Annotated in this window: 52 protein-coding genes, 1 pseudogene and 2 riboswitches (2 of these 55 cut by a window edge); of the genes and pseudogenes, 35 read left to right on the top strand and 18 right to left on the bottom strand. The window is 73.3% G+C overall.

Features of this window, described 5'->3' with window-relative positions; genetic code table 11:
* A protein-coding gene (locus AB0H83_RS19710; protein WP_360095509.1) for a hypothetical protein crosses the window boundary here: on the bottom strand, positions 1–756 show its 5' portion. The gene continues 441 nt to the left of window position 1, outside the view; 756 of the gene's 1,197 nt are visible here — the first part of the coding sequence; the start codon lies at positions 754–756; the stop codon falls past the left edge of the window.
* A 36-nt stretch (positions 757–792) separates the two neighbouring features.
* Between AB0H83_RS19710 and AB0H83_RS19705 the strand changes: the two genes are divergently transcribed.
* On the top strand, positions 793–1,938 hold the full coding sequence (locus tag AB0H83_RS19705; RefSeq protein WP_360095506.1) for an alanine racemase: 1,146 nt from the start codon (positions 793–795) through the stop codon (positions 1,936–1,938).
* On the opposite strand, the gene def is transcribed toward AB0H83_RS19705, so the two are convergent.
* Positions 1,931–2,422, bottom strand: a complete 492-nt coding sequence (gene def, locus AB0H83_RS19700) for a peptide deformylase (RefSeq protein WP_360095503.1) — start codon at positions 2,420–2,422, stop codon at positions 1,931–1,933. The genes AB0H83_RS19705 and def overlap by 8 nt on opposite strands.
* Positions 2,423–2,585: 163 nt before the next feature.
* Between def and AB0H83_RS19695 the strand changes: the two genes are divergently transcribed.
* Entirely contained in the window at positions 2,586–4,304 is a 1,719-nt protein-coding gene (locus AB0H83_RS19695; RefSeq protein WP_360095500.1) for a substrate-binding and VWA domain-containing protein, read from the top strand.
* Positions 4,305–4,349: 45 nt separating this feature from the next.
* Here AB0H83_RS19695 and AB0H83_RS19690 read toward each other — a convergent pair whose 3' ends face one another.
* Positions 4,350–5,612 carry a chorismate-binding protein gene (locus AB0H83_RS19690; RefSeq protein ID WP_360095497.1) on the bottom strand — a complete coding sequence of 421 codons (1,263 nt, stop codon included), beginning with the start codon at positions 5,610–5,612 and terminating at the stop codon, positions 4,350–4,352.
* Positions 5,613–5,744: 132 nt separating this feature from the next.
* Here AB0H83_RS19690 and AB0H83_RS19685 point away from each other — a divergent pair, with 132 nt between their 5' ends.
* Complete coding sequence (locus tag AB0H83_RS19685; RefSeq protein WP_360095494.1) at positions 5,745–5,954, top strand: DUF5999 family protein; 210 nt, start codon at positions 5,745–5,747, stop codon at positions 5,952–5,954.
* A gap of 21 nt (positions 5,955–5,975) precedes the next feature.
* On the opposite strand, the gene gcvP is transcribed toward AB0H83_RS19685, so the two are convergent.
* Both gcvP and AB0H83_RS19675 read right to left on the bottom strand, forming a co-directional pair.
* The gene (gcvP, locus tag AB0H83_RS19680) at positions 5,976–8,804 is read right to left on the bottom strand and encodes an aminomethyl-transferring glycine dehydrogenase (RefSeq protein WP_360095491.1); all 2,829 of its coding nucleotides are present in this window, start codon (positions 8,802–8,804) and stop codon (positions 5,976–5,978) included.
* Between the two features lie 71 nt (positions 8,805–8,875).
* A riboswitch (glycine riboswitch) is annotated at positions 8,876–8,970 on the bottom strand.
* An 89-nt stretch (positions 8,971–9,059) separates the two neighbouring features.
* Entirely contained in the window at positions 9,060–10,118 is a 1,059-nt protein-coding gene (locus AB0H83_RS19675; protein WP_360095488.1) for a hypothetical protein, read from the bottom strand.
* 114 nt (positions 10,119–10,232) lie between these two features.
* Between AB0H83_RS19675 and AB0H83_RS19670 the strand changes: the two genes are divergently transcribed.
* A complete protein-coding gene (locus AB0H83_RS19670; protein WP_360095485.1) occupies positions 10,233–11,231 on the top strand; it encodes a serine/threonine protein phosphatase in 999 nt (332 codons plus the stop codon).
* Between the two features lie 4 nt (positions 11,232–11,235).
* Here the strand turns inward: AB0H83_RS19670 and AB0H83_RS19665 are convergent, their stop codons facing one another.
* Positions 11,236–11,568: a hypothetical protein gene (locus tag AB0H83_RS19665; RefSeq protein WP_360095482.1), complete on the bottom strand. Its 333-nt coding sequence runs from the start codon at positions 11,566–11,568 to the stop codon at positions 11,236–11,238.
* A 37-nt stretch (positions 11,569–11,605) separates the two neighbouring features.
* The gene (locus AB0H83_RS19660) at positions 11,606–12,481 is read right to left on the bottom strand and encodes a LysR family transcriptional regulator (protein ID WP_360095479.1); all 876 of its coding nucleotides are present in this window, start codon (positions 12,479–12,481) and stop codon (positions 11,606–11,608) included.
* Positions 12,482–12,553: 72 nt separating this feature from the next.
* On the opposite strand from AB0H83_RS19660, the gene AB0H83_RS19655 reads away from it, so the two are divergent.
* From AB0H83_RS19655 to AB0H83_RS19645, 3 genes are all read left to right on the top strand, one after another.
* Positions 12,554–13,456 (top strand): dihydrodipicolinate synthase family protein, encoded by a 903-nt coding sequence (locus AB0H83_RS19655; RefSeq protein ID WP_360095476.1) that lies wholly within the window; start codon positions 12,554–12,556, stop codon positions 13,454–13,456.
* Positions 13,457–13,637: 181 nt separating this feature from the next.
* On the top strand, positions 13,638–14,045 hold the full coding sequence (locus AB0H83_RS19650) for a hypothetical protein (RefSeq protein WP_360095473.1): 408 nt from the start codon (positions 13,638–13,640) through the stop codon (positions 14,043–14,045).
* A gap of 153 nt (positions 14,046–14,198) precedes the next feature.
* Positions 14,199–15,050 (top strand): PhzF family phenazine biosynthesis isomerase, encoded by an 852-nt coding sequence (locus AB0H83_RS19645; RefSeq protein ID WP_360095470.1) that lies wholly within the window; start codon positions 14,199–14,201, stop codon positions 15,048–15,050.
* A gap of 157 nt (positions 15,051–15,207) precedes the next feature.
* On the opposite strand, the gene AB0H83_RS19640 is transcribed toward AB0H83_RS19645, so the two are convergent.
* Positions 15,208–15,750 (bottom strand): chaplin family protein, encoded by a 543-nt coding sequence (locus AB0H83_RS19640; RefSeq protein ID WP_360095467.1) that lies wholly within the window; start codon positions 15,748–15,750, stop codon positions 15,208–15,210.
* 181 nt (positions 15,751–15,931) lie between these two features.
* On the opposite strand from AB0H83_RS19640, the gene AB0H83_RS19635 reads away from it, so the two are divergent.
* Positions 15,932–16,489: a hypothetical protein gene (locus AB0H83_RS19635; RefSeq protein ID WP_360095464.1), complete on the top strand. Its 558-nt coding sequence runs from the start codon at positions 15,932–15,934 to the stop codon at positions 16,487–16,489.
* Positions 16,490–16,496: 7 nt separating this feature from the next.
* Here the strand turns inward: AB0H83_RS19635 and AB0H83_RS19630 are convergent, their stop codons facing one another.
* A complete protein-coding gene (locus AB0H83_RS19630) occupies positions 16,497–17,090 on the bottom strand; it encodes a DedA family protein (RefSeq protein ID WP_360095461.1) in 594 nt (197 codons plus the stop codon).
* Between the two features lie 14 nt (positions 17,091–17,104).
* Here AB0H83_RS19630 and AB0H83_RS19625 point away from each other — a divergent pair, with 14 nt between their 5' ends.
* From AB0H83_RS19625 to AB0H83_RS19590, 8 genes are all read left to right on the top strand, one after another.
* Positions 17,105–17,485 carry a DUF1992 domain-containing protein gene (locus tag AB0H83_RS19625; RefSeq protein WP_360095458.1) on the top strand — a complete coding sequence of 127 codons (381 nt, stop codon included), beginning with the start codon at positions 17,105–17,107 and terminating at the stop codon, positions 17,483–17,485.
* A gap of 365 nt (positions 17,486–17,850) precedes the next feature.
* The gene (locus AB0H83_RS19620) at positions 17,851–19,092 is read left to right on the top strand and encodes a 6-phospho-beta-glucosidase (RefSeq protein ID WP_360095455.1); all 1,242 of its coding nucleotides are present in this window, start codon (positions 17,851–17,853) and stop codon (positions 19,090–19,092) included.
* Positions 19,089–20,069, top strand: a complete 981-nt coding sequence (locus AB0H83_RS19615) for a BadF/BadG/BcrA/BcrD ATPase family protein (protein ID WP_360095452.1) — start codon at positions 19,089–19,091, stop codon at positions 20,067–20,069. Before AB0H83_RS19620 ends, AB0H83_RS19615 begins: the two co-directional genes overlap by 4 nt.
* Before the next feature lie 89 nt (positions 20,070–20,158).
* The gene (locus tag AB0H83_RS19610) at positions 20,159–20,524 is read left to right on the top strand and encodes a hypothetical protein (RefSeq protein ID WP_360095449.1); all 366 of its coding nucleotides are present in this window, start codon (positions 20,159–20,161) and stop codon (positions 20,522–20,524) included.
* 117 nt (positions 20,525–20,641) lie between these two features.
* Positions 20,642–21,184: a TetR/AcrR family transcriptional regulator gene (locus AB0H83_RS19605; RefSeq protein ID WP_360095446.1), complete on the top strand. Its 543-nt coding sequence runs from the start codon at positions 20,642–20,644 to the stop codon at positions 21,182–21,184.
* Between the two features lie 47 nt (positions 21,185–21,231).
* Positions 21,232–23,409: an MMPL family transporter gene (locus AB0H83_RS19600; RefSeq protein ID WP_360095443.1), complete on the top strand. Its 2,178-nt coding sequence runs from the start codon at positions 21,232–21,234 to the stop codon at positions 23,407–23,409.
* A gap of 181 nt (positions 23,410–23,590) precedes the next feature.
* Positions 23,591–25,210 (top strand): glycosyl hydrolase family 18 protein, encoded by a 1,620-nt coding sequence (locus tag AB0H83_RS19595; protein ID WP_360095440.1) that lies wholly within the window; start codon positions 23,591–23,593, stop codon positions 25,208–25,210.
* A 10-nt stretch (positions 25,211–25,220) separates the two neighbouring features.
* Positions 25,221–26,030, top strand: a complete 810-nt coding sequence (locus AB0H83_RS19590; RefSeq protein ID WP_360095437.1) for a serine hydrolase domain-containing protein — start codon at positions 25,221–25,223, stop codon at positions 26,028–26,030.
* Positions 26,031–26,139: 109 nt separating this feature from the next.
* On the opposite strand, the gene AB0H83_RS19585 is transcribed toward AB0H83_RS19590, so the two are convergent.
* On the bottom strand, positions 26,140–28,074 hold the full coding sequence (locus tag AB0H83_RS19585) for a S8 family serine peptidase (protein WP_360095434.1): 1,935 nt from the start codon (positions 28,072–28,074) through the stop codon (positions 26,140–26,142).
* A gap of 378 nt (positions 28,075–28,452) precedes the next feature.
* Here AB0H83_RS19585 and AB0H83_RS19580 point away from each other — a divergent pair, with 378 nt between their 5' ends.
* Both AB0H83_RS19580 and AB0H83_RS19575 read left to right on the top strand, forming a co-directional pair.
* Positions 28,453–30,735 carry an EAL domain-containing protein gene (locus tag AB0H83_RS19580; protein ID WP_360095431.1) on the top strand — a complete coding sequence of 761 codons (2,283 nt, stop codon included), beginning with the start codon at positions 28,453–28,455 and terminating at the stop codon, positions 30,733–30,735.
* Positions 30,736–30,739: 4 nt separating this feature from the next.
* Complete coding sequence (locus AB0H83_RS19575) at positions 30,740–32,773, top strand: prolyl oligopeptidase family serine peptidase (RefSeq protein ID WP_360095428.1); 2,034 nt, start codon at positions 30,740–30,742, stop codon at positions 32,771–32,773.
* A 13-nt stretch (positions 32,774–32,786) separates the two neighbouring features.
* Here the strand turns inward: AB0H83_RS19575 and AB0H83_RS19570 are convergent, their stop codons facing one another.
* Entirely contained in the window at positions 32,787–34,061 is a 1,275-nt protein-coding gene (locus AB0H83_RS19570) for an MFS transporter (protein ID WP_360095425.1), read from the bottom strand.
* A gap of 146 nt (positions 34,062–34,207) precedes the next feature.
* Between AB0H83_RS19570 and AB0H83_RS19565 the strand changes: the two genes are divergently transcribed.
* The gene (locus tag AB0H83_RS19565) at positions 34,208–34,864 is read left to right on the top strand and encodes a hypothetical protein (RefSeq protein WP_360095422.1); all 657 of its coding nucleotides are present in this window, start codon (positions 34,208–34,210) and stop codon (positions 34,862–34,864) included.
* Positions 34,865–34,907: 43 nt separating this feature from the next.
* On the opposite strand, the gene AB0H83_RS19560 is transcribed toward AB0H83_RS19565, so the two are convergent.
* Entirely contained in the window at positions 34,908–35,102 is a 195-nt protein-coding gene (locus AB0H83_RS19560) for a hypothetical protein (RefSeq protein ID WP_360095419.1), read from the bottom strand.
* 37 nt (positions 35,103–35,139) lie between these two features.
* On the opposite strand from AB0H83_RS19560, the gene AB0H83_RS19555 reads away from it, so the two are divergent.
* From AB0H83_RS19555 to ahcY, 3 genes are all read left to right on the top strand, one after another.
* Positions 35,140–39,246 carry an SNF2-related protein gene (locus AB0H83_RS19555; RefSeq protein WP_360095416.1) on the top strand — a complete coding sequence of 1,369 codons (4,107 nt, stop codon included), beginning with the start codon at positions 35,140–35,142 and terminating at the stop codon, positions 39,244–39,246.
* A gap of 46 nt (positions 39,247–39,292) precedes the next feature.
* Positions 39,293–40,018 carry a hypothetical protein gene (locus AB0H83_RS19550; RefSeq protein ID WP_360095413.1) on the top strand — a complete coding sequence of 242 codons (726 nt, stop codon included), beginning with the start codon at positions 39,293–39,295 and terminating at the stop codon, positions 40,016–40,018.
* A 14-nt stretch (positions 40,019–40,032) separates the two neighbouring features.
* Positions 40,033–40,117, top strand: a riboswitch (S-adenosyl-L-homocysteine riboswitch).
* 20 nt (positions 40,118–40,137) lie between these two features.
* Entirely contained in the window at positions 40,138–41,598 is a 1,461-nt protein-coding gene (gene ahcY / locus AB0H83_RS19545; protein ID WP_360095410.1) for an adenosylhomocysteinase, read from the top strand.
* Here the strand turns inward: ahcY and AB0H83_RS19540 are convergent.
* Positions 41,592–42,008: an SRPBCC family protein gene (locus tag AB0H83_RS19540; RefSeq protein WP_360095407.1), complete on the bottom strand. Its 417-nt coding sequence runs from the start codon at positions 42,006–42,008 to the stop codon at positions 41,592–41,594. The two genes, ahcY and AB0H83_RS19540, sit on opposite strands and share 7 nt — an antisense overlap.
* A gap of 188 nt (positions 42,009–42,196) precedes the next feature.
* Between AB0H83_RS19540 and AB0H83_RS19535 the strand changes: the two genes are divergently transcribed.
* Together AB0H83_RS19535 and AB0H83_RS19530 are read left to right on the top strand one after the other, a co-directional pair.
* Positions 42,197–42,895 carry an SHOCT domain-containing protein gene (locus AB0H83_RS19535; RefSeq protein WP_360095404.1) on the top strand — a complete coding sequence of 233 codons (699 nt, stop codon included), beginning with the start codon at positions 42,197–42,199 and terminating at the stop codon, positions 42,893–42,895.
* A 100-nt stretch (positions 42,896–42,995) separates the two neighbouring features.
* On the top strand, positions 42,996–43,874 hold the full coding sequence (locus AB0H83_RS19530) for an LLM class flavin-dependent oxidoreductase (RefSeq protein ID WP_360095401.1): 879 nt from the start codon (positions 42,996–42,998) through the stop codon (positions 43,872–43,874).
* 30 nt (positions 43,875–43,904) lie between these two features.
* Here the strand turns inward: AB0H83_RS19530 and AB0H83_RS19525 are convergent, their stop codons facing one another.
* On the bottom strand, positions 43,905–44,072 hold the full coding sequence (locus AB0H83_RS19525) for a hypothetical protein (RefSeq protein WP_360095398.1): 168 nt from the start codon (positions 44,070–44,072) through the stop codon (positions 43,905–43,907).
* Between the two features lie 217 nt (positions 44,073–44,289).
* Between AB0H83_RS19525 and AB0H83_RS19520 the strand changes: the two genes are divergently transcribed.
* A complete protein-coding gene (locus AB0H83_RS19520; protein ID WP_360095395.1) occupies positions 44,290–44,604 on the top strand; it encodes a hypothetical protein in 315 nt (104 codons plus the stop codon).
* Here the strand turns inward: AB0H83_RS19520 and AB0H83_RS19515 are convergent.
* From AB0H83_RS19515 to AB0H83_RS19505, 3 genes and pseudogenes are all read right to left on the bottom strand, one after another.
* Complete coding sequence (locus AB0H83_RS19515; RefSeq protein WP_360095392.1) at positions 44,583–45,380, bottom strand: hypothetical protein; 798 nt, start codon at positions 45,378–45,380, stop codon at positions 44,583–44,585. The two genes, AB0H83_RS19520 and AB0H83_RS19515, sit on opposite strands and share 22 nt — an antisense overlap.
* A 57-nt stretch (positions 45,381–45,437) precedes the next feature.
* Positions 45,438–45,622, bottom strand: a pseudogene (locus AB0H83_RS19510) (transposase family protein); the annotation flags it as partial.
* Between the two features lie 72 nt (positions 45,623–45,694).
* The gene (locus AB0H83_RS19505; RefSeq protein WP_360095389.1) at positions 45,695–46,588 is read right to left on the bottom strand and encodes a DUF4437 domain-containing protein; all 894 of its coding nucleotides are present in this window, start codon (positions 46,586–46,588) and stop codon (positions 45,695–45,697) included.
* A gap of 89 nt (positions 46,589–46,677) precedes the next feature.
* Here AB0H83_RS19505 and AB0H83_RS19500 point away from each other — a divergent pair, with 89 nt between their 5' ends.
* The 4 genes from AB0H83_RS19500 to AB0H83_RS19485 are packed head-to-tail and all read left to right on the top strand — an operon-like array spanning position 46,678 to position 48,958.
* The gene (locus AB0H83_RS19500; RefSeq protein ID WP_360095386.1) at positions 46,678–47,256 is read left to right on the top strand and encodes a TetR/AcrR family transcriptional regulator C-terminal ligand-binding domain-containing protein; all 579 of its coding nucleotides are present in this window, start codon (positions 46,678–46,680) and stop codon (positions 47,254–47,256) included.
* Complete coding sequence (locus AB0H83_RS19495; protein ID WP_360095383.1) at positions 47,253–47,996, top strand: arylmalonate decarboxylase; 744 nt, start codon at positions 47,253–47,255, stop codon at positions 47,994–47,996. Before AB0H83_RS19500 ends, AB0H83_RS19495 begins: the two co-directional genes overlap by 4 nt.
* Positions 47,997–48,044: 48 nt before the next feature.
* Complete coding sequence (locus AB0H83_RS19490) at positions 48,045–48,326, top strand: hypothetical protein (RefSeq protein WP_360095380.1); 282 nt, start codon at positions 48,045–48,047, stop codon at positions 48,324–48,326.
* A gap of 47 nt (positions 48,327–48,373) precedes the next feature.
* Positions 48,374–48,958 carry a hypothetical protein gene (locus tag AB0H83_RS19485; protein WP_360095377.1) on the top strand — a complete coding sequence of 195 codons (585 nt, stop codon included), beginning with the start codon at positions 48,374–48,376 and terminating at the stop codon, positions 48,956–48,958.
* A 24-nt stretch (positions 48,959–48,982) separates the two neighbouring features.
* Here the strand turns inward: AB0H83_RS19485 and AB0H83_RS19480 are convergent, their stop codons facing one another.
* Complete coding sequence (locus AB0H83_RS19480) at positions 48,983–50,026, bottom strand: hypothetical protein (protein WP_360095374.1); 1,044 nt, start codon at positions 50,024–50,026, stop codon at positions 48,983–48,985.
* 34 nt (positions 50,027–50,060) lie between these two features.
* Here AB0H83_RS19480 and AB0H83_RS19475 point away from each other — a divergent pair, with 34 nt between their 5' ends.
* From AB0H83_RS19475 to AB0H83_RS19450, 6 genes are all read left to right on the top strand, one after another.
* The gene (locus tag AB0H83_RS19475) at positions 50,061–52,130 is read left to right on the top strand and encodes a hypothetical protein (protein ID WP_360095371.1); all 2,070 of its coding nucleotides are present in this window, start codon (positions 50,061–50,063) and stop codon (positions 52,128–52,130) included.
* Entirely contained in the window at positions 52,127–52,651 is a 525-nt protein-coding gene (locus AB0H83_RS19470; protein ID WP_360095368.1) for a GrpB family protein, read from the top strand. The genes AB0H83_RS19475 and AB0H83_RS19470 overlap by 4 nt, the downstream gene beginning before the upstream one ends.
* A 45-nt stretch (positions 52,652–52,696) precedes the next feature.
* Positions 52,697–53,077: a zinc-binding dehydrogenase gene (locus tag AB0H83_RS19465; RefSeq protein WP_360095365.1), complete on the top strand. Its 381-nt coding sequence runs from the start codon at positions 52,697–52,699 to the stop codon at positions 53,075–53,077.
* A 130-nt stretch (positions 53,078–53,207) separates the two neighbouring features.
* Positions 53,208–54,149 carry a sigma-70 family RNA polymerase sigma factor gene (locus AB0H83_RS19460; RefSeq protein ID WP_360095362.1) on the top strand — a complete coding sequence of 314 codons (942 nt, stop codon included), beginning with the start codon at positions 53,208–53,210 and terminating at the stop codon, positions 54,147–54,149.
* Positions 54,150–54,153: 4 nt separating this feature from the next.
* Positions 54,154–54,918, top strand: a complete 765-nt coding sequence (locus AB0H83_RS19455; RefSeq protein WP_360095359.1) for a DUF899 domain-containing protein — start codon at positions 54,154–54,156, stop codon at positions 54,916–54,918.
* A 255-nt stretch (positions 54,919–55,173) separates the two neighbouring features.
* A protein-coding gene (locus AB0H83_RS19450) for a discoidin domain-containing protein (protein ID WP_360095356.1) crosses the window boundary here: on the top strand, positions 55,174–56,377 show its beginning. The gene runs 2,273 nt beyond the window's last position; 1,204 of the gene's 3,477 nt are visible here — the first part of the coding sequence; its start codon is at positions 55,174–55,176; its stop codon lies beyond the right edge, outside the window.

Genomic DNA, 56,377 nt, shown 5'->3' with positions numbered 1-56,377 from the left:
CCACAGCCGCACCATCGGCACCACGATCCGTTCGGCCACGAACGTCGCCGGGTCCTCGCCGAAGGCGGCGACGAGCTGCTCCAGCAGCGTCGGGTCCGACGGGTGGTGCAGGTCCCGGCCGTACAGGGCGAACAGCGGCACCGTCCACGCCGGCGCGGCGTCCAGGGGGCGCGCGGCCCGCAGCAGGAAGCCCCAGGAGTTCTCAGCGGAGGCGGCGGCAGCAGCGAACCAGCCGCCGCCGACCTCGGGCAGGACCGGCGCGCCGACGCGGACCAGGTCGTCGGAGACCCACAGTTGCAGCTCGATCACCGGACGGCGCAGCCGGCGGGTGAAGCGGGACAACCGCCGCGGGTAGTGCAGCTTCACGAAGTGCGGTTCCACCGGCGTACCGTCGATCGCGGTGACGAACACGGTGCGGGCGTTCGCCGTCGGCACCGCCGTCAGGACGGGGCCGGGCGGCGCGGCGAGCAGCTCGTCGCGGCCGACGAGGTCCGCGGCGTCCAGGGCGTTCGGGTGCACCGGCAGCAGCCCCCGGTACAGCTGCGGCAGCGGCGACGGCACCGCCGGGGACGTCACGTGCGCGCCGCCCGGCACCTGGAACGTCGGCAGGTCGAAGGTGGGCGTGCCGCGCTGCGGGTGATAGGCGTCGTCGATGTCGAGGTCGCCGGCGTAGGGGCTGTAGGTCCGGGTTCCGACGCCGAGATACCGTTCCGCGTACTGCCAGAAGGCGATCGGGTCCTGCGCATGGAACTGCATCGCTCGCCAGCGTACCGGTGCGGGAAGTGGAGTCCTGTGGTGGTTCCCCCGGCCGTGGTGGCCGCCATACGCGCCGCCGAGCGGCCCGTGTGTGTCTACGTGTACGACCGTGCGGCGCTGCACGCGAACGTGGCGGCGCTGCGCCGGGCGCTGCCGGCGGGGACCCGCATCGCGTACGCGATGAAGGCCAACGGCGACGACCGGGTCCTGGCCGCGCTGCTGCCGGTGGTCGACGGTCTCGAGGTCGCCTCCGGCGGGGAGCTCGCCGCGGCGGTGGCCGCCGGGTCGCCGTTCACGCTGTTCAGCGGGCCGGCGAAGACCGACGCGGACCTGCGCGCGGCGGTGGCGGCGGGGGCCGTGCTCAACGTGGAGAGCCTGCACGAACTGCGGCGGCTCACGGTGTACGGCCCGGCGCGGGTCTGCCTGCGGGTGAACCGGGCCCACCCGGCGCTGCCGGGCACCCACGCGATGGCGGGCGTGGCCACGGCGTTCGGCATCGACGAGCGACTGCTGCCGGACGCGGTCGAACTCGCCCGGGCCGGTGGGCTGGACATCGCCGGGTTCCACCTGCACGCGGTGTCCAACAACCTGGACGCGGCCGCGCACGCCGCGTACATCCGCGACGCGGTCGCGTGGGCCGGGCGGGCCGCACAAGAGTGGGGCGTGCCGGCGCCGATCATCAACGTCGGCGGCGGGTTCGGCGTCGACATCGCCGGCGACAGTCGGTTCGACCTCGACGCGTTCGCCGCCGGGCTGAGCGATCTCGCGCTCCCGGCGGGGGCGGGCCTGGTCGTGGAGCCGGGGCGGTACGTGGCGGCGACCGCCGGCTGGTACGCCACCGAGGTCATCGACGTGAAGCAGACCCACGGCCGGTGGTTCGTGGTCGTGCGCGGCGGCACCCACCACTTCCGGCTGCCGGCGTCGTGGGGGTACAGCCACCCGTTCACCGTGCTGCCGGTCGACGCGTGGCCGTACCCGTTCCAGCGGCCCCAGGTCAGCGGCGCGGCGGTCGACGTGGCCGGGGAGCAGTGCAACCCGCGCGACGTGCTGGCCCGCGACGCGCCGGTGGGCACGGTGCGGGCCGGCGACGTGCTCGTGTTCGCCGGCACCGGCGCCTACGGGTGGGAGGTGGCGCACCACGACTTCCTGCGCCACGCCCACCCGCAGTTCATGATCATCTAGCGAACTGGGCGCGGACGGCGCGCAGGGCCTGGCGGCGGGTGTCGCCCTTGAGCGTGTCGACGTACAGCACGCCGTCGAGGTGGTCCGTCTCGTGCTGCAGGGCCCGGGCGAGCAGGCCGCTGCCGGAGACCGTCACCGGCTCGCCGTGCTCGTCGAAGCCCTCCGCGGTCGCGTGCATCGCCCGCGGCGTCGGGAACCACAGGCCCGGGATCGACAGGCAGCCCTCGTCGCCGTCCTGCGTGCCGTCCAGCGCGGTGATCGTCGGGTTGACCAGGTAGCCGACCTGCTGGTTCGCCGCGTACGAGAACACCCGCAGCCCGACGCCGATCTGGGGTGCGGCGACGCCGGCGCGGCCCGGCTCGCCGGTCACGGTGTCCAGCAGGTCCCGCACCAGCGCGCGCAGCTCCGCATCGAACGATGTCACGGTCTCGCAGGGGGTGCGCAGCACGGGGTCGCCGAGCACCCGGATCGGTCGGATCGTCACACGTCACAGGCTACTTCGGGGCGCCGTGAACCCCCGTTGACGAGGGCCTAAACTATGCCGACTTCCCACCCCCGGAGGCACACCCATGGCCTACCAGGCCGACAGGGCTGATGTGCGGTCACACCGCAAGGGCCCAGCTCAGCGCCGATCACGACGGCTGTCGTTGATCATCGGCGCGGTCGTCGTCGTGCTCGTCGGCGGCGGCGCCGCCTATGGCGTCAACCAGCTCGTCGCAGCGTCGTGTGACGGCACCGTCACCGCGAAGGTCGTCGCGTCGCCGAGCACCGCGGGGCTGCTGCAGTCCCTGGCCAAGTCGTGGACCGACGGCGACCCCACGGTCGCGGGGCGGTGCGCCCGCGTCGAGGTCACCGGGCAGGAGACCGCGTCGATGGCGCAGGCCCTCGGCACCGACTGGGACCTCAAGGCCGGCTCCCCGCCCGACGTGTGGGTGCCGGACTCCACCGCCTGGGTGCGCCGGGCGTCGACCGCGGCGATCGCCGAGCGGATGATGCCGGACCTGCAGCCGATGCTGGCCCGCACCCCGTCGGTGCTGGCGATGCCCAAGCCGATGGCGGAGGCCCTCGGCTGGCCCGGCGGCGAGCTGTCCTGGCAGGACGTCATCAACAAGGTCGCCGCCGACCCGCAGGGCTGGGCGAAGTACGGCAAGGGCGACTGGGGACCGTTCAAGTTCGGCATGAGCGACCCGCTGCAGTCCACCGCCGGCCTGCTCGCCCTGATGGCGATCCTGGACGGCAACGACGACGGCGAGGTCACCCCCGAGGAGCAGGCCACCCTGGCCAAGCTCAAGCAGGAACGCGCCGTCTACACCAACACCACCGCCCAGCTGCTGGAGGACCTCGGCAAGGCCGACGACCAGGACGGCACCAAGGCCCTGCAGTACGTCTCGGCGTTCCCCGCCCTCGAGCAGGACGTCCTGGCGTACAACAAGACCAACCCGAAGGTGCCGCTCGTCGCGGTGTACCCGTCCAACGGCAGCGCCGACGCCGACAACCCGTACCTCATCCTCGACGCGCCCTGGGCGGACAAGGACAAACAGGACGTTGCCCGGCAGTTCCTGGCGTACCTGCGCGGCCCCGACGGGCGCAAGGTGTTCCTCGACGCCGGCTTCCGCGACCCGAACCGCGACGCGGGCGCGCCGATCATCGGCAACGCCGCCTTCAGCGCCAAGCTCAAGACCGTGCCGCGGGCGGTGCTGCTGCCCGAGTCGGTGAAGCAGTCGATGGACTCGTGGACGGCGCTGACCCGCCCCACCAACGTCCTGCTCGTGCTGGACATCTCCGGCTCCATGGCCGAACAGGTCCCCGGCACCGGCCGCAACCGCATGCAGCTGGCGAAGGAGGCCGCCCGGGGAGCCGTGCAGCTCTTCGACGGCGACGTCGACGCCGGCCTGTGGGTGTTCTCCACCCGGCAGAACGGCCAGCAGGACTACCGGCAGCTCATCCCGATCGGCCGGGTCGGTGACCAGGTCAACGGCAAGGCACGCCGCGAGCAGATGATCGCCGCGATCGACAAGCTCGCCCCGGTCGGCGACACCGGCCTGTACGACACCGCCGCCGCCGCGCAGCAGGCCGTCGTCGACGCGTACAAGCCGGGCGCCACCAACCTCGTGGTGCTCATGACCGACGGCAAGAACGACGACCCGACCGGCGGGCTCACCCTCGACCAACTGCGGCCGAAGCTCGAGGCGAACGCCGCCAGTGACAAGAAGGTCCCCATCGTCACCGTCGGGTACGGCAACGACGCCGACTTCGCGTCCTTGCAGGAGATCTCCCGGGTCAGCGGCGGCACCCTGTACACGTCGAAGACCGCGTTCGACATCAACGAGGTGCTGCTGACCGCCATCTTCGGCAAGGTCGGCTGAACAGGCGTCTCCCGCCCGGACCGGTACGCCGGCCGGGCGGGACGCTCAACCGGCCAGGGCCGCCTTGATCGGGGCGGTCTTCGCCGCCGCCTCGGCGACCTCGGCCGCCGGGTCGCTGTCCCACACGATGCCGCCGCCCGCCCACACGTGCACCAGACCGTCGGCGACCGCCACGGTGCGGATCGTCAGCCCCAGGTCGATGCGCAGCCGACCGTCGGGGCCGTGCCCGATCCAGCCGGCCGTGCCCATGCTCGGGCCCCGCCCGACCGGCTCCAGGGCACTCACCACGTCGATCGCGGCGAGCTTCGGCGCGCCGGTCACCGAACCGCCCGGCCACACCGCACCCAGCAGCCGCGCGAGGCCCACCCCGGCGGCCAGCTGCGCGCTCACCGTCGACTCCGCCTGCCACAGCCGCGACCAGCGGCGGATCGCGAACAGCTCCTCCACCCGCACGGTGCCGGTGCGGGCCACCCGGCCCAGGTCGTTGCGCTCCAGGTCGACGATCATGACGTGTTCGGCGCGTTCCTTCGCCGACGCGAGCAGCTCGGCGCGGCCCTCGGCGGTCGCCGGCCGGGTGCCCTTGATCGGCCGGGTCACCGCCCGGCCGCCGGCGACCTCGACCAGCGTCTCCGGCGACGCGCACGCCACCCACCACGCCGGCGCGTCCCCGGTACCGCCGCCGGACAGCACCCCGCCGTAGCGGGCGCCGGGCAGGGCCGCCACCCGGCGCAGCGCCTCGCGCGGGTCACCGCTGATCGGGGCGCTCGCGTGGCCGACGACGTTGGCCTGGTAGACGTCGCCGCGGGCGATCGCGTCGCGGACCGCACCGACCGCCGCGGCGTGCTCGGCCGGGCTCCAGCTCGGCGTCCACGCCCCCACCCGCGACGGCGACGGCGACGGCGGAGTCCACGGCCCCAGCGGCGACGGCAGCGCCGGCGGCAGGCCGGCCGGCGCCGGGCGGCCAGGCTGCTCCCCCGGCCGCTCCCCCGGCCGCGTGTGCCCGTAGACGACCGCGACGAGATCCGGCACCCCCGGCGCCGGCGACGCGACCGCCGACGGCGGCGCCAGCAGCACCGCCGCGCCGCACACCGTGTCCGTCACCCTGGGTGACGCGGACACGTCGGAGACCGGAAGTCCGGCGTCCGCGAGGAACGCCGCCAGGATCGACAGAGGGTCACCGCCGTCGCGGGAATGCCACTCCAGCCGGGAACGCTCCCATACGTGTGGTGCGCACGAGATGGCCGACCCGGGAGGGTGAAGATCCACCGACCCGGGCCGGTACCCGACGACCGGCCCTAATGTGCTCATACGAATGGCGGATTATCCCCAAGTTGTGCCGCGACGTGTGCGAATTCGTGTCGTTGGGCGTAGTAGCGTGCATCACTGGTCATGTGAAGAACCACACAGGCCTCAACTGAACCTCTCAATCGGAGACCCCCGATGCTCTGCCAGCACCGACCAGCCTGTCCCTCAGCCGCCGATTCCGACCACGAAGCCGCCAGGATCCTGGCCTCGCACCCCGAGCAGGGGTGGAGCCTCCTGTGCAACGGAGTGATCGTCTTCGAAGACACCGGAGAGCTGCTTCCTGACTGCAGCGTGATCGAGCCGCACCGCGGCCCGGCCCCGCACGTCCTCGTCAAAGCCGCCTGATTCATCACCCTGCGTGACGGTTCACTCCTCGTAGGCGGATGCCGGCGGGCACGAGCAGACCAGGTTCCGGTCGCCGTAGCTGTCGTCGATCCGCCGCACCGGGGGCCAGTACTTCGCCACCGTCACGCCGGCCGGGTAGGCGGCGAGCGACCGCGGGTAGGCGTGCGCCCACGTGTCCGCCGTGACCACCGCCGCCGTGTGCGGCGCATTGCCGAGCGGGTTGTCCCCGGCCGGCCACTCGCCGGCCGCGACCCGGTCGATCTCCTCACGGATCGCGATCATCGCGTCACAGAACCGGTCCAGCTCTGCCAGGTCCTCGCTCTCGGTCGGCTCCACCATCAGCGTCCCCGACACCGGGAACGACATCGTCGGGGCGTGGAAGCCGTAGTCGATGAGCCGCTTCGCGACGTCCGCGACGCTCACCCCGGTCGCCTTCGTGATCGTGCGCAGGTCAAGGATGCACTCGTGCGCGACCAGACCCTCGCTGCCGCTGTACAGCACCGGGTAGTGCTCCCGCAGCCGCGCCGCCACGTAGTTCGCCGCCAGCACCGCCGTCGCCGTCGCCTTCGCCAGCCCGTCGGGGCCCATCAGCCGCAGGTACGCCCACGGGATCGGCAGGATCCCCGCCGAACCCCACGGCGCCGCCGACACCGGACCGACCGGCGCCGCCCCGCCCTCGGCGAACACCGGGTGCGACGGCAGGAACGCCGCCAGGTGCGCCCGGACCGCGACCGGCCCCACCCCCGGACCGCCGCCGCCGTGCGGGATGCAGAACGTCTTGTGCAGGTTCAGGTGCGACACGTCCGCCCCGAACTTCCCCGGCTTCGCGAAGCCCAGCAGCGCGTTGAGGTTCGCGCCGTCGACGTACACCTGGCCGCCCGCCTCGTGCACCTTCGCGCACAGGTCGGCGATGCCCGTCTCGTACACCCCGTGCGTCGACGGGTACGTGACCATGATCGCGGCCAGCCGGTCCCGGTGCTGCTCGATCTTCACCTCGAGGTCACCCAGGTCGACGTTGCCCAGCTCGTCGCAGGCCACGACCGCGACCCGCATCCCGGCCATCACCGCGCTCGCGGCGTTGGTGCCGTGCGCGCTGGACGGGATCAGGCACATGTCGCGCCCCGTGTCACCCCGCGAGTGGTGGTACGCCCGGATCGCCAGCAACCCGGCCAGCTCACCCTGCGAACCGGCGTTGGGCTGTAGCGACACCGCGTCGTAGCCGGTCACCTCCGCCAGCCACCGCTCCAGGTCGCCGATCAGCCTGCGGTACCCCTGCGTCTGCGCCGCCGGCGCGAACGGGTGCACGTTGGCGAACTCGGGCCAGGTGATCGGCTCCATCTCCACCGTGGCGTTGAGCTTCATCGTGCACGACCCGAGCGGGATCATCCCCCGGTCCAGCGCGTAGTCCAGGTCGGACAGGCGCTTGAGGTACCGCAGCATCGCCGTCTCCGAGCGGTGCGTGCCGAACACCGGGTGGGTCAGGTAGTCACTCGTGCGCCGCAGGTGCGCCGGCACCACGTCGGCGGTGTCCAGCGCCGTGACGTCCACGTGCGACAGCCCGAACGCGGCGAGCACGTCGCGCAGGTGCCCGAACGTCGTGGTCTCGTCGCAGGCGACGCCCACCCGGTCGGCGTCCACCTGCCGCAGGTTGATGCCACGGTCCACGGCCGCCGCGACGACCTTCGCCGCCTGCCCGGGCACGACCGCCGTGACCGTGTCGAAGAACGCCTCGTGCGCGGTGGCGACCCCACCGGCGCGCAGCCCCGCGGCCAGCCGCACCGCCATGTCGTGCGTGCGCGACGCGATCCCCCGCAGCCCGTCCGGGCCGTGATACACCGCGTACATGCTGGCCGTCACCGCCAGCAGCACCTGCGCGGTGCAGATGTTGCTGGTCGCCTTCTCCCGCCGGATGTGCTGCTCGCGGGTCTGCAGCGCCAGCCGGTACGCCGGGGCGCCGTCCGCGTCCTTCGACACGCCGACGAGCCGGCCCGGCAGGGTCCGCTCCAGGCCCTTGCGGACCGACATGTAGCCGGCGTGCGGGCCGCCGAAGCCCATCGGCACCCCGAAGCGCTGTGCGCTGCCGACCGCGACGTCGGCGCCGAACGCGCCCGGCTCCCGCAGCAGGCACAGGGCGAGCAGGTCGGCGGCGAACGTGACGATCGCGCCCTGCTCGTGCGCCCGCGCGGTCAGTGCCTCGAAGTCCCGCACCGCACCGGACGCGCCCGGGTACTGCACGTGCAGGCCGAAGTACGCCTCGGGCAGCTCGCCGGCGTCCAGGTCGGCGACGGTGACGGTGATCCCCAGCGGCTCGGCCCGGGTGCGGATGACGGCCAGGGTCTGCGGCAGCACGTCGGCGTCCACCACGTACACGTCGGCCTTGACCTTCGAGGACCGGCGGGCGAGGGTCATCGCCTCCGCCGCGGCGGTCGCCTCGTCCAGCAGCGACGCCCCCGCGACCGGCAGGCCGGTCAGGTCCGCGATCACCGTCTGGAAGTTGAGCAGCGCCTCGAGCCGCCCCTGGCTGATCTCCGGCTGGTACGGCGTGTACGCCGTGTACCACGACGGGTCCTCCAGCACGTTGCGCAGGATGACCGGCGGCGTGTGGGTGCCGTAGTAGCCCAGGCCGATCATGCTGACCAGCGTGCGGTTGGCCGACGCCAGGGCCCGCAGCTCGCCGAGCACCTCGGCCTCCGACGCCGCGAGAGGCAGGTCCAGCGGCTGGTGCCAGCGGATGGAGCCGGGGATCGCGGCGGTCATCAACGCCTCGACCGAGTCGTAACCGACGGTCTTGAGCATCCGCGACTGCTCATCGGGCGACGGTCCGATGTGCCGGCTGGCGAAATTCGTCATTGGCCACACTCTCTAGATCCGGGGTCGGGGATGCACGCCCTCCCCCTCTGTCGTGTGGCCTCCAGAGGTGCCAACCCGTCGCGGTCCTTCTGCCTGAGAGGTTCCGGGGAGGATTTGCCCCTTCGGCGCCGTCCTTGTCGCAGACGATCTCTCCCGCGCGGGTATTGCCGGCGTCGCCCAATCTACCGGTTCCTCGACCATGGTCACGTATGGGTGGCCGACACCACAGCCGCTACGGCATCCTAGGACGCTAGGTTATGATTGGCGGCAGCGGGCGGAGTTGGCGTCGACCATCAGCAGCGAGGCGTCGACCGCCTCGAAGTCCTTGCCGGTGAGGCCCTTCAGCGCGTTGAGCTGACCGTTGTTCCAGCGGTCGTCCTGGGTGCCGGAGAAGAACCACGGCGAGCCGTTGTCAGCGAGGATCGCGCCGTACTGCTTGAGCGCCTGCGCGACCACGCGGGCCTGGGCGGGGAACTTCGAGATGTCGACGGACGCCTTCAGCCGGAAGCGGGCGCCCATCGGCGGCAGCGCCGCGTCGGTCGACGACGAGGCGGCGTGGCGGGCCGGCCACACGTAGGCCTTTTTCGTGCGCGGCGCCGTGAACCGGATGGCGTGATCGATCCGGCCCGCCGCCACCTCCTCCGCGCGCGGCAGCCCGGCGAGGATCGACAGGCCCGCGGCGTCCGCCGACGTCCAGCCGGCCCTGCGCAGGTCGTTGCGGCGCAGGTCGAACACGGCACCCGAGCCGGCCTTCCACGACCCGTCGCCGTTCGGGTGGGCGTCGTAGAGCTCGTACGCCTTGCACGCGGCGGTGTCGTGCACGATGACGTGCCGGTCGCCGTCGGCGTCCGGGCCGCCCTCGATCCGGGCGGTGCGCGGGATCGGGTAGGGGCCCTTGTCGCTCTCGTCGGCGGAGTCGAAGGTGACCTTCACGGTCGCCTGCCCGGCGCCGACCGTCGTCACCGGGATGCCGAACGGCGCGCCGTCGATGAGGCCCGCGCCGAAGTCGGGGTGGGCGTGCGCGGACGCGCCGATGCTGGCCACCCAGGCGGCCGAGTCGCGGTGCACCGGCAACCTCGACACGTCGGCGTGCCAGACGTTGTCCGCCGGGAAGATCGTGCACCCGGCCGCCACCGACGGCGACGGCGTGTGCGCCGACAGCTGCCCCTGCCCGTCCGCCGCCGTCGAAGACGACGACGGGGCCGACGAGCCGTTGGCGGCGGTCGGTGCGGGCTTGCCTGACGAGCCACAACCGCTCGCGCCCACGGTCACCGCGAACGCCACCATGACCGCCGGCCCGGCACTGCGCCTCATGATCCTCCTCGGGTCGGCCCCCGATCCTCACGGACCAGCGGGCACGATACCCGGACCGGGTGTCCGTCCGTCCTCCCCCACGCCCGGCACGCGGGGCTGGCATGATGAGCCGCGATGCTTCCCAGCCGGCGGGCCCGCCACGACCGTGTCTCGGCCGCCCTCGCCGCGTGCGGCGACGACGAACTGCTCGCGGCCCTGCGCACCGCGACCCCGGGTGCGGTCGGGGTCGGCGGCGGGCCCGCGGTGCTCGACGTCGACGGCTCGGCCGTGTTCGCCAAGCGGATCCCGGTCACCGGCCGGGAGCTCGCCCGCCCGCACAGCACCGCGAACCTGTACGACCTGCCGCTCACCTGCCAGTACGGCATGCACCGGCTCGGCGGGCCCGGGTTCGGGGCGTGGCGGGAGCTCGAGGCGAACCGCATCGCCACCGCCGGGGTGCTGGCCGGGGCGACCGGGGCGTTCGCGGTGCTGCACCACTGGCGGGTGCTGCCGGGGCGGCCACCCGTGCCGGACGAGCACCGGGACGTCGAGGCCCTCGTCGCCCAGTACGGCGGGGCGCCGCAGGTGCGGACCCGCCTCGAGGACCTCTCCCGGGCGGACGCCAGCCTCGTGCTGTTCCTCGAGCACATCCCGCACGCGCTGCCCGACACCCTCGACACCGCACAAGCCGAGCCGGTGGAGCGGCAGCTGCTGCAGATCGTGGCGTTCCTGCGTGGCGAGCGGCTGCTGCACATGGACGGGCACTTCGGCAACCTGCGGTCCGGCGACGGCCGGCTCCACCTCGTCGACTTCGGGCTGGCCACGTCGCCGCGGTTCGACCTGAGCGACGCCGAGCGCGGCTTCGTCGCCCGGCACGCCGGCCACGACCGCGACTACGCGGTGACGCGGCTGGTGAACTGGCTCGTCGTCGACCTGGGCCTGGCGGCGATGGACGGCGGGCCCGAGGCGCGTGACGCGGTCGTGCGCCGGTGCGCGGCCGGCGACATCCCGCCCGGGCTGCCGCCGGCCGTGGCGGGCATCCTCGCCCGGCACGCCGCGGCGGCCGCCCGGATGAACGACTTCCACCGGCGGCTGCGGGCCGGCGACCCGCACGCCCGCTATCAGGACGGTTGAGCGGTCAGGTGCGGGCCGCCACCAGGCCGTAGGACGACGGGGTGACGTTCGGGAACACGTCGGCGAGGGAACCGAGGCCGACGGCGTGGACCGCGCCGAACGTGCCGGCGTTCCACCGGGCCAGCAGCGGCGCGAACGCCGGGTGCAGGCCGAACGTGCCGTCGCCGGCGATGACCGACCCTTTCGGCACGGCGATGGTGGGCCGGGCCGTGTAGTAGTCGGGGTCGCCGATCGGCACGACGGCGGACAGCCCGTCGAACCCGCCGCGCAGCGACAGCACGACGACGGTGTCGCCGGTGTACTGAAGCGGGGTGCCCGGCGCGCTCCTGCCCGGCAACCACTCCGCACCACCGCCGGCGTCGGCGCGGCCGGGGTCAGAGGGCCGCGGCGGCGGTGCGGACCGCGGCCGCGAACGCGGCGATCGACGGGTGCGCCGCCGTCCCGGCACGGTACGCGAACCGGGTCCGCCGGCGGGTCGGCAGCGGCGTCAGCACCACCCCGTCCGGCACCGACGGCGGGCGCACGGCCAGCTCCGGCACGACCGCGACGCCCTGCCCGGCGGCGACGAGGGTCAGCACGGTGACGAAGTCGTCGGCGTGGTGGCGGGCGTGCGGCAGGAACCCCTCGGCCTCGCAGGCCCGCACCGTCATCGTGTGGCACAGGGTGCCCGGCCCGGCGAGGATCCACCGTTCGGCGCGGCACGCGGCGAGGTCCAGGGGGCGGGTCGCGGCGAGGTACATCGTCTCGTCCAGCAGCGGGGCGGTGTCCAGCGCCGGGTCGGGGACGATCGGGACCAGGTCGTAGTCGTGCACGAGCGCGACGTCGAGGGTGCCGTCGCGCAGCCGGGCCGGCACCAGCGCCGGGTCCAGCTCGTCGACGGTGAGGTCCAGGGCCGGGTGCTCGCGGGCCAGGGCGGCCAGGGCGGCGGGCAGCAGCGTGCGCACCGCGGTCGGGAACGCGCCGATGCGCAGCGGACCGGACAGGCCGGTGCGGGTCGCGGCGAGCGCGGCGGTGGCGCGTTCCAGGGCGGCGAGCACCTCCTCGGCGTGCGCGGCGAGGACCGCGCCGGCCGGGGTGAGCGTGACGCCGCGGCCGGTGCGGGCCAGCAGCGCCGTGCCGGCCTCCCGCTCCAGCGCGGCGAGCTGCTGCGACACGGCCGACGGGGTGTAGTTGTGGGCGGCGGCGACGGCGGCGATGGTGCCCCGGCCGGCGAGGTCGCGCAGGAGGCGCAGCTTGCGCACGTCGAGCATCAGCTCACCTTATGCTCGCCGTCACGATCGTGAACTGGACCTTCCGCTCGCCGAGCGGCGACGCTGGACGGCATGCAGCTTTCGGGGATTTTCGTGCCGCTCGTGACGCCGTTCGCCGCCGACGGGTCGGTGGCGCTGGACGCGCTGGCCGCGCTCGCCGGCCGGGTGCTGGAGGAGGGGGCGGCGGGGCTCGTCGCGCTCGGCACCACCGGGGAGCCGGCGACGCTGAGCGCCACGGAGCGGGCCGCGGTCGTGGACACCTGCCGGGTGGTCTGCGCGCGGTACGGGGTGCCGCTGCTGGTCGGCGCCGGCGGCAGCGCGACGGCCGGGACGGTCGAGGAGGTCAGGGCGGTGCGCGGCGACGCCGTGATGGTGGTCGTGCCGCCGTACACGCGGCCGGGCGCGGCCGGGGTCCTCGCCCACGTGCGGGCCGTCGCGGCCGCGTCGCCGGTGCCGGTCGTGGTGTACCACGTGCCGTACCGGACCGGGCAGGCCCTCGACGTGGCGACGCTGCTGGAGCTGGCGGCCATCCCGAACGTGGTGGGCATGAAGCTGTCCGACGGCGCGGTCAGCGGCGACACGGTGGCGCTGCTGGGCGCGCTGCCGCCGGGGTTCGCGGTGCTCGGCGGCGACGACACGGTCATCGGCCCGCTGCTGGCGCTCGGCGCCGCCGGCGGGTTCCTCGCCTCGGCGCACGTGGCGACGGGCCGGTTCGTGGCGCTGCACGAGGCGTGGCGCGACGGCGACGTGCGCCGGGCCCGGCGGCTGGGCGCCCGGCTGGCGGCGGTGTCGGCGGCGCTGTTCGCCGAGCCGAACCCAGCGGTCGTCAAGGCGGTCCTGCACGCGCAGGGCCGCATCCCGGCCCCGCACGTGCGGCTGCCGCTGCTGCCCGCGTCCGGGCCGGCGCTCGCCGCGGCGCGGCAGGCCCTCGACGCGTTGGCCGCCGGTGCCACGGCGGGCGCGGCGGCCGGGTGACGTCGCCGTATCGCCGGCGGGCAGTCACCCACCGGCATGGATGGCTCGCGTGCCCCACGAAACCACATACCGGGCGGTTCGACCAGCTTGGCACGGTGGCACGTTCGGGGGATTCCGGGCAGCGGTGCAGGCCGTACCGTCAATGTCGTCACCTAGTGTCACCAACTGAGGGGGAACCGTCATGAGCGACTTCGACACCGGCGCCGACTACGGCCACGTCGAGGCGGGTCAGGAGCACGAGTCGCTGGACCAGCTCCACCAGGTCGAGGCGAGCGAGAACGACTACAACTCGCAGTTCGGCGTCTACGAGCAGGACCACGCCTCCGCCGAGTCGACCAGCTTCGACCAGGGTCACCACGTGGAGTACTCGGACCCGTCGGGTGCGCACTACGAGGAGTCGGACTTCACCTCCTACGACCACAGCGAGGCCGAGGCCGACCACATCTTCGCCGCCGAGGGCAGCGAGTCCTCGCACGCGTCGGCGTTCGGCCAGCTCGACGCGCTGCAGCACCAGCTGGACACGTCGTTCGCCTCCGCCACCGAGCTGCACACCGGCGGCGCCGGCGAGCTCGGCATCGCCTCCAGCTGAGCTTCACCTTCGCAGGTCCCGAGCCGGTCAGCCCCCGCAGCTGGCCGGCTCGGGCGTGTTTGCGGACCGGCGGCGCCGACGTGGCGGCGCCCACAACCACCCGGCGCGGATTGGCCCGCGCCGCCGGGCCAGGGCGGGCCTAGCGTCGAGGGCATGGAAATCCTTCGGTACAGCGCGTTCACCACGGACCCCAAGGGCGGCAACCCGGCCGGGGTGGTGCTCGACGCCACCGGCCTGGACGACGCCGCGATGCAGGCCGTCGCCGCGGACGTCGGCTACTCCGAGACCGCGTTCCTGATCGGCGGCGTGGTCGGTGGCGGCGACGGCGAGCGCATCGGCGTGCGGTACTTCAGCCCGCTCGCCGAGGTGCCGTTCTGCGGGCACGCGACGATCGCGACCGCCGCCGCGTACGCCGAACGGCACGGCCTCGGCCCGCTGCGGCTGCAGTCGCGGGTCGGCCCGATCGACGTGGAGACCCGGGTCGGGGTGGACGGGCTGACCGCGACGCTGCGCAGTGTGCCGCCGCACACCGAGCCGATCGACGCGGCGGACCTCGAGGCGCTGCTGCGGGCGCTGCGGTGGGACGCCGCCGACCTGGACCCCGCGCTGCCGGTGCGGGTGGCGTACGCCGGCGCCCGGCACCCGGTCGTGGCCGCCGCGACCCGGGCCCGGCTCGCCGACCTCGACTACGACATGCCCGCACTCACCGAGCTGATGCGCCGGCACGACTGGACCACGGTGGACCTGGTGTGGCGGGAGTCGGCGACGGTGTTCCACGCCCGCAACCCCTTCCCGCCCGGCGGGGTCTACGAAGACCCGGCGACGGGCGCGGCCGCCGCCGCGTTCGGCGGTTACCTGCGCGAGCTCGGGCTGGTCGACGTACCGGCGACGCTGCGCATCCATCAGGGGCACGACCTGGGCCGGCCGAGCCTGGTCACGGTCGAGCTGGACGCCGCGCCCGGCAGCGGGGTCGCGGTCACCGGCACAGCGGTGCCGATCCCGTGAACCGGCCCTGTGGCCGGCCCTGCGACCGGCTCCATGACCGGCTCTGAACGGCGGAAGCGTTGGCCGGTGTACCGCGGGGAGGGCTGATCCGTCCGCGGACATCGGCCAACGCTCTACGACGTGAGGCAGGCGGTGCCTCCGGTGTGCACCCGCCGGGTCAGCAGCTCGACGCGAAGCCGATCACGGCGATCGAGTTGCACGACACGTTGATCGGCACCTGGACGGTGGTCGAGGTCTGGTTGCCGTTGAACAGGCCCACGTTGTAGCCGCTGGTCCAGCCGCCGTTGCTGTTGTACGCGTACGCGCCGCCGCCACCGTTGCTGCCGTTGCCGTTGCCGTTGCTGTTGCTGTGGTACGAGTTGCTGTTCGCGTTGCTCTTCTTGTGCTTCTTCTTGTGGCTGGTGGCGTTCGCGTTGCCGTTACCGTTGCCGTTGGAGCTGCCGGCGCCGCTGGAGCTGCCGCCGTTGCCGTTGTAGGCGTAGGCGCCGCCGGAGCAGTTGGCATTCGCGAAGCCGACGATCGCCACTGCGTTGCCGCAGATGTTCACCGGAACCTGGACCGTGGTCGAGGACTGGTTGCCGTTGAACAACCCGACATTGGGCCCGCTGACCCAGTCGGCGTGGGCGGCGGTGCCGGTGAGCGCGAGGCCACCCAAGGACAGCGCGGCGATCTGCACCGACCGGATGAGCCAGCGATTCATGATGACGACCTTTCGACGAGTGATCGACGGTGTACGTCCGTCGCGACCCCCACTAAACCCGAAATGCGAGTCGTGGACGGATATTTCGCGAAAAACAGTCACGCAATGCACCCGCAAGGTTACGTAATGTAGCCGCTCCGGCGTGGCGCCGAGACTTGCCGGTCCCGGCGATACTCGGGCCATGCACGCACCCGCCCGAGCCACCGCCGCGCTGCTGGCGGCGGCCCTCGCCGGCGGCGCGCTCGCCGGCTGCTCACCCCCGGAGGAGCCGCTGATGGCGGTCGGCCGCGACGCCGGCGGCCGCCCGGTCCTGCACCTGCGGCTGTGCGGCGACGACCGCACGGTGGCCAAGGCCTCGCTCATGCTGCGCGGCCCGGACCCCACGCCGGACATCACCGGCGGCGGGTCCGCGACCGCCGTCGCGGAGGTCCCGCTGTGGCGGATCTGGAACGCCGCCGGGATCGGCACCACGTGGGCGATCGAGATCGGAACCACCCCGGCGGGCTGGCGCGAGGAGCCCGACCCGGCCGTGCCGCCGGGGCCGATCGCCTACACGCCCGCGGCGCGGTACCGCGTCATCGCCCTCACCTCGCCGCCGCACATCCGGTCGGTCACCTTCACCCTGGCGGACCTGGACGGGCTCGAGGACGGCCAGGTCCGGGGCCACCGGGGGCACGGCGGCGGGGAGACCACCCTGACCCTGCAGCAGTTCCGGGAGCAGGCCGGCGACGCCTGCTGAGCGGGCGTCAGTCGGCCCTGACCCGACGGCGGCGGCGCCACAGGTACACCAGCGACACCGACACCAGCAGCAGCCCGGCGACGACCAGGGCAGCCGTCTCGTAGCGGTGCAGCAGGGCACGGACCCGGTCCAGGTTGCCGCCGGCGAAGGCGCCGACCGACACCCACAGCGCGGTCCAGGCGGCGCCGCCGATCGCGTCGCGGACCGCGTACTGCCGCCAGGGCAGGGCGATGGTGCCGGCGATGAGGCCGTTGGTCTGGCGCAGGCCGTCGATGAACCGGGCGACCACCACGATGTTGCGGCCGCGGCGGGCGAAGAAGTCCTCGGCGCGGGTCAGTCGCGGCTCGGTGATCCCGACCCGCCGGCCCCAGCGCAGGATGACCGGGCGGCCGGCCCGGCGGCCGAGCCAGAAGCCGAGGTTGTCGCCGGCCACGGCGGCGGCGAAGGTGATCGCGGCGACCAGCGGCAGGCTCATCTGCCCGTGCCCGGCGAGCACCGCGGCGGCCACCACCACGCTCACCGCCGGGGTCGGCACGCCGATCCCCTCCAGCAGCACGAGCAGGGCGAGGGCCGGATAGCCGTAGCGCTCCAGTTGCTCCACGGGACAATGAGATCATGTCGAGTTGGTACGAGACACACATCGACCGGCAGATCCGCGAGGCCCAGGAGCAGGGCCAGTTCGACAACCTGCCGGGTGCCGGCAAGCCGCTGCCCGACCGCGGCGAGCTCTACGACGAGGACTGGTGGATCCGCGACCTCGCCCGGCGGGAAGGGCTGCCCGGCGGGCTGCCGCCGACGCTGCGCCTGCGCCGCGAGGTCGAGGACCTGCCGGAGCGGCTGGCGTCGCTGCGCACCGAGGAGCGGGTGCGGGCGGTCGTCGAGGAGCTCAACACCCGCATCGAGCGGGCCCGGCGCGGGTTGCTGGAGGGGCCGGCGACGATCCTGCCGGCGCTGGACGCCGAGGAGGTCGTACGGCGGTGGCGGGCCGGGCGTTGACATTGCGCGTGACGCCGCTTACGTTCTGCACAACTGTTAGTTAATTTACCTATTAGTTGGCGGAGGCAGCAAATGCCGCTCGGGGGATGCTCGAAGCTACCCACGGCGCTCTCCCCGCCGCCGGCGGCGCTCGGCGGGCGGCGACAACCGGGCGCCTGAACGCGCCCTCCCCGACCGCGGACGTCGGCCGATCTGGCGGCATCGACCGACGTCCGCGCGCTGCCTCCACGATCCCCCATCTGAACGACGTTGGTCAATACGCGCTGTTGACCGGCCGCTTCCGCGTACCACGATCCTCACCGTGGCGCTGTTCCGCTTCGCCCAGCGCGCCTTCGTGCAAGGTGTCCGTCGACAGGAGTCAAAGGTTGAAAATCGCCGTCGTCGGGGGTGGCTCCACGTACACCCCGGAGCTCATCGACGGGTTCGCGCGGCTCGCCCCGTTCGCCTCGGAGATCGTCCTGCTGGACCCCGCCCACGAGCGGCTCGAGGTGGTGGGTGCCTTCGCCCGGCGGCTGATGGCCGCGCAAGGGCACCCGGGCACGCTGCGGTGGACCTCCGACGTCGACGACGCCCTGGCCGGCGCGGCGACCGTGGTCATCCAGCTGCGGGTCGGCGGGCAGGCGGCCCGCATCAGCGACGAGACGTTCCCGCTCGCCTGCGACTGCGTCGGGCAGGAGACGACCGGCGCCGGCGGCCTGGCCAAGGCGCTGCGCACGGTCCCGGTCGTGCTGGACATCGCCCGGCGCGCCGACCCCGGCGCGTGGATCGTCAACTTCACCAATCCGGTCGGGATCGTCACCCGGGCGCTGCTCGACCACGGGTTCAAGGCCGCCGGGCTGTGCAACGTGGCGATCGGCTTCCAGCGCCGCTTCGCCGCCACTCTCGGCGTCGACCCCTCCGCGGTGCTGCTCGACCACGTCGGGCTCAACCACCTGACCTGGGAGCGGGCCGTGTACGTCGACGGCGTCGACCAGCTGCCCCGGCTGCTGTCGGCGCACCTGGACGACGTCGCCGGCGAGGTGCAGATCCCGGCGCCGGTGCTGTCGGCGCTGGGCACCGTGCCGTCGTACTACCTGCGGTACTTCTACTGCCACGACCTCGTGGTGCGGGAGGAGCGCGGCCGGCCGACCCGCGGCGCGAAGGTCGCCGAGATCGAGGCCGAGCTGCTGCGCATGTACGCCGACCCGGCGCTGACGGCGAAGCCGGAGCTGCTCGGGCAGCGCGGCGGGGCGTTCTACTCCGAGGCGGCCGTCGGGCTGATCGCCTCCCTGCAGCACGACGACGGCGGCATCCACGCCGTCAACGTCCGCAACGCCGGCACGATGCCGTTCCTGCCCGACGACGCCGTCATCGAGGTCACCTGCCGCGTCGGCGCCGCCGGGGCCACCCCGCTGCCGGTGTCGCCGCTCGCGCCGCACCTGCGCGGTCTCGTCGGGGCGGTCAGCGCGTACGAGGAGCTGGCCGTCGACGCCGCGGTCCGTGGCGGCCGGGACCGGGTGTACCAGGCGCTGCTCGCCCACCCGCTGACCGGCCAGCACGAGCAGGCGACCCGGCTCACCGACGACCTGCTCGCCGCCAACCGCGACCACCTCGCGTGGCTGTCGTGACCGCACAGATGTACGTGGGGGTCGACGGCGGCAACTCCAAGACCGACGTCGTCCTCGGCGACTCCGACGGCCGGATCCTCGCCCGCGTCCAGGGCCCGACCATCTCCCCGCACGTCGTCGGGCTGCCCGGCTGCCTGGCCGCGCTCGGCGACCTGGTCGCCCAGGCCCGGGCCGCCGCGGCGCTGCCGGAGGCGCTGCCGCTGAGCCAGCTGTCGGCGTACCTGGCCGGCGCCGACCTGCCCGTCGAGGTCGAACGCCTGGCCGCCGGCGTCGCCGGTCTCGGCCTCGCCGACGCCGTCACCGTCGACAACGACCTGTTCGCCCTGCTGCGGGCCGGCACCGCAGCACCCGACGCGGTCGGCGTCGTCTGCGGCGCCGGGATCAACGCCGTCGGCCGCCACCGCGACGGGCACACCTCACGCTTCCCGTCGCTGGGCCAGCTGTCCGGCGACTGGGGCGGCGGGCACCACCTCGCCGCGCTCGCGCTCTACTACGCGGTGCGCGGCGAGGACGGCCGGGGGCGGCCCACCGCGCTCACCGGCGCCGTCACCGCGCAGTACGGGCTGCCGAGCGCCGAGGCGGTCAGCGTCGCCGTGCACCTCGGCGACCTGCCCGCGGGTCGCCTCGACGAGCTGTGCGAGGTCCTGTTCACCGTCGCCGCGGCCGGTGACGCGGTCGCCGGCAAGGTGGTGGCCCGGCTCGCCGGGGAGATCGAGGCGCTGGTCCGGGTGGCCGCCGGCCGGCTGTCGCTGCTGGACACCGCGTACACGGTCGTCCTCGGCGGCGGCGTGCTCACCGCCCGCCACCCGCAACTGCACACCGACGTCCTGGCCAGGCTCGCCGCGCTGTCGCCGCAGGCGTCGGTGGCGGTGCTGTCCTCACCGCCGGTCGCGGGCGCGGCGCTGCTCGCCCTCGACGCCCTGCACGGCGGGCCCGTCCCCGCCACGGTGGAGGCCGCGGTCCGCGCCGGCCTGTGACCGACCGCCCGCCGCCGGGGCAGACAGCGCGTATCGACACCCATTACCGTGCGTGTGGACGGCGTGGCACGGTGGACGGGGGTTCTGTGATGCGTACACGCGTCAAGGTTTTGCTGGTCGTGGGGGTGTGCGGCGCGCTCGCCGCGGGCGTGGCGCTCTGGGCGCTGCGCCCGGACCCCACCCGGGTGCCGATCGACTCCGTCGCCGTCGAGCCGAACACCGGGGGGCGCACGCTGCGGGTCGGGCTGACGTATTCAAGCTGCCTGGAGTTCGACCGGCTGACCAGTGACGAGACCGGCGGTGCCGTGCGGCTGACCGCGTACGCGCACGACCGGCAGACCTGCGGCACCGCGCCGACGACGACGCAGGTCGTGACCGTGCGGCTGGAGCGGCCGCTGTGGGACCGCCCGGTCGTCGACGCCCTCACCGGCCGCCCGCTCACCGTCGCGAGCTGAGCGCTCACACCGGGCGCACGCCCGCCGATGGGGGTTGTGAGGTCAGGCACAGAACTGGCCGATCGGTCAGTTTCTGACCGATCGGTCAGGCATGCTGGCCGACGGAGGTGACCACCCATGGCCCGCAGCAAGACCCGCGACGAGATCCTGGCCGCCGCCACCCGCCAGTTCGCCGAGTCCGGCTACAAGGGCACGTCGCTGCAGGACATCGCCGCCGAGGTGGGCTGCTCGAAGGCGACCCTGCTGTACCACTTCGACAGCAAGGACGCGATCCTCACCGAGCTGTGCGCGCCGGCCCTCGGCGAGCTGGCCGGCCTCGACGCGCGCGTCGCCGCCGAGCCCGACCCCGCCGCCGCCCGCACGATCGGGATCGAGGGCTTCGCCGACCTCGCCCTGCGGTACCGCCGGGAGATCCAGGTCATCTACGGCGACCTGCCCTACCTGCTGCACCAGCCGGTCCTGCGGCCGGTGAACGAGCTGACCGAGAAGCTGCTGGCGACCTTCGCCGGCGGCTCCGGCACCGCGGCGTCCCGGCTGGCCGCGAAGTTCGTGCTCGCCGGGCTGCCCGCGGTCGTCTTCGCCTGCACCGAGTTCGACGACGCGACCCTGCGCGCGGCGCTCATCGCGACCGCCGCACGGGCGCTGGAACCCATCCAGTAACGACCCATCACCACTGAGAACGACAACCGAGGACAAGGACGACCGACATGGCAACCGTGCTCTACCGGCTGGGACGGGCCTCGTTCCGGCACCGCTGGCTCGTGCTGATCATCTGGGTGGTGCTCCTCGGCGGGCTCGGCGGCGCGGCGGCCGCCTTCCGCGGCCCCACCTCCAGCGACTTCACCATGCCGGGCACCGAGTCGCAGCGCGCCATCGACGCGCTCAAGTCGCAGTTCCCGGAGGCCAGCGGCGCGACCGGCACCATCGTCGTGGCCGCCCCGCAGGGCCAGCAGCTCACCGCGGCGAAGAGCACCGTGGACGGGCTCGTCGCCGAGGCGGCGAAGCTGCCCGGGGTCCTGGGCGCGCTCGACCCGTTCCAGACCGGCGCCGTGTCGCAGGACGGGCGGTACGCGCTGATCACCGTCCAGTTCGCCGACCGCGCCGACAAGGTCACCGACGAGCAGCGCGCCGCCTATGAGGCCAGCGGCGCCACGGCCCGGCAGGCGGGGCTGGCCGTCGAGCACGGCGGCGAGGTGATGAACAGCGAACCGGAGGTCGGTGGCACCGAGGGCATCGGCGTGCTCATCGCCCTGGTCGTGCTCGTCGTGACGTTCGGCTCCCTGGTCGCGGCCGGCATGACCATGCTCAACGCGCTGATCGGCGTCGGCGCCGGCATGGCCGGGCTGTACGCGCTCAGCGGCGCCGTCCAGCTCACCAGCACCGCGCCGGTGCTCGCCCTCATGCTCGGCCTCGCCGTCGGCATCGACTACTCGCTGTTCATCACCTCCCGGCACCGGCAGAACCTCGTCGACGGGCTCGCCCCGGACGAGGCGGCCGGCCGCGCCGTCGGCACCGCCGGCTCCGCGGTCGTGTTCGCCGGCGCCACCGTCGTCATCGCCCTCGCCGGGCTCGCCGTGGTCAACATCCCGTTCCTGACGGTGATGGGTCTGGCCGCCGCCGGCACCGTCGCGGTCGCCGTGCTCGTCGCCATCACGCTGCAGCCGGCCCTGCTCGGCTTCGCCGGCCTGCGGATCCTGCCCCGCCGGCTGCGCAAGGCCGGCGCGATCGACGCCGCCGCGGCCAAGGAGGCCGCCGGGTTCGGGTTCCGCTGGGCGCGGGCGATCACCCGCCTGCGGGTGCCGGTGCTGCTCGTCGGCGTCATCGGCCTCGGCGCGCTCGCGATCCCCGCCGCGGACATGCGTATCGCGCTGCCCGGCGCCAGCGCCGGCCCCACCGACTCCCCGGCCCGCAAGGCCGCCGACCTCATCGAGCAGGGCTTCGGCCCCGGCTTCAACGGCCGCCTCGCGCTGGTCGTGTCCACCGGCTCCGCCGACACCACGAAGGCCAAGGCGCAGGAGGCCCTCGGCGTGTTGCAGGGCACCCCGAACCTGCTCGCCGCGACCCCGCCGAACTTCAGCCGGGACGGCAAGACCGCGCTGCTGGCGATCATCCCGACGACCGGCCCGACCGACGAGGCCACCGAGACCCTCGTGCACGACGTGCGGGCCAAGGTCCGTCAGGTCGAGGGCGCCGACATCGCGCTGACCGGCCAGACCGCCGTCGGCATCGACGTGTCGGAGAAGCTGTCCGACGCGATGCCCCGCTACCTGCTGCTGGTCGTCGGCCTGTCGGTGCTGCTGCTGATGCTGGTGTTCCGCTCGATCCTCGTGCCGCTCAAGGCCGCGGCCGGGTTCCTGCTCACCGTCGGCGCGACCTTCGGCATCACCGTCCTGGTGTTCCAGAAGGGGCACCTGGCCTCGCTCATCGGCCTCGACACGCCCGGGCCGCTGGTGAGCTTCCTGCCGATCCTGCTCATCGGCATCCTGTTCGGCCTGGCCATGGACTACGAGGTGTTCCTGGTCTCCCGGATGCGGGAGGACTACGTGCACGGCGCCGGCCCGCAGGAGGCGACGATCAGCGGCATGGGCCACGGCGCCCGGGTCGTCACCGCCGCGGCGCTCATCATGACGTCGGTGTTCGCCGGGTTCATCCTGCTCGACGACCCCGTCATCAAGTCGATGGGCTTCGCCCTGGCCATCGGCGTCGCCATCGACGCGTTCATCGTGCGCATGACGATCGTGCCGGCCGTCGTGTCGCTGCTGGGCCGCGCCGCGTGGTGGCTGCCCGGCTGGCTGTCGAAGATCCTGCCGAACGTCGACATCGAGGGCGAGAAGCTCCGCGAGCACCTCGCCGCCCAGCCGGACCCCGAGCCGGTCCGCGTCTGAGCACTGCCGGCTGCGGGGCCCACGGGCCCCGCAGCCGGCAGCCCGGGGGCCTGTTCCACCTCGGCGACGCCGCCACCGCTGATTCCGTGCGGACCCGGACTGGATTCGCACGGATCCGGACTGGACAAGAACAGTTAACAAACTTAATAATGGCGAGCACCGTCGATGGAGGTCCACCCCCATGAAGCGCACAGCGCTCATCCTCGGCGCCGCGATCCTGCTGGTGACCGGTCTGCTCGTGACCACGAACGCCTACGCCGCCAATCTGCTGACCAATCCCGGCTTCGAGAGCGGGTCCCTGTCCGGCTGGTCCTGCACCGGCACCGGGTCAGGGGTCGTGACCACCCCGGTGCACTCCGGCTCCTACGCCCTCAACGGCAACGCCACCGCGTCGGACAACGCCCAGTGCACGCAGACCGTGGCCGTGCAGCCGAGCACCGCGTACACGCTCACCGGCTGGGTGCGCGGCTCGTACGTGTACCTCGGCGTCACCGGCGGCGCGTCCACCTGGACCACCAGCACCGGGTACGCGAAGCTGACCGTGCCGTTCACCACCGCCGCCGGGCAGACCTCCGTCCAGGTCTACCTGCACGGCTGGTACGGCACCGGCGCCTACAACGCCGACGACGTCTCCCTCGACGGGCCGGGCGGGCAGCCGAGCCCCACGACCGCGTCGCCGACCCGCAGCCCGAGCAGCAGCCCGTCGCCGTCGAAGTCCCCGTCGGCGTCGCCGTCCAGGTCGCCGTCCACCTCACCCAGCACCTCGCAGCCGCCGGTGACCGGCCTGCCGAAGCACGCGCTCATCGGGTACCTGCACGCCAGCTTCGCCAACGGCTCCGGGTACGTGCGGATGGCCGACGTGCCCGCCGCCTGGGACATCATCAACCTGTCGTTCGGCGAGCCGACCTCGGTCACCTCCGGCGACATCCGGTTCAACCGCTGCCCCGCCGCCGAGTGCGCAGGCGTGGAGTCCGACGCCGACTTCCTCGCCGCGATCAAGGCCAAGCAGGCCCAGGGCAAGAAGGTCCTGATCTCCATCGGCGGGCAGAACGGCCAGGTGCAGCTCACCACCGCCGGCGCCCGCGACGCGTTCGTCAACTCGGTCAGCGCGATCATCGACCGGTGGGGCCTGGACGGGCTCGACATCGACTTCGAGGGCCACTCGCTGTACCTCAACGCCGGCGACAGCGACTTCCGCAACCCGACCACCCCCGTGGTGGTGAACCTCATCGCCGCGCTCAAGTCGCTGAAGGCCAAGTACGGCACCAAGTTCGTGCTGACCATGGCGCCGGAGACGTTCTTCGTGCAGCTGGGCTACCAGTTCTACGGCGGCACCAGCGCCGGGGACAACCGGGCCGGGTCCTACCTGCCGGTCATCCACGCGCTGCGCGACTCGCTGACCGTGCTGCACGTCCAGGACTACAACTCCGGCCCGATCACCGGCCTGGACAACCAGTACCACCAGATGGGCGGCGCCGACTTCCACATCGCGATGACCGACATGCTCAAGGCCGGCTTCCCGGTCGCGAACACCGGTCAGACGTTCCCCGGGCTGCGCGCCGACCAAATCGCGTTCGGCGTGCCGGCCGCGGTCAGCGCGGGCAACGGCTACGTCGCCCCGGCCGTCGTCCAGGCCGCGGTCAACTGCCTCGTCAAGGGCACCGGCTGCGGGTCGTACACGCTGCGCGGCGGCACCTCGCCCAACTTCCGCGGCCTCATGACCTGGTCGATCAACTGGGACCGCTACTACAACTGGGAGTTCATGAACACCCAGGAGCCGTTCCTCAACGCCCTGCCGTAGGTTCGAGTGTGTGAGCGCACTTGATCTCGTCAGCACCTGGCCAGTCACCACCGCGTCGGTCGCGGTCGTGGGTCCCGAAGGGGTCCGCGACCGCACCGGCCCGGACGATCCCCTGCCGTGGGCGTCCGTCACGAAGCTGCTGACGGCGCTGACCGTGCTCGTCGCGGTCGACAAGGGCGACGTCCTGCTCGACGAGCCGGCCGGCCCGGAGGGCTCCACGGTGCGGCACCTGCTGGCGCACACGTCCGGGGTCGCGTTCGACGACGACACGCAGGTCGCCGCGCCCGGCCGCAAGCGGATCTACTCCAACCGCGGGTTCGAGCTGCTCGCCGACTTCGTCCTGACCCGCACCGGCGGCACGTTCGCCGAGCTCATGACCGAGTCGGTGCTGCGGCCGCTCGGCATGGGCGGCACCACCCTGCAGGGCTCCCCCGCGGCCGGCGCCCGGGGCCCGGTGTCGGACCTGGCCCTGCTCGGCCAGGAGCTGCTCGACCCGAGCCTCGCCCCCGACCTCATGCCGGAGGCGGTCTCCGTGCAGTTCCCCGGCGTCTCCGGGGTACTGCCGGGCTTCGGCCGTCAGGACCCGAACGACTGGGGCCTCGGCTTCGAGCTGCGCGACGGCAAGTCGCCGCACTGGACGGGGTCGCGCAACTCACCCGCCACGTTCGGCCACTTCGGCCGCTCCGGCACCTTCCTGTGGGTCGACCCGGTCGCCGGCCTGGCCTGCGCCTGCCTCACCGACCGCGACTTCGGCGACTGGTCCTCCGAGGTCTGGCCCGTCCTGTCCGACGCCGTCCTGGCCGGCGCCGTCCCGGGCTGAGCCGCACGACCGGGCCGCGCCGCCAACGGGAAAGGCAGCGGGGAGCAGACGGCGGCGGGGCACCCTCGTGGGTGAGGGCGCCCCGCCTGTGCGGTGCCGGTGTCAGGTCTCAGGACCAGCTGGAGGTCGACCAGTCATCGGCGGACCAGTAGTGGCCGCTCCAGTAGTGGCCGGACCAGTAGTGGCCGGTCCAGTACCGCTCGGACCACTCCGGGTCGCTCCAGGAGCCGGTGCCGGTCCACGGGGAGCCCTGCCAGGAGGCCGCGGCCCAGGTGCGGGACGTCGACGGCGGGACCCAGCGCTCGTTGTCCTGGTTGCCGCAGTCCCAGACCTGCAGCTGGGTGCCGTTGGCGGAGTTCCAGTCGGTCACGTCGAGGCACTTGCTCGCCGCGACGTTGACCAGCTGGCGGGCGGTGTTGACCCGCCACTGCTGCGTCTGCAGGCCGGGCACGCAGTCCCACAGGTGGACCTTGGTGCCGTTGGCGGTGCCGCCGTTGACCAGGTCCATGCACTTGCCGAGGGCCTGCGCGGTGCCGTCCGCGGCGAGCACCCAGTACTGCGCCGGGGTGTTGTTGCAGTCGTACAGCTGGATCTGGGTGCCGTTGATGTTCTGCCGGTTCTGCACGTCGACGCACTTGCCGGCGTAGCCGGTGATCTGTCCCGTGCCGCCGGTGCCGCCGGCGCCGGTCCAGGTGTCGCCGGCCATGCGGTAACCCATCCACATGCCGCCGTTCCAGCTGGTCTTCTGCCCGGCCAGGGTGGCCCAGGCCGTGCCGTTGAACGGGCCGAAGATGGACTGCTCGCCCTTGAGCTCGATGCCGTTGAACGACAGGTGGTTGCCGCCGCGGGTGGTCTCCAGCGAGCCGCTGCCGGTGCCCTTGGTGAGGGTCTGCGTGGTCGACGGCGTGGCCAGGGCGACGCTCGCCGCGACGTTGAGCTCCTTCAGGCCCTTCTGCGCCGCGACGCCGGTGGTCAGCGTCGTCGCGCCGGACATCAGCAGCTTCTTCACCTGGTCCGGGGTCAGCGACGGGCGCTGCTGCAGCAGCAGGGCCACCGCCGAGGCGGTCACCGCCGCGGCCTGCGACGTACCGCTGCCCTTGAACCCGGTGTCGCCGACGCGGGCCGTCGGGTACTGCTGGTCGACGTTGGAGCCCGGGTCGCGCAGCGACACGATCGACGTGCCGGGCGCCAGGAGGTCGACCTTGCGGGCCGCGTTGGAGTTGTTGGTGTACGAGGCCAGGTCGTCGTCCGTCGTGGCGATCGTGTTGTTCGTGGTCGACGCGCCGACCGCGATGACGAACGGGTCCATCGCCGGGTTGGTCAGCGTGGTGGTCGTGTTGCCGTCGTTGCCGGCGGCGACGACGACCACGATGCCGGCCAGCCAGGCCTGCTCGACGGCGTACATCAGCGGGTCGACGGTGGAGGACGACATGCCGCTGGTGCCGTACGACAGGTTGATCACCCGGATCGGGCTGGCCGGGTCGTGGTTGCGGTTCTGCACCACCCAGTCGATCGCGGCGATCATCTGCGACACGTCGTTGGCCCCGGTGGCGGTGCCGACCTTGACGGAGGTCACCTTCGCCTTCGGCGCGAGCCCGATCGTGCCGGTCGCCGAGTCGTTGCCGACGATGATGCCGGCCATGTGCGTACCGTGGCCGAACGTGTCCAGATAGCGCAGCTGGCCGGACTGCGACTCGAACGACAGGTCCGGGCCGTTCACCAGCTGCCCGGCGGGCAGGCCCGGCACCGGGGCGACCCCCGTGTCGATCAGCGCGATGCCGACCCCCTGACCGGTCAGCGACGCCGCGCCGCCGCTGTCGGCCTTGATGATGGACCGCACGCTCTTGAGCGTGGTCCCGGCCCCGGCCGGCCACTCGTCGGCCGACCAGCCACCCCCCGTGCGGCCGTTGCCGCCGGAGGGCTCGGGGCTGGTCGCGGCGGCGGCAGGACCACCGAACGCGAGCAACCCCAACGACGTCGCGACGGCGACCAGACCCGACGCGCCAGCGCGCAGTCGGCGACGGCCCGTCATCGGCTTCCTCATCCGCATCTCCCCATCCATGGAGCACGAGCGCACTCACTCCGTGCGTTCGAGTCACCACGATGCGGTGCCATACACCGAAAGTCACGGGCCGGTGACCAGAATGCGCCGAACACCCGACAGGCTTTCTGAGCTGCTGTCATGCCACCCGGCGGCGGTGACCTCGGACCACCCGACGTCCGCGGTCCGAAACGGTTGCCGGCCCGGGGCGCGCCCTACGGTGGGGGCCATGGCGCAACGCGTAGGCTCGGCGCCGGCGGCAAGGACGCCCTGCGCGACCGCCCGCCCAGCGGCCCGCATGGTTGTCCTCAACCCGCGGTCACCGGTACCGATAGGACGCGCACCAGACGATGCCGGACGACGAGCGCTGGAGGTGGCCGGGTGAGCCTGCGCCGCGACCGGCTCTGGCTGGCGTTCCTCGCCCTCGGCACCCTGTGCAGCGCGCTGTTCGCCCTGGACGTGGCGGCCGACGCCGCGTCCGCGCTGATCGGTGTCGCGTGCGTGCTCGCGTGGGCGTACGGGCCGCGCCTGCACGCGGTGCACCCGCGCCGGCCGTGGCGGCTGATGACGGCGGCCGCGGCGTTCTTCCTCGCCGGGATCATCCTGCGCGCGCTGCTGCTCGACCAGCCGTCACCGGTCGCGCAGCTCGGCGACGCGTGCACCGTGTGCGGGTTCGGGTTCTTCATCGCCGCGCTGGTCACGTTCCTCAACCGGTGGGGCATGGACCGGCGGGCGCTGCTGGACGGGCTCATCGTCTGCATCGGCGCGGCGCTCGCCTCCACCATGCTGTTCGTGCTGCCGGCCGCGTCCATCCCGGGCCGGCCACCCGTCGTCACGCTGCTGGCCGGGCTGTACCCGCTGCTGGACACCGTCACGGTGCTGCTGGTGGCCAACCTCGCGTTCACCACCGCCGTGCGGCAGCCGGCGTTCATGCTGATGGGCGCCATGATGGTGCTGCTGTTCTGCGGCGACCTCGGCTACGCGATCATCGGCCGCCAGGGCGACGTCGTCGGGCCGCGGCTGATGGCGCTGCCGTTCCTGTTCGCCTTCACCCTCGGCGGGACCGCCGCGCTGCACCCGACCGCGAAGGCGCTCGGCCGGGCCACGCCGCTGCCGATCCAGGCGTGGTCGCTGCCGCGCATGCTGCTCATCGGCCCCGCGGTGGCCTCCCCGTTCCTGCTCACCGTGACCCTCGGCGCCGACACCCGCATCGAACGCTGGGCGCTCGGCGCCGGCGGTGCCGCGATCGTCGCGCTGCTGCTCGTGCGGGCCTCCGACGCCGTGCAGAGCCACGCCGCCGCGCAGCGGCGCTTCGAGCACCAGGCCACCCACGACCCGCTCACCGGCCTGCCCAACCGGCGGATGCTCAGCATCATGGTCGAGCGGCTGCTCGGCGAGGACCGCACCGCCCGGGCCGCCAACGTGTGGATGTTCTACCTCGACCTCGACGGCTTCAAGCTGGTCAACGACTCGTGGGGGCACCCGGCCGGGGACCAGCTCATCGTCGACGTCGGCGCCCGGCTGCGGCACGCGCTACCGGCCGCGGCGACGATCGCCCGGGTCGGCGGCGACGAGTTCGTCGTCGTGCAGTGCTGCACCGAGCCCGAGGCCATGGCCAACGCCCAGCGGATCATGGACTGCGTGGAGCGGCCGCTGCTCGTCGTCACCGCCGACGGCGGCACCGCCGAGATCGTGATCGGCGCGTCCATGGGCATCGTGCAGGCCCCGAAGCGCACCGGCGGCCGGGACGGGCAGGCCGACGCCCTCATGCGCGACGCCGACACCGCCATGTACCGGGCGAAGGCGGCCGGGCGCAACCGCTGGACCGTCTTCGACGCCTCCATGCGCGACGCCGTGCGCGAACGCGTCGAGATCGAGGTCGCGCTACGCGCCGCCGTGGCCCACGAGCAGCTCAGCATCGCCTACCAGCCGATCGTCGCGATGCACACCGGGCGGCCCGCCGGCGCCGAGGCGCTGTGCCGGTGGCAGCACCCGGTGCGCGGCTGGATCGGCCCGAACATGTTCATCGCCGTCGCCGAGGACTCCAACCTCATCTCCGCGCTCGGCGCCTGGGTACTGCGCGAGTCCGTGCAGCAGCTGGCCCGCTGGCGCGCCGGCGGCGTCGTCGACGACGACTTCTGGATGTCGGTCAACGTCTCGCCGCGGCAGCTCGGCGACCCCGCGTTCGCCGAACGGCTCGGCGGCACCCTGCGCCAGGCCGGGGTACCCGCCGCGAACCTCGTGCTGGAGATCACCGAATCGGTCATGGTCGAGGGCAGCGACCTCACCGAACGGGTCCTCGCCGAGCTGCGCGCGCTCGGCGTGCGCATCGCCGTCGACGACTTCGGCACCGGGTTCTCCGCCCTCGGCTACCTGCGCCGCCACCCCGTCACCGGGGTCAAGATCGACCGGTCGTTCGTCAACGGCCTCGGCAGCAGCGCGGAGGACGAGGAGATCGTGCGGGCCGTCGTCGCCATGAGCAGCGCCCTGCACCTCACCGTCGTCGCCGAGGGCGTCGAGACCCCGGCGCAGCGTGATGTGCTCATCGCGCTCGGTGTACCGCTCGCGCAGGGCTGGCTGTGGGGCAAGGCGGTCGACCCCGCGACGTTCGCCGCCACGTGGGCGGTCCGCGTGGCATTGTCCGGTGCCGCTCCGTCAGACTGAACCGATGACCGACACGATCACCGCTGAGGACGCCAACCTCTGGCTGGAGGAGGTCGACGGCGCCGACGCGATGGCCTGGGTCCGGGACCGCAACGCCGAGACCGTCGCCGCGCTCACCGGCGAGGCCCGCTTCGCGGAGCTGCGCGACGAGATCCGCACCGTGCTGGACGCCGACGACCGCATCCCGACGATCGCCTGGCACGGCGAGCGGGTCTACAACCTGTGGAAGGACGCGAGCCACCCCCGCGGCCTGCTGCGGCGCACCACCCTCGAGGACTACCGCGCCGCCGAACCCGCCTGGGAGACGGTCCTGGACCTCGACGCGCTCGCCGCCGCCGAGGACGAGAACTGGGTGTGGCAGGGCGCCACATACCTGCGCCGCGGCCCCCTCGCCGGCGACCACCGCGCGCTCATCTCCCTGTCCCGCGGCGGCGCCGACGCCGCCGTCGTGCGCGAGTTCGACCTGGACGAGCTGCGCTTCGTGCCCGACGGCTTCACCCTGCCGGAGGCGAAGAGCGACGTCAGCTGGATCACCATCGACGAGATCTTCGTCGGCACCGACACCGGCCCCGGCACTATGACCTCGTCCGGCTACCCCCGGCAGGTCCGGCGGTGGCGCCGCGGCACCCCCGTGCACGAGGCGCCGGTCGTGTTCGAGGGCACCGCCGACGACGTGTCCGTCCGCGCCTCCAGCGACCCGTCCGCGGCCGGCGAACGGGCCCTGATCCGCCGGTCCCTGGACTTCTTCCACGCCGAGCGGCACCTGCTCGCCGACGGCACCCTGACCAAGCTCGACGTGCCCGACGACGCCGGCGTCGACGTGCACCGCGACTGGCTGCTCATCCGGGTCCGCACCGACTGGACCGTCGGTGACGCCACCCACCCGGCCGGGTCGCTGCTCATCGTCGACCTCGCCGCGTTCCTCGCCGGCAGCCGCGAGCTGACCACCCTGTTCACGCCCGACCCGCACACGTCGCTGTCCTACAGCGACTGGACCCGCGACGGGCTGATCCTGGTCCTGCTCGCCGACGTGCAGAGCCGCCTGGAGCTGCTGCGCCACGTCGACGGCGGCTGGCAGCGCACCGTCCTGGGCGCCGAGCTCGGCCAGACCGACGTGTGGGACACCAACGCCGACACCGACGAGCAGTACCTGCTGCTGTCCAGCAGCTTCACGCTGCCGCCGACGCTGCGCCACGGCGTGCTCGGCGGCGACCCGCCCACCATGCTCAAGCAGGGCCCCTCGTACTTCCCCACCGACGGGCTCACCACCCGGCAGTTCTTCGCCACCTCCGCCGACGGCACGCAGGTGCCGTACTTCGTCGTCGGCGACCCGGCCGCCGGGCCCGGCCCCACCCTGCTCAGCGGGTACGGCGGCTTCGAGGTCTCGCGCGTGCCGTCGTACAACTCCATCATCGGCCGCGGCTGGCTCGCCCGCGGCGGCACGTACGTCGTGGCCAACATCCGCGGCGGCGGCGAGTACGGCCCCCAGTGGCACCGCTCCGCACTGCGGGAGAAGCGGCCCCGCGCCTACGAGGACTTCTCCGCCGTCGCCGCCGACCTCGTCGAGCGCGGCATCACCACCCGCGCCCAGCTGGGCATCGAGGGCGGCTCCAACGGCGGGCTGCTCATGGGCGTCATGCTCACCCGCTACCCGGACCTGTTCGGCGCCATCGTGTGCGCGGTGCCGCTGCTGGACATGCGCCGCTACCACCTGCTGCTCGCCGGCGCGTCCTGGATGGCGGAGTACGGCGACCCCGACGACGCCGACGACTGGGCGTACCTGCGGCTGTTCTCGCCCTACCAGAACGTGCGCACCGGGGTGCCGTACCCGCCGACGCTCATCACGACCTCGACCCGCGACGACCGGGTGCACCCCGGGCACGCCCGCAAGATGGTCGCCCGGCTGCGCGAGCACGGCCACGACGTCAGCTACTACGAGAACATCGAGGGCGGCCACGGCGGCGCGGCGGACAACGCGCAGCTGGCGTTCAAGTGGGCGCTGGCGTTCGAGTTCCTGTGGCGGACCCTGGCCCCGTAGCTTTCGTGCTGTTTCAGCCCAATGCCGGCAGTGCCTCGCCGCGGCGCATCGCGGCGAGGTGCTCCGGCGCCATGCTGCGGCGAGTGGTGCGCCGGTAGCGCCACACCTGCACCGCGCCGAGCCCCCACAGCAGGTACTGCACGGCGAACGCCCACTTGAACGCGCCCAGCGACGGGTGGGCGGCACCGGCCGGGGTCTGCACGTCCAGCAGCACGCCGATCGCGACGATCAGCACAATCGAGGCGACGAACCCGCCGACGTTGACGATGCCGGTCGCCCCGCCGATGCGGGCCGCCGGGTTGAACGACCGCGCGTAGTCGAACCCGATCATCGAGCCGGGCCCGTTCATCGCGAGCACCAGCACCAGCCCGGTCAGCACCGCGACGGGCGCGCGGCCCGGCCACAGCAGCACGACCGCCCAGGCGACGGCCGAGCACGCCACGATGCCCAGCACCAGCGTCGAGCGGTGGTACGGCAGCCGCCCGCAGAAGTGCCCGAACACCGGCCCCAGCACGATCCCGCCGACGGTCAGCAGCGACAGCAGCAGCGCCGCGGTCGCCGGGGAGAGGCCCTCCCCCTGCGTCAGGAACGGGAACCCCCACAGCAACGCGAACACGCCACCGGAGTACCCCGACACGAAGTGCGTCCACAGCCCCAGCCGGGTGCCGGGGTGCGCCCAGGACCGCTTCAACCCCATGTCGGCCGCCCTGGCCGCTTTCACCTGGCGCGGCTCGGGGGTGTCCTTCAGCGCGACGGCCACGAGCGCCACCGCGGCGATCCCCAGCACCCCCGCGCCGAGGAACGTCGCGGTCCAGCCCTCGTCGCGCAGCAGCACCACCAGCGGCACCGCCGACGAGAGCGCACCCAGCTGCCCGACCATGCCCGTGAGCTGCACCATCAGCGGGTTGCGGCGCGGCGGATACCACATCGCCACGACCCGCAGCACGCTGATGAACGTCATCGCGTCGCCGACCCCGATGAGCACCCGGGCCGCGATCGCCGGGCCGATGTCCCCGGCGTACGCAAACAGCAACTGCCCGGCCACCATGAGCGACCCACCGGCGACCAGCATCCGCCGCGACCCGAACCGGTCCAGCAGCACCCCGACCGGGATCTGCATGCCGGCGTACACGGCGAGCTGCGCCACCGACAGCATCGCCAGCAGCGACGTGCCGACCCCGAACCGGTCGGCCGCGGCAACCCCGGCGACCCCGAGCGAAGAACGGTGGAACACGGCAATGACATACGCGACGAGCCCGATGGCCCACATGAGATGACGACGGCCCATAGCACCTGCGACCGTAGCCGCCGGCGCACCGTCGTGGGGCGGGTTGTGACGGCATTCAAGTGTGGGCTTGCAGACACCCCATACGCTGTCCGGGTCCGGTACGTCCCGCGCCCGCCAGCTGTCGGCCCTTGTGAGGGATTCATGTCATGAGCGACCTGACCGCCACCCCGATCCGGTGGGAGCACTCGGGCGACGGTGAGTTTCCGTACCACGCCGAGGTCGACGGGCGCACGCTCACCGTGCGGGTGAACGACTTCCCGGCGGAGCCGCTGTACACCCTGATCGTCGACGGCGACGAGTTGGTCGACCTCGACGACTGGCCGACGGTGTGGCGCCGGCCGCCCGCGCCGGCGCACCTGCTGGACCTGATCGCCCGCCCGATCACCACCGACCTGCTGTGGACGTGGGCGCGGCGGGTCTGCGGGGTCACCACCGAGCACCCCGCCGAGGTGGCCGCGCTGCTGGGCCTGCCCGCCCCGACCCAGGACGAGTTCGGCCGGCTGTTCGTGCAGCCCAGCCCGCCCGGCACCGCCCGGCTGGAGCTGTCCGTGAACGACCACGCCGGCCTCCGCGCCGTCGTCATCCACTTCACCGAGCCGGCCCTGACCCGCGCCGAGCTCGACGCGTGCTTCGGCCCGAGCAACGACCTGCCGCGCATCCACTGGGACTCCGCGCACGTGACCGCCCACCGGATCACCGCCCCGGCCGCCCCGCTGTCGTGCACGCTGCTCGCCTCGTTCAGCGCCGACGCCTCCCCGTCGGCCCGCGCCTTCCAACTCACGCTGCGTCGCGACCACCACTGACCGTCACCGGCGGCCCGGTTGTCACGCATAGCCTCGGAGCCGGCTACTCGCCTGCGTTGCCGGAGCCGTACTGCGCGGCGTCGCCGCCGACCTCTCGCGCGCCGCGCTTGGCTTGTGCCAGTCGTGACTCGATGCTGAGCAGAGCGGACAGCAAAGCCTCCGCCTGCGCGCTGGCCTGCAGGAGCCGCCCGTCCAACTCGGTGCGGGCCGCGATCGACCTCGATCGGGTGCGACGCATGCCGGGAGGCGGGAGCCCTGCGGAGTACGGTCTTCGGGTGAACGTCGTGCACGGGGTCATCACCGCGGGGGGCGGGCTCGCCTGCTGGGCGGAGACCACGCCCGGTCCCGCGTCAGGGGTGCAGCGCCGGCCCCGGCGGGCGGTGCCGCACCCGTTCGCCGCGCTGCCCGCGCTCCCGGGCGAAGTGGGGACCGCGGACCTGGCGCTGCCGACGGTGGGCTCCCGGCCGGCGCCGTCCCCGGAGCTGGCCGCCTCGGACGCTGCCCTGATCGCCGCCTCGAATGCCGCGGCCCGCACGATGCTGTGGACCGTTCCCGTCGTGTACGTCCCAGCCGGCGCCGACCTTGAGGCGCTCGTGCTCACCGGCGCCGACCTGCTGGGTGAGGACACCGCCCTCCCGGCAGGCAGCGGCCAGGCGTACGCCGGAGCGGCACCCGCAGGGATGGCGGAGCCGCGGATGGCGGGCTCCGGAGTGCGGGCCGGGTCGTCGATCGGGGCGCTGACGGATCTGGTGACGTTCGCCGGCGACCTGGTTCGCCGCGGCCGCGTCCTGCCCGACCTCCTCGACCACCCGACCGAAGCCCGCTGGCGTCCGGTGCTGTGGGGCGACGACGCGATGACGTTCGAGGCGCTGTGGCGGGCGGTGCCGGGCGTCGCGTACGCCGCCGGCGACCTCACCGCCGAGGAAGCCGTCCGGGCGGCGCTGGACCATCAGGTCGACGCCCTGGTCCGGGCGCGGCTCGGCGACCGGCCGATCGTCGCCGACGGGCAGGTCCGCCAGGACAGCACGGTCCGCGCGTGGCTGGCGGCACTCACCGGCCCGGACGCGACCCTGCGCGAACGCCCCACCGCCGGCCCACGCGACGCGCTCACCACCAACGCCCCGCCCCAGGGCGGCACCCGCGCTGCCGCAGCACCTGCCGGCACGGCACGCCGCATCGACGCTGCCGACGGCGCCGGCGGGCACGTGGGACGAGACCTGCAGGTCCCAGCGGCCGGGACCACCGGCACAGCTGCAGCCGCGGAGGCGGCCGGGACCACCGGAGCAGGCGCGAGCGTCCGACCGGCCGGAGCCACCGCGGGCGCCGAAGCCGTGGGTGCGCACGGAACAGCCGAGAACACCGGAGCCGCCGGCATAGCTGGAGCCGCTGGAACACCCGAAAACACCGAGGCCGCGAGGACGGCCGCGAGGATCGGCGCCGCCGCGACAGCCGAAGGGGCCGAAGGGGCCGAGGCGGTCAGAACACCCGGAACAGCCGGAAGCACCGAAGCCGTCGGGGCGGCGTTGCGGGAGAGCACCGATGTCCGCAGGGTCCGGGACGCGATCAGGCGGTGGGCGGCCAGTGGGCGGCCGTCGGCGGTGCGGCTGTGCTTCCGGCTGACGTTCGTGGAGGAGTTCGACGACGAGGATGACGACGCCGTCGGCGCGCACGGACGCGGAGACCACGGCGCAGGCGACCGCGGCCCAGGAGACCGCATCGCCCGCGCGCACCGGCGTGGCGACCACGCCGTCATCGCGCGTGGCCGCAGGGACCACGACGCCAGCGCGCACGACCGCGGCGACCGTAACGTCAGCGCGGACGGCCCCGGCGACCGTGGCGACAGGGTGCACGGCCACGGGAACCGCGACCCCGAAGGGCACGGCGCCAACGCGCACAGCCACGGCGACCACGGCACCAGCGCGCACGGTCACGGCGACCCCGATGGGCACGGCACCAACGCGGACCGCCACGGCGGCCGTGGCGACAGCGCGCACGGCCACGGGAACCGCGACCCCGAAGGGCACAGCACCAACGCGCACAGCCACGGCGACCACGGCACCAGCGCGCACGGCCACGGCGACCCCGAAGGGCACGGCACGAGCGCGGACCGCCACGGCGACCACGGCACCAGCGCGCACGGCCACGGGAACCGTGGCGCCGGCTGGAACGGTGTCGGCGGGCACCCGGGTGGGGCGGCGGAGGCCGGGCACGGCGGGGTGCGGGTCGACGACGGGCGGGATGCGTCAGGGTGGCTGGTGGAGTTTCTCCTGCAGCCGGTGGCCGAGCCCGGGTTGCTGGTGCCGGCGCGGGACGTGTGGCGGGACGCGTCGTCGCCGCTCTTCCGGTGGGTCGACTACCCGCAGGACGTGCTGCTGGAGGACCTGGGGCGGGCCAGCCGGCTCTGGGCGGAGCTGGACGAAGCGCTGCTCCAGGCGCGGCCCGAGCAGCTGCGGCTGGACACGATCGGCGCTTACGGCTTCCTGCGGCACGCAGGGGTGCTGCACGACGCGGGCTTCGGGGTGCTGCTGCCGGCGCAGTGGCAGCGGCGGCAGGATCTGGGGCTGACGCTGACCACGCACCCCGCGCAGCCGGCGAGCCCGGTGCTGCGGGACACCACGGCGAACCGGGACGCGATCGTGCGTTACCGGTGGGGGCTCGCGATCGGTGACGAGTTCCTCAGCGAGGCGGACCTGCAGGAGCTGGCCCGGGCGAAGGTGCCCCTGGTGCGGCTGCGGGGCCGCTGGGTGCACCTGGACCGGGAGCGGCTGCGGGCCGGGCTCGCCTTCCTCGCCCGCGGCGGGCAGGGGCACATGACGGCCGGTGAGGCGATGCGGCTGGTCCGGCTGGTGCCCGAGGGTGACCTGCCGCTGCCGGTCACCGGGGTCGACGGGACCGGCTGGCTGGCGGACCTGCTGACCGGGCGGGCGGTGGAGCGGCTGGAGCTGCTGGACGCGCCGGCGTCGCTCGCCACGACGCTGCGGCCCTACCAGCGCAAGGGCCTGTCCTGGCTGGCCTTCCTCGACGGGCTCGGGGTCGGGGCGCTGCTCGCCGACGACATGGGGCTGGGCAAGACGGTGCAGGTGCTGGCGCTGGAGGCGCTGCTGCGGGAGCGCGGGCCGCGGCCGCCGACGCTGATCGTGTGCCCGCTGTCGGTGCTGGGCAACTGGCGCCGGGAGATCGGTCGCTTCACCCCGGGCCTGCGGGTCGCGGTGCACCACGGCACGGAGCGGCTGCTGCGCGACGACGTGGACCTGGTGCTCACCACCTATCAGGTCGCCACCCGCGACGTGGACCGGCTCGCGGCGAAGGAGTGGGACCGCATCGTGCTGGACGAGGCGCAGCACGTGAAGAACAGCACGAGCGCCGCGGCCCGGGCGGTGCGGCAGATCCCGGCGCGGCACCGGGTGGCGCTGACCGGGACGCCGGTGGAGAACCGGCTGACGGAGCTGTGGTCGATCGCGGACTTCCTCAACCCCGGTATCCTGGGGCCGGCGAGCATCTTCCGGGCCCGCTACTCGGTGCCGGTCGAGCGTTACGGCGACGCCGACGCGGCGGCGAGGCTGCGCCGGGTCACCCGGCCCTTCCTGCTTCGGCGGGTGAAGACGGACCGGGCGGTCATCGCCGACCTGCCCGACAAGCTGGAGCGCCGCCAGTGGTGCAACCTGACGCTGGAGCAGGCGACGCTCTACAAGGCGGTCGTCGACGAGCTCTTCGTGAAGCTGCGCGAGGGGCGGGCCGGTGAGCAGCGCAAGGGGCTGGTGCTGTCGGCGATGACGAAGCTGAAGCAGGTGTGCAACCATCCGGCGCACCTGATGGGCGACGGCACGCCGCTGGCGGGCCGGTCGGGGAAGCTGGCGCGGCTGGAGGAGATCCTCGCCGCGGCGCTGGACGCCGGGGACCGGGCGCTGGTCTTCACGCAGTTCGCCAAGTTCGGCCACCTGCTGACGCCCTACCTCGCGGCGCGGCTCGGGACCGGCGTGGAATTCCTGCACGGCGGCACGGCGAAGGGTGCCCGCGACGCGATGGTGCAACGCTTCCAGTCCGGGCAGGGCCCGGGTGTGCTGCTGCTGTCGCTGAAGGCGGGCGGGACCGGGCTGAACCTGACCGCGGCGAACCATGTCGTGCACGTGGACCGGTGGTGGAACCCGGCGACCGAGCAGCAGGCGACCGACCGGGCCTTCCGCATCGGGCAGCGCCGCGACGTGCAGGTGCACACCTTCGTCTGCGTCGGCACCATCGAGGAGCGCGTCGACACCGTCATGGCGGAAAAACGCACGCTCGCCGGGGTCGCCGTCGGCAGCGGCGAGGGGTGGCTCACCGGCCTGTCGACCGACGACCTGCTGGATCTGATGACGCTGCGGCCGGAGGCGACCGATGCGTGACACGAGGTGGTCCCACCAGTTCATCGCCATGCTGGAATCCTTGCGGATGGGTACGACATTTTCCGTCGGCCGCCGCTACGCCCGCGCCGGGCACGTGCGCTCGCTGACCATCTCCAGCAGCGTGGTGACGGCGCTGGTGCTGGACGAGGACGGTGCCACGTACCGGTCGCGGATCGCGACCCGGGCGTTCTCCGCCGCGGACTGGGCGCGCATCGAGCGGGCGCTCGCGCAGGAGGCGATCCACGCGGCGAAGCTGCTGGCCGGGCAGTTGCCCGACGACCTGGACCGGATCCTCGGCGGGTTCGGGCTGTCGCTGTTTCCGCAGAGCCTCGCGGACCTGGTGATGGACTGCGACTGCCCGGGCTGGCAGAAGCCGTGCCGGCACCTGACCGCCGCCTGCTACGTGCTGGCCGAGTCGTTCGACAACGACCCGTTCGGCATCCTCGCCTGGCGTGGCAAGGGCCGCGACGAGCTGCTCGAACAGCTGCGCGCGCACCGGGTCTCAGCGCTGACCCACCTCGCCGCCAAAGGGGAACCGGAGCACACGGCGGGCCCGACCGCCGGGTTCTGGACCGCCGGCCCGCGGCTGCCGGAGCCCGTGGCGCCGCTGCCCGGCACCGTCGTGCGCAGCGACGCGATGCTCGACCAGCTCGACGCGCTGGAGCTCACCGTCGGCCGGTTCGAGGTCGGCGACCTGCTCCGTGATGCCTACCGCACACTGGGTTGCGAAGCGAAAGACCCAGCCGGTACCGTCGAAGGCAATCGCGGCTGAAACAGGCCGCGGTCACGGCCGAGAGGCGCTGCGACGAGCCCGGCAGGGCTCGCCACGCTCGGTCGGTGACTACCCTTGACCCAAGGGCGCCTCCTGTCACCGGGAGGTGACCTCAGGCTATGCACAAGTATCTGCAGACGCGCAACGGGATCGAATTCGCCGTTGCCGACCTGTCCCTCGCGGCCGCCGGCCGCACCCAGATCCGCCTCGCCGAGCACGAGATGCCGGGCCTGATGGCGACGCGGCGGGAGTTCGCCGACGCGCAGCCGCTGCGCGGGGCGCGGATCGCCGGATCGCTGCACATGACGGTGCAGACCGCGGTGCTCATCGAGACCCTCGTCGCGCTCGGCGCGCAGGTCCGCTGGGTCTCCTGCAACATCTTCTCCACCCAGGACGAGGCCGCCGCCGCCGTCGTCGTCGGCGCGGACGGCACCGTCGACGAGCCCAAGGGCACCTCGGTGTTCGCGTGGAAGGGCGAGACCCTCGCCGAGTACTGGTGGTGCACCGACCAGCTGTTCGACTTCGGCGACGGCCTGGGCCCGAACATGATCGTCGACGACGGCGGTGACGCCACGCTGCTGGTGCACAAGGGTGTCGAGTTCGAGGCCGCGGGGCGGGTCCCGCAGCCCACGTCCGCCGACTCGGAGGAGTTCGCGCTGGTCCTCGGTACCCTCGCCGACAGCCTCGCCAAGGACAACCGGCGCTTCACGAAGCTCGCCGCCGGCATCCGCGGGGTCACCGAGGAGACCACCAACGGCGTCAAGCGGCTCTACAAGCTCGCCGAGGCCGGTGAGCTGCTGTTCCCCGCGATCAACGTCAACGACTCGGTCACCAAGTCGAAGTTCGACAACACGTACGGCATCCGCCACTCGCTGCTGGACGGCATCAACCGTGCCACGGACGTGATGCTCGCCGGGAAGCTCGCCGTCGTCTGCGGCTACGGCGACGTGGGCAAGGGCGCGGCGGAGGCGCTGCGTGGCATGGGCGCCCGGGTCGTCGTCACCGAGATCGACCCGATCTGCGCGCTGCAGGCCGCGATGCACGGCCTGCCCGTGGTGCGGCTCGGCGACGTCGTGGAGACCGCCGACCTGTTCATCACGACCACCGGCAACAAGGACATCATCATGGCCGGCGACCTGGCCCGGATGAAGCACAACGCGATCGTCGGCAACGTCGGCCACTTCGACAACGAGATCGACATGGCGGGGCTGGCACGGGTCCCCGGCATCGTGAAGAACGAGATCAAGCCGCAGGTCCACGAGTGGACGTTCCCCGACGGCCACGCGATCATCGTGCTGTCCGAGGGCCGGCTGCTCAACCTCGGCAACGCGACCGGGCACCCGAGCTTCGTGATGTCCAACAGCTTCACCAACCAGACGATCGCGCAGATCGAGCTGTTCACGAAGCCGGACTCCTACGAGCGTCAGGTGTACCGCCTGCCGAAGCACCTCGACGAGAAGGTGGCCAAGCTGCACCTCGAGGCGCTCGGCGTGCGGCTCACCGAGCTGAGCAAGGAGCAGGCGGAGTACATCGGCGTGGACGTGGCCGGCCCGTACAAGCCGGAGCACTACCGCTACTGAGGTTCAGCGCTTTCCTCGCAGAACCGCTTGAACCCCTTGAGGTCCATGTGCAGCCGGGCGTGCAACGCCACGTCCGGCCGCCGCTCCAGCAGCTGCACCATGCTGTCGTCCAGTTGCACGACCGCGACCACGTTGGTGTCGTGCTCGCCGAGTGGTTCGAGCCAGAACGACTCGACGAGCGCGTCGCTGTCCCAGCGCACGAACCGGCCCGGCTCGACGTCGTTGAGCACGGCGTCGACCTCGACCCGCCGCCCGCCGATGTCGAACGCGAGGTGCGCCGCGGTGTCGTGCACCGGCGTGACGCCGAGGACCCCGGACATGAACCGGGCGTACTCGCTGAACCGCACCAGGTGCTCGTAGGCGGCCATCGGCGGCACCGCCACCCGCATCGAGTCCTGCGTGACAATCATGGGGACCACCCCCTTCGCAGTTCCAACCGTACGCGCAACACGGGCGACGCAGCCGAGCCGGCCGGCACCGGGCCATCCGCCGGGCCCCGATGTGCCGGGCGCCGACCCGCCGGGGTGCGTCGGTTTCCGGACAGGCCCGCGCCGACGTCGATGCCACGCTGTGCGGAAACGGACGCGGGAGAGCTCGGATGCGACTGACCATGCGCGCGGCGGCGAGCCTGCTGCTGGGGTTCACCGGCATTGTCGTGCTCGGCGCCGGGCTGAACCGGCTGCTGGACGTCGGCACGTGCGCGTCGGGCGGCCCGTCCGTCATCGCCCGGCCGTGCCCGGAGGGCACCACGCTGTGGTCGCTGCTGCTGCCGGTCGGCCTGGTCATCTGGATGGCGGGCCTGCTGCTGAGCGAGGGCGGCCTGGTGCGGCCCGGCACCGGTCAGGTCGTGTGGACCGCGGGGTTCGCCGGTGGCGGGATCGCGCTGCTGGTCAAGGTGCTGAACACGCCGATGGACCCGAACGCGAAGGCCGGCCTGTACGCGGTGATCGCCCTGTTCATCCCGCTGGGCCTCGCGTTCGGCGTCGCCGGGACCGTGCAGCTGATCCGCGCCCGCCGCGGCGACCCCCGCGACCCGCGCAACCGTCCCGGCGGGCCGCCCCGCGCACGCACGCCGAAGGCAGCCGCCGGTGACCCGCACCTGAAGCGCCTGCACCGGCTGCGCAGCATGGGCGCGCTCACCCGCGAGGAGTTCGACCGGCTCAAGCACGACCCGGCCACCGCCGCCGACCGGCTCGCCGTCGTCCAGCGGCTCGCCGAGCTCAAGGCGTCCGGGGTACTGACGGCCGAGGAGTTCGAGGCGAAGAAGCACGCCACCCTGCACGGCGAGCACCGCTGACGGCCGCGACACCCGGCGGGACGGCCGCAGGCCCGGCGGGACGGCGGTGGCGCAGTGAGCCGGCGGACACGCCGGCCGCCTCGGCGCCTAGGATTCCGGGATGCGTATCGGCGTGCTGCTGCTCCCGACCGACCCGTGGCCGCAGACCGTGGCCCGGGCGCAGCACCTCGAGGCGCTCGGCTACGCGCACCTGTGGACCTACGACCACCTGTCGTGGCGGCGGTACCGCGAGCAGCCGTGGCACGCGGCGATCCCCTGGCTGACCGGCCTCGCCGGGGTCACCAGCCGGGTGCGGCTCGGCACGATGGTGACGTCGCCGACGTTCCGGCACCCGGCGTCGCTGGCCAAGGAGGCGATGACGCTCGACCACGTCAGCGGCGGCCGGGTCACCCTCGGTGTCGGCGCCGGCGGCACCGGCTTCGACGCGACCGTGCTCGGCGAGCAGGTGCGCACGCCGCGGCAGCGAGCCGCGCGGCTCGGCGAGTTCATCGAGGTGCTCGACGGGCTGCTGCGGGAGCCGGCGTACTCGCACCGCGGCGAGCACTACGTGGTCGACGACGCGCGGATGCTCCCCGGCTGCGTGCAGCGGCCCCGCCTGCCACTGGCGGTCGCGGCGGCCGGGCCGAAGACGCTCGCGCTCACCGCGCGGTTCGCCGACGCGTGGATCACGTTCGGCGAGCCGGACGCCGCCGACCAGTCGCCGGCCGCGATCGAGGCGGCGGTACGCAGGCAGGCGGCGGTCCTCGACGAGCGCTGCGCCGAGCTCGGCCGGGACCCGGCGACGATCGAGCGGATCTACCTGGTCGGCAACACCGCGGAGCGGCCCCTGGCCAGCGTCGCGGCGTTCGAGGACTTCGTCGGGCGGTACGAGGCGCTCGGCTTCACCGACGTCGTGTTCCACGACCCGCGCCCGGGCGACCCGGTGTGGACCGAGGACCCGGCAATCGCCGACGCCATCGCCGGGCGCCTGCTGCGCTGACCCCCGCTCACCTGCGGCGGCACCATCACCTCACCGTGCGTCCTGCCGCAGCCGCAGGTCCGCGGCCGCCGCGCCGCGGGTGTCGAGCAGGGCCAGCAGCGGCCCGGTAGCCACGGTGGTCAGCACCGCGGTGACGACGAGGATCGTGTACAGGTGCGGGTGCAGCAGCCCGAGCGACAGCCCGACGCTGAGCACCACGAGCGTGGTGCTCAGCCCGCCGGTTTTTCGCCGGTACGGTCACCAGGCGAAGCGCTCCCGGTGCAGCCGCGCGGGCGGCACGCCGAGCGCCCGGGCGGCGCGCAGCACGGCGTCGGTCCAGGCGTCGGGGTGCGACGGACCCGGCCACAGATGAGGGCGAGGCTCCAGGTAAGACAGCAGTCGACCAAGATCCGATGCCCCGACCGGGAGCCTCGCTGTGCTCCTCGGCGTCGGGCCCGCCGCCACCGTTCTGGTTCTCGTCGCGGTGTTGGTCACCCGCGGCGACTTCACCGTGTCGCTGTCTGACGTCGTGGCGGTGTTCGTCGTCTGCGGCGACGAGCGGGGTCGGACAACCAAAGACGTCGAAAGCTGGCCGAGCTGGTCATCGAACGATACCGGGCACCGATGTACCGGAATCCGCTCGCCCGGAACGACGACGTGGGTCTGTCAATGGATGGCGAAGGTAGCCGCCGCGTATCGCGATCCGACGGCTACTATCGCTGCGGCGTGTCAGCCGTTGAGTCCGGCGTAGATCTGCTCGTTGGCCTCGACGACCGGGGTCGGCTTGACGATTTTTACAGCGGTGCCGACCGCCGAGTAGGTCGTCGTCATGGTGTCGGCCTTTTCTTCACCGTGCTCCGGCACCGTGAAGGACACTGCGGTCAGCTTGCCCTCGGCGTCGAGGGTGGCGGTGAACGGTATGGCTTTGGCCTTTTCGGCGAGCGCGGCGACCGAGTCGGCGCCGATGCCACCGACGCCGTCGCCGACCTTCGTCGCATCGAATGTGCCGGTGATCTTCGTGCCGTCCTTCTTGGCGGTCACGATGGCCTTCGCGATGAGCGTCAGGCCGGTCGGGTCCTGCGCGGTGTTGATGAGCAGCTTGTTGAGTGACTGCAGCTTTCCCGGTTCGAAGTGGATCCACTTGTTTGCCGCGCCCGGGATCTGGACGCCGTCGAGCTTGACGTAGTAGTCCTTGCCGACGACCGTGACGCTGGCCTTGAGCCTGGCGGCCGGGATGTCTGCGACCTGAGCCATGTTGCCGGCCGTGGGGTCGACCGACCCCTTGACCTGCGGGCCGCTCTTGGCCTTGGTCAGAAACGCATACGGCTTCGTGGCGAACTCGGCGATCGCCGCCTCGAACTCGGCGGACCCAGCCGCCGGCTTAGCCGAGGCCGACGCGGCTGGTGCCGCTGCTGCCGTGGTCGCCGGTGTCCCGGTCGCGTTGGCCGACGGAGACGAATCCCCACAGCCGGCCAGCAGGGCCGCCGCAGCGACGAACGGAACCGCGATGCGATGCAATACGCGCAAGATGATGCTCCCCTAGGTGGTGGTCGCCGGTCAGGGTACGGCAGCCTTGAGCCACTTTCATCCTGTGTAGCGGCTGGTCTCGACACGGTGTAGGGCGAGGATGGCTTGCACGATCGTGGTGGCTCGGCGTGGGCAGCGGCGCAGCTTCGCCAGGATCTTCCAAGTTTGAGGGTGGCGATCGCGCGTTCGCCGCATGCCCGGATCTTCGCGTGCGCCTTGTTCACTGCCTTCTGCCGGCGCGCTGGAGCCTCGCCCTCATCTGTGGCCGGGCCTGTCGCACCCACCCTGAGCTGCAAGGTCAGCTTGGAAATGACTCACTGGTGGGTGGGGTCGGCCCAGCGGCCGGCGCTGCGGGAGCGGACCGGCTCGATGAAGCGCGGCGCGGCGCTGTGCGGATGGCCGGGGCCCCAGTTCGTGGCGTCGCCGAGCATCTGCACGCGGGCGTTGTCGGTGTACCAGTCGACCAGGTCCGAGTCCGAACGCACGATCCAGGTGCAGCCGGTCTGCGCGTCGGCGGTGAAGTCGCCGTGGCGGATCAGCGGCGGGCGCCAGAAGTAGGTGCCGGGCCACATCTGCCCGAAGTTGTAGTCGAACCCGCCGTCGAGGCAGTACGCCTCCTCCGAGCACGGGTGGTGCGCGAGGGGGACCTCCCGCCAGCCCGGCTTGGCCTTGATCAGGCGGGTGTAGAACCCGGTCTTCTCGTCGCGGTGCAGCAGCTTGATGTACAGCCCCGGCACCGGCGTGCCGCCCAGGTCGAAGCGCATCGGGCTGCCGTCCTTGACGTCGATCCACGGCATGGCCGCGCTGTCGAGGACCACGAGCCGCTGGTCGGGGCGCACCGTCTCGCGGTCGGCGTCGGTGAGGTCGAAGTGCCAGTCGCCATACTCGCGGAACAGCAGGATCTCCGTGCCGGCGGTGACGGTGAGCGGCGGCGTCCACACGCCCTTGGGCGCGGTCCAGTAGCCCTGCGGGCCGAGCGTGGTGCCGCCGATGACGACCTGCCCGGACAGCACGAACCACTCGGTGTCGGCGTGGTGCACCCCGCCGGGGCGGGACCAGTCGCCGGTGAAGCGGACCTTCAGCGAGGCGGAGCCGTCCTCCTCGTCGTAGCTGAGGTTGCGCTGCTCGGCGTCGCCGGTGGCGTGCTGGAACTCGGCGACGTGCCAGATGAGGTCACGCTCATCGACGATCTCCACGTGCGGGCGCATGCGTTGCCTCCGGGCTCGAGCTTCGGATGATTTCCGGTGCGGAATGTATCGCTTACTAGTTTCGAGTACAAGGTGTACCGTCAACGCTCGTGACGCGACCAGGCCGCCCCGCCGGCCCCACCACCGACACCGAGACCGTCGTGCTCACCGCGGCCCTCGACCTGCTGCTGTCCGAGGGCGCCGCGGCACTCACCGCGCAACGCCTGCACCAGGTCACCGGCGTGTCCCGCTCGACGGTCTACCGGCACTGGCCGACGCCCGCGACGGTGCTCGCCGCCCTCATCGACGTCGCACCCACCCCACCCGCCCCACCCTCCGGCGACCTCGCCCGCGACCTGCACCAGGCCGTCGACCAGTTGTGCGACCGGCTCCGCGACCGGCCCGTCGGCGCGTTCCTGCAGGCGCTCATCGTCGCCGCCGCCGCAGACCCGTCCGCGGCGCAACTGCGGCACCGCTACGTCGGCGACCTGCTCGACCCGTTCCACACCGTGCTGCGCACCGCGGGCGTCACCGCCACCGACCGCGAGGACGCCGTCGCCGCGATCGTCTCGCCGCTGCTGCTCGACGCGCTGCTGCTGGACCGCCCCGCCGCCCGCACCAGGGCGCACCGCATCGCCGACACCGTCGCCCGCCGCCTGCACCCGGACCTGGAGGCTGATCCCGCATGACCAACGCCGTCGGGCCCCGCGCCGTCTTCGGTGTCGTCGTGCCCAGCACCAACACCGTCGTCGAGCACGACTACTGGTCCGCCCGCGTGCCCGGCGTCGCCTACCGGGCCGGCTCCATGTACATCCCCGACCCCGTCATGAGCGACGACGCCGGGTTCGAGGCGCTGCTGCGGCAGATCCGCGCCGCCATCGACACCGCCGTGCGCGACGTGCTCACCGCCGAACCCGACCGCCTCGTCATGGGCATGTCCGCGGAGACCTTCTGGGGCGGCGTCGACGGCAACGCCGCCTTTGAACGGCGCCTGCACGACCGCACCGGCCTGCCCGTGACCACCGGCGCCGCCTCCTGCCGGGCCGCGCTGCGCGAGCTCGGGTGCCGGCGGATCGCGGTCTTCTCGCCGTACCAGCCGATCGCCGACCGCGAAGTCGGCCGCTTCTTCACCGAGGCCGGCTTCGACGTCGCCGCGATCACGGGCCTGCGCTGCCCCACCGCCATGGACATCGCCCGCGTCCCCGACGACCGGCTGCGCGCCGTCGTCGCCGGCCTCGACGCCCCGGACGTCGACGCGGTCGTGCAGGTCGGCACCAACCTGTCGTTCGTCGCGCTCGCCGAGCGCCTCGAGGACGAGCTGGGCAAGCCGGTCGTCGCCATCAACACCGCCACCCTGTGGCACGCCCTGCGCTCGCACGGCATCACCGACCGGCTGCCGGGCGCCGGCCGGCTGCTGCGCGACCACTGACCATCGCGCCTTCCCAGAAAGCGTCCCGCCCGCGGCTACGCTGGCGCCGTGGCCCGGATGCTGATCGAGGACAGCTTCACCGCGCCCGGTGGCGGTGTCGCCGTCACCGGCCGCCCGGACGGCGACCTGCGCCGCGGCGACCGGCTCCGGCTGACCACCAACGGCGCCGCCGGGCAGGACGTCACGCACGAGGTCACCGTCGCGCGGGTGCTGCGCCTCTGCGGCCGCCGCCCGGACGGCGTCGCCCCGCACGGGATGAACGCCGCCGTCGAGCTCGACGGCGTCCCGCCCGGGCTGCACCTGCCCGGACTGACGCTGCGCACCGAGTAGGACGGCACCGGCCCGGAAGTGCCGCGGGCTCTGCGACACTGTCCGGCATGGACGACGGCGACGCCCACGGCCCCGACGAGGACCAGCTCAGTGCCGACGACTTCGTCCCGGCCGACGGCGGGACGTGGCACGGGCTGCTGTTCGCCAACCCGGTCGTCGGGCTGCCGCCGCAGCTCACGTGGAGCTTCACGTTCCCGTTCCGGGACGTGGTCCGCGACGACGACGAGGCCGCGCTGGCGCTCACCGTCGAGTGGCTCCCCGTCCCCGCCACCGGCTGGCGGCACCTCGCCGGGCACCACGTGACCTGCGACAGCTTCGCCGAGCCGGCGGAGGCCAGCGTGTACCACTACGTCCACCACCGCTTCGACCGGATCGACCTGCGCCTGGCGGAGCAGGACGGTCACCGGCTGCGGGCCGTCGCCACGGTCGCCGGCGACATCGACCGGCTCGGCGTCGACCCGGTGCGCGCCGACGCGTGGCTCACGTTCGCCGGGATCCTGGTGCAGCTGCCGCAGGTGAGGGACCCCGGCGTCGCCCTCGACCGGCTCGCCGGGCACACCGACACGACCGGGCTCACGTTCTCCCCCGGCCACCCAGGCGCGGCCCTGCGGTTCGTCGCCGCGGCCGACTGACCACAGTGGACCGCGCGCCGCACGTCAGGACGTGACGAGGTCCGCGAGGGCGGTCCGGGCGTCGAAGTCCGACCAGTGCCGCGGCGCGTCCGGGCCGAAGCAGCGCCGCCCGATCACGTCCAGCAGTGCCCGCCGGTCGCGTTGCCCGGCGGACAACCACCGGGCGTGAAGCCGCGTACCCCAGTCAGCCACGTACACCTCCGGCGGCGCGGTGCCGAGGAAGACGTCGAGCGTCGGTGCCAGGTCGTCGATCGGGATCCGGTCCACGGCGGCCGGCAGGACGTGGAACAGCATGATCGGGCCGTAGTGCGGGAACAGCTGCAAGCACCGCTGGCGGACCTCCGGCGCGACCAACGCCGCCCGCAATGCCTCGGCTGCCCCGGGGTGGCCCGACGAGATCGCGGCGGCGGCCCGTACCAGCGAATCCGGATCCGAGCCGGCGAACTGCGACGTGTCGTGGCCCCACTCCTGCAGGGCGAGGACCGCGACGGCCCTGGCCTGCCGGTCCAGGGTGGCGAACGCGCCGCGCAGCCACCCGGCCGCGGCGGGCCGATGGCCGGCGAGTTCCGGGGCGTCGAGCAGGCAGGCGAGCACCGCGCGCAGCGCCCCGGCGGCGACCGCCGGGTCGGGATCCGCGCGGAACCGGGCCGCGGCGTCGTACACCAGGGGCCGCAGCGCCCGGCAGGCGGCGACGTCGGCGGGGTACCCGGGCCGGCGGTCCTCAGGCTCGGCGGCGGCCCCCATCACCGACGCCAACCAGTCCAGCAGCGCCGCCCGCACCGGCACCATGCCGGCGGCGTACCGTCGCCGCGGCACGACCGGCGCCAGGCTGCGCGGGTCGTCCAGCGCGGCGACCGCGAACCGCACCGCCTGCGCCGTCGCGGCATGCACGCCACCCTGGTGGTGCACCAGGAGATACAGGTCGGACAGCGCCTCGCCGCGCCGGTCGGCGTCGCCGTCGAGCAGCGCGGCGAGCACCTCCGGCGTCGACGGCACGCCGGGTTCGTCCTCGTACGCGTGCGGCCCCGCGCTCCAGTCGGTCCCCGCCAGGACGTCCTCCGGTCGCACCGGCCGAGCATAAGCCGTGATCTACGCTTCGCCCGTGTACGAAGGACTCGACGCCGTCGACTGGGCCGGCATGCAGCACGCGTACGGGCCCGCCCGCGAGGTACCGGACCTGCTGCGGGGACTCGTCGACCCGGACCCCGCGGTGCGCGAGGTCGCCCTCGACGCCATGTACGGCGGCGTCCACCACCAGGGCGACGTCTACGACTGCACCCTCGCCGCCGTGCCGTTCCTGCTGCAGGCGCTGACCGCGCCCGGCACTCCCGGCCGCGACGGGATCGCGGAGCTGCTGGCGAGCATCGGCGCCGCCGACGACTGGCCCCTCGACGCCGACGACGACGAGGACTTCGCCGCCATGGTCGAGCGGATCGGGCACGCCCGGCAGCTGATCACCGCGGCCGGCCCCGACCTGCTCGGCCTCGCCGCCGACCCCGACCCCGCGCTACGGGCCGCGCTGCAACCGCTGCTCACGATCTGCGCCGGCGACCCGCGCGTCGCCGCGACGCTCGCCGCACGGTTCGCCGTGGAGGCCGACGCCGGCGTGCGGCGGGCGCTGTTGGACGGGCTCAGCCGCATCGCCGCCCGCACCGGCGACCGGAGCATCGTCGGGCAGCTGCTCACCGTGGCGGCCACGGCACCGGAGGCGTCCACCGCCGCCGCCGCGCTCATCGCGGTCGGCGGCGTCGACCCGGCCCTGGTCCCGCTCGACGGCGCCGCCGACACCCTCGAACGCGCCTACGCCGAGGACGCCCCGCCCGCCGGGTACACCACCGACACGCTCATCGGCGCCGTCCGCGTGCTGTCCGAGCGGGCGAACGAGGGCCGCCGCGCCCCCCACGCCGCCCGCCTCATCGACCGGCTCACCGACGTGCTCGGCCCCCGCGTCGCCGAACGCGCCGACCTCCTGGCGCGGCTGCTGCGCTCGCCGCACCTCGACGTCGTCGACGACGCGCTGTTCGGTGCGGCGAAGCTCGTCGAACGCTGGCGGGGCGAGCACACGCCGCTGGTCCGGCTGTTCGGCGCGCACCTCACGCACCCCGAGCCGAAGGTCGCCAGGCACGCCGCGGACACGCTGCGGCACTGGGCGCCGCTGACCGCGGCCGTCGCCGGCCCCGCCGCCGCCGTGCTCGCCGACCTCGACACCCGGCCGTGGCGCGACGGCCTCCCGGCGTGGGCGGTGCCGTCCCGCGCCGACGCGCCCGGCCTGCACCCGACCCTGGAACTCCTCGCCCGGCTCGGCGACGAGCGGGCCCTGCCGTACCTGCTCACCGCGCTGGCCCTGCCGGCACGGTCCCGCGACACCGGCCACCTGCTGGCCCGCTACCCGCAGCACGCCGAACGGATCGTCGCGGCGCTGCTGCCGGTCCTGCCCGTGCACCGCGCCGGCACCCGACCGCCGGAGTGGTACGGGCTGCACGCCGCGCTGCAGGCGTCCGGTGCGGCGGCGGCCGCGGCGGTACCGTGGCTGCTCACCCGGCTCGACGACGCGTCCGCGACGACGCTCGGGCGCATCGGCGCCGCCGCGGCCGCCGCGGTCCCGGCGCTGCGCGTGGCCGCGACCGGCGACGACCCGAGGCTCGCCGTGGCCGCCGCCGAGGCGCTGTGGCGCATCGAGCGCGCCGACGTCCTGCCGTGGCTGACCCCCAGGATCGACGGCCCGGCCGGCACGGCGGCGCTGCGGGCGATCGCCGCGATGGGCGCCGCCGCGGCGCCCGCCGCACCGTACGTAGCGACGTTCCTGGACGCGCGGGACGCCGGCTGGTGGCGGCCGACGGCCGCGGCCCTCGCCCTGTGGCACGTCAGCGGCGACGCCGAGCGGGCCGCGCCGGTGCTGACCGCGGCGTGGCACGCCAACCCGCGCACCCGGCTCGACATCGCGGCCGCCGCCACGCCCGGCACCGTCGCGCCGTGCGCCGGTGGCGGGCCGTCCGCCGGGGCGCACCCGCTCGCCGCCGCGCTGGCGCCGGTGCTGCGCGCGGAGCTGGCCGAGCCCCGGCGCCACGGCACGGACGGCACCGGCTGGTCCAGCATGCAGGTCACCGCCGACGAGCGCCTCCTCGCCGACTGCCGCCGCGCCCTCGCCACCCCTGAAGGAGTCCAGCCGTGACGATCGAGATCCGTGGCCACGACCCCCGCTGGCCCGGCCAGGCACAGGCCGCCGTCGAGGAGCTCACCACCGCGCTGCCCGGGCTGTTCCCGAGCGTCGAGCACGTCGGCAGCACCGCGATCCCCGGACTCGCCGCCAAACCCGTCATCGACCTGATGGCGGCCACCGCCGCGCTCGACGCCGTCGTCGCCGCCGAGGAGGTGCTGCGGCGGCTCGGGTACCGGCGCCTCGAGACCGGCATGCGGGAGCGGCTGTTCTACCGCCGCGACGGCGACCCGGCCTACCACCTGCACGTCGTCACCGCCGACACGTGGGACATCCGCAACGAGCGCCTCCTGCGCGACCATCTGCTGCGGCACCCCGAGGACCGCGACGCGTACGGCGCGCTGAAACGCGACCTCGCCGCCGCGAGGCACGACGGTGAGGCGTACACCCGCGCCAAGACCGGCCTCATCCAGCGGATGGTCGACGCGGCCCGCACCCGGCAGGGGCTGCCGCTCGTCGACGTCTGGGAGGACTGAACGGGCTCAGCGTCGTGACAGCTTCCCTGCCGCATGATGACCGGCATGCAAGCGGTGATGTTCCACGCCTACGGCCCGCCCGAGGTCCTCGTGCAGGCCGAGCTGCCGGTGCCGGTACCGCGTCGCGACCAGGTCCTGGTGCGCGTGCACGCCACGACGGTCACGTCCGCCGAGTGCGGGATGCGCCGCGGCGAACCCCGCTGGGGGCGGCTGATCCTCGGCCCGCGGCGGCCCCGCAAGGGCGTCCGGGTGCTCGGGCTCGAGTTCGCCGGCGAGGTCGCCGCCCTCCGCGACCTGCTCGCCGGGCAGCGCCTGCGGGTCGTGATCGACCGCACGTACCCGCTGTCGGAGATCGTCGAGGCCCACCGGTACGTCGACAGCGGCCACAAGGTCGGCAACGTCGTCATCACCGTGCCGGGCGACTGAACACGCATCCCCGGCCACCCGCCGACGCACCCCGTCCGGGCTTCGCTGCGCCGGTGACCGACGGCACCACTCCTCATGCTTCCTAGGATACTAGCTGACCGCGGCCACACAAAGTGGATAGCATCGGGGCATGGGTGTGGGCGTCGATGATCTGGAGGCGATGCGCGCCGAGCTGGTCGGGTACTGCTACCGGATGCTGGGCTCGGCGTTCGAGGCCGACGACGCCGTGCAGGAGACCATGGTGCGGGCGTGGAAGCGGGCCGGGTCGTTCGAGGGCCGGTCCAGCGCGCGGGCGTGGGTGTACCGGATCGCCACCAACGTGTGTGTCGACCTGCTGCGGGAGCGGCGGCGGCGGGCGGTGCCGATGGATCTGGGGCCGGCGTCGCCGGCGGCCGCGGTGGTTGGGGCGAGCGGATCCGCGGACCAGCCGTGGCTGACGCCGCTGCCGACGGACCCCGGTGACGTGGTGGCGGCGCGCGACACGGTGCGGCTGGCGTTCGTGGCGGCGTTGCAGCACCTGCCGGTGCGGCAGCGGGCGGTGCTGATCCTGTGCGACGTCCTGTCGTGGTCGGCCGCCGACACGGCCGCGCTGCTCGGGGTCACCGCCGGCGCGGTCAACGCGATGCTTCTGCGCGCCCGGGCCACCCTCGCCGCGCGGCCGGCCTCGACCCGCGCGCAGAAGCTCACCGAGGACGATCGGCAGCTGCTGTCACGGTACGTGGACGCCTTCGAACGCTACGACGTCGACGCGCTGGTCGGGTTGCTGCACGAGGACGCGGTGCAGTCGATGCCGCCGTTCACCCAGTGGCTGCGGGGCGCGGCGGAGATCGGGCGGTTCCTCCGCGGCCCGGGTGCCGGGTGCGCGGGGTCGGTGCTGCTGCCGACGCACGCCAACGGGGTGGCGGCGTTCGGGCAGTACCGCAACCACGGCGACCGGCATCTGCCCTGGTCGCTGCAGGTGCTCGAGGTCGAGGGCGGACGGATCGCGGGGCTGCACTGTTTCCTGGACCCCGAACTGTTCCCGGTTTTCCGGCTGCCGACCGTATATTTCGCGGGCGCCCGTTCGTCGTAACGGCATGGGTGAGAGCAACCGACCAGATGTGGTGTCCCGCGAGGAGTGGCTGGCGGCGCGCCGGGCGCTGCTGATCAGTGAGAAGGAAGCGGTCCGGGCGAAGGACGCGCTGAACCGGCGGCGCCGCGAGCTGCCGATGGTGCGGGTGGACAAGGAGTACCGCTTCGAGGGGCCGGACGGTCCGGTGACGCTGCTGGACCTGTTCGACGGTGAGCGCCAGCTCGTCGTGCAGCACTTCATGTTCCACCCGGACTGGCAGGACGGGTGCGGCAGCTGCACGGCCGCGGTCGACGAGCTGTCCGAAGGGCTGCTGCGGCACCTGCGGGCCCGCGGCACGGTGTACGCCGTGATCGCCCGGGCGCCGCTGGCGAAGCTGGAGCGGTACCGGGCGGAGCGGGGCTGGACGATCCCGCTGTACAGCTCGTTCGGGTCCGACTTCAACTACGACTTCCACGTGACGCTCGACGCGTCGGTGGCGCCGGTGCAGTTCAACTACCGGGGCCCGGACGAGCTGCGGGCGGCCGGCCTGGAGTGGATCCTCGACCCGAAGGACCAGCCGATGGAGCAGCCGGGGATGAGCTGCTTCCTGCGCGACGACCGCGACGGCGACGAGGTGTTCCACACGTACTCGACGTTCGCCCGCGGCACGGAGCAGGTCGGCGGGGCGTACGGGATCCTCGACATGACCGCGCTCGGGCGGCAGGAGGACTGGGAGGAGCCGAAGGGCCGCTCCGGCGCGTCCCGCGGCGCGGTCCCCGACTTCGCCTGAGGCACCCCGGTGGCCGTCCGGCCGACGGGGGCGGGCGGCCACTTTAAATCTTTGGTCGGCGACAGCGGAAAGTTCGCGGATCGCGAACAAAACATCTAGACATGGAAATGAAAGCCTCGTAGATTGGCCGCGCCAGGCATCGGCGTGCCGGGCAACCGCAGGACATCGCCAGCGATGCCCCGCCTGGTGCGCGCACGCCGTGCTGCGCGGCTGCCGTGCCTCCGGGCGGAGCGTCCCGCTCTCCCAGGAGGAACCGTGTCCGTCCCGCCCCGGCGCACGCGCATCCCGATCATGGGTGCGCTCGCCTCCACCCTCGTGGCCACCGCCCTGGTGCTGCCCGCGACGAGCGCGGCCGCCGCGCCGCCGCCGCAGGAGCCCGGCGTCACCCTGCGCACCTTCGACCTGCAGGTGCCGCTGAGCAGCCTCTGCACCCTCAAGCCGGCACAGACGCCGAACGTCGACAAGCTCATGCCCACGATCGACTGGACGACCTCGGCGCAGTTCGGCCTCGAGGACAACTTCCTGTCCCAGGTCATCGGCAACATCAACATCGCCACGGCCGGCAACTACACGTTCCGGCTCATCAGTGACGACGGGTCGCGGCTGCTTGTCGATGACAACGTTGTCATCAACCACGACGGTCTGCACGGCGCGACCTCCAAGGACGGCGCCGTCCAGCTGAGCACCGGGTACCATGCGCTGCGCATCGACTTCTTCGAGGCCGGCGGCGGCCAGCAGCTCACCCTGCAGTGGCAGACCCCGGGCTCAGCGTCGTTCGTGACCGTGCCCAACTTGGTGCTCAGCACCGATGCCGGCGTCGTGCGGGTCACCGCCCCCGGCCGCAAGGAGTGCGAGACGGCCGGCGACTCCCCCGGCGACGGCCTGCCGCTGACCTCGGTGCACCCGAACTTCACGCTGACCAACCTGCGGCCCAACGCGTCGTTCCAGCCGAAGGTCACCGGCATGGACTGGCTGCCCGACGGGCGCCTGGTCATCTGCACCTGGGGCGGCAACGACCAGTCCGGCACGTCGCAGGCCGGCGAGGTCTGGATCCTCGGCAACACCGGCGGCGCGACGTCGCCGGGCAACGTCACCACGAAGCGCATCGGCAGCAACCTCAAGGAGCCGATGGGTCTCAAGATCGTCGACGGGGTCGTGTACGTCAGCGAGAAACAGCGACTGACCCGCCTGGTCGACACCACCGGCGACGAGGTCGCCGACCAGTACCAGACCGTGGCGACGCTGCCGTTCGACGGCAACTTCCACTCGTTCGCGTTCGGCCTGCTGTACCAGGACGGCTTCTTCTACCTGAACCTGTCGGTGTCGATCGACTACGGCGGCGCCACCACCAACCCGCAGGGCATCGTCAACCGCGGCACCACCATCAAGATCAACCCGGCGAACGGGACGTTCACCTACGTCGCCGGCGGCCTGCGCACCCCGCACGGCATCGGCTGGG

Origin of the sequence: Dactylosporangium sp. NPDC050688 (genome assembly GCF_040654515.1) — a bacterium.
Lineage (GTDB): Bacteria > Actinomycetota > Actinomycetes > Mycobacteriales > Micromonosporaceae > Dactylosporangium.
The sequence above is the reverse complement of the archived record's forward strand: the minus strand, read 5'-3'. Positions and strand labels throughout refer to the sequence as shown.

Bases quoted from the DNA above. Each gene is read 5' to 3' on its own strand.
- AB0H83_RS19690 (WP_360095497.1), bottom strand. From the start codon at position 5,612: ATGAGCACATTAGGGCCGGTCGTCGGGTACCGGCCCGGGTCGGTGGAT.
- AB0H83_RS19685 (WP_360095494.1), top strand. From the start codon at position 5,745: ATGCTCTGCCAGCACCGACCAGCCTGTCCCTCAGCCGCCGATTCCGAC.
- gcvP (WP_360095491.1), bottom strand. From the start codon at position 8,804: ATGACGAATTTCGCCAGCCGGCACATCGGACCGTCGCCCGATGAGCAG.
- AB0H83_RS19675 (WP_360095488.1), bottom strand. From the start codon at position 10,118: ATGAGGCGCAGTGCCGGGCCGGCGGTCATGGTGGCGTTCGCGGTGACC.
- AB0H83_RS19670 (WP_360095485.1), top strand. From the start codon at position 10,233: ATGCTTCCCAGCCGGCGGGCCCGCCACGACCGTGTCTCGGCCGCCCTC.
- AB0H83_RS19660 (WP_360095479.1), bottom strand. From the start codon at position 12,481: ATGCTCGACGTGCGCAAGCTGCGCCTCCTGCGCGACCTCGCCGGCCGG.
- AB0H83_RS19655 (WP_360095476.1), top strand. From the start codon at position 12,554: ATGCAGCTTTCGGGGATTTTCGTGCCGCTCGTGACGCCGTTCGCCGCC.
- AB0H83_RS19650 (WP_360095473.1), top strand. From the start codon at position 13,638: ATGAGCGACTTCGACACCGGCGCCGACTACGGCCACGTCGAGGCGGGT.
- AB0H83_RS19645 (WP_360095470.1), top strand. From the start codon at position 14,199: ATGGAAATCCTTCGGTACAGCGCGTTCACCACGGACCCCAAGGGCGGC.
- AB0H83_RS19640 (WP_360095467.1), bottom strand. From the start codon at position 15,750: ATGAATCGCTGGCTCATCCGGTCGGTGCAGATCGCCGCGCTGTCCTTG.
- AB0H83_RS19635 (WP_360095464.1), top strand. From the start codon at position 15,932: ATGCACGCACCCGCCCGAGCCACCGCCGCGCTGCTGGCGGCGGCCCTC.
- AB0H83_RS19625 (WP_360095458.1), top strand. From the start codon at position 17,105: ATGTCGAGTTGGTACGAGACACACATCGACCGGCAGATCCGCGAGGCC.
- AB0H83_RS19610 (WP_360095449.1), top strand. From the start codon at position 20,159: ATGCGTACACGCGTCAAGGTTTTGCTGGTCGTGGGGGTGTGCGGCGCG.
- AB0H83_RS19605 (WP_360095446.1), top strand. From the start codon at position 20,642: ATGGCCCGCAGCAAGACCCGCGACGAGATCCTGGCCGCCGCCACCCGC.
- AB0H83_RS19600 (WP_360095443.1), top strand. From the start codon at position 21,232: ATGGCAACCGTGCTCTACCGGCTGGGACGGGCCTCGTTCCGGCACCGC.
- AB0H83_RS19595 (WP_360095440.1), top strand. From the start codon at position 23,591: ATGAAGCGCACAGCGCTCATCCTCGGCGCCGCGATCCTGCTGGTGACC.
- AB0H83_RS19585 (WP_360095434.1), bottom strand. From the start codon at position 28,074: ATGAGGAAGCCGATGACGGGCCGTCGCCGACTGCGCGCTGGCGCGTCG.
- AB0H83_RS19575 (WP_360095428.1), top strand. From the start codon at position 30,740: ATGACCGACACGATCACCGCTGAGGACGCCAACCTCTGGCTGGAGGAG.
- AB0H83_RS19570 (WP_360095425.1), bottom strand. From the start codon at position 34,061: ATGGGCCGTCGTCATCTCATGTGGGCCATCGGGCTCGTCGCGTATGTC.
- AB0H83_RS19565 (WP_360095422.1), top strand. From the start codon at position 34,208: ATGAGCGACCTGACCGCCACCCCGATCCGGTGGGAGCACTCGGGCGAC.
- AB0H83_RS19560 (WP_360095419.1), bottom strand. From the start codon at position 35,102: ATGCGTCGCACCCGATCGAGGTCGATCGCGGCCCGCACCGAGTTGGAC.
- AB0H83_RS19550 (WP_360095413.1), top strand. From the start codon at position 39,293: ATGGGTACGACATTTTCCGTCGGCCGCCGCTACGCCCGCGCCGGGCAC.
- ahcY (WP_360095410.1), top strand. From the start codon at position 40,138: ATGCACAAGTATCTGCAGACGCGCAACGGGATCGAATTCGCCGTTGCC.
- AB0H83_RS19540 (WP_360095407.1), bottom strand. From the start codon at position 42,008: ATGATTGTCACGCAGGACTCGATGCGGGTGGCGGTGCCGCCGATGGCC.
- AB0H83_RS19535 (WP_360095404.1), top strand. From the start codon at position 42,197: ATGCGACTGACCATGCGCGCGGCGGCGAGCCTGCTGCTGGGGTTCACC.
- AB0H83_RS19530 (WP_360095401.1), top strand. From the start codon at position 42,996: ATGCGTATCGGCGTGCTGCTGCTCCCGACCGACCCGTGGCCGCAGACC.
- AB0H83_RS19505 (WP_360095389.1), bottom strand. From the start codon at position 46,588: ATGCGCCCGCACGTGGAGATCGTCGATGAGCGTGACCTCATCTGGCAC.
- AB0H83_RS19495 (WP_360095383.1), top strand. From the start codon at position 47,253: ATGACCAACGCCGTCGGGCCCCGCGCCGTCTTCGGTGTCGTCGTGCCC.
- AB0H83_RS19485 (WP_360095377.1), top strand. From the start codon at position 48,374: ATGGACGACGGCGACGCCCACGGCCCCGACGAGGACCAGCTCAGTGCC.
- AB0H83_RS19465 (WP_360095365.1), top strand. From the start codon at position 52,697: ATGCAAGCGGTGATGTTCCACGCCTACGGCCCGCCCGAGGTCCTCGTG.
- AB0H83_RS19460 (WP_360095362.1), top strand. From the start codon at position 53,208: ATGGGTGTGGGCGTCGATGATCTGGAGGCGATGCGCGCCGAGCTGGTC.
- AB0H83_RS19455 (WP_360095359.1), top strand. From the start codon at position 54,154: ATGGGTGAGAGCAACCGACCAGATGTGGTGTCCCGCGAGGAGTGGCTG.